Here is a 57,671-nt window from a genome sequence, read left to right as displayed (position 1 = left end):
ACACAAGCAGGCGGGCGACCAGGTCCTGTCGGGCAGCTTCGTGGTGGCGGGCTCGGGCGCGTTCGTGGCCACGAGGGTCGGCACCGACGCGTACGCCGTGCGGCTGGCCGAGGAGGCCGGCAAGTTCCAGCTCTCGCATTCCGAGCTGCGCGCGGGCGTGGCGAACTTCATCAAGTACATCACCTGGCTGGTCATCCCGATCGGCGCCCTGCTGATCTACAGCCAGGTCAGCAACTCGGTCGACTTCGGCACCGCGATCACCGGTGCCGTCGCGGGCATCGTCACCATGATCCCCGAGGGCCTGGTGCTGACGACCTCGATCGCGTTCGCGGTCGGCGTCGTACGCCTGGGCCGGCGCAGGTGCCTGGTCCAGGAGCTGCCCGCGATCGAGGGCCTGGCCAGGGTGGACGTGCTCTGCCTGGACAAGACGGGCACCCTCACCGCCGGCGGCATGGACCTCGACCAGGTGCTGCCGCTGCGCGACGACCGGCCGATCGACGACGCGCTGGCCGCCCTGGCCAACCTCGACCACCAGCCGAACGCCACCGCCCAGGCCATCCGGGCCCGCTACCCCGCCGCGCGCGACGGCTGGACCGCCGGGGAGAGCGTGCCGTTCTCCTCTGCGCGCAAGTGGAGCGGGGCCGACTTCGGCGAGCACGGCGCCTGGGTGCTCGGCGCCCCCGACGTCCTGCTCGACGGCGGTGACGGCTACGTCAGGGCCGCCGAGCTGGCCGCCACCGGCGCCCGCGTGCTGGCACTCTGCCGCGCCGACCGCCTGCCCGCACCCCACGGGGCGGGCAGCCTGCCCTCGCCGCCCCATGACGGCGGCGCCCTGCCCGCGCCCCACGACGGCGAGGCCGCCTTAGAACCCGTCGCGCTCGTCACGCTCAAGCAGTGCATCAGGCCCGACGCCCACGAGACCCTCCGCTACTTCGCCAAGCAGGGCGTGGCGGTCAAGGTGATCTCCGGCGACAACCCCGTGGCGGTCTCCGCGATCGCCGCCGAGGCGGGCATCGCGGACGGCGACCGCTGGATCGATGCCAGGACCCTGCCGGACGACGACCAGGACAAGCTCGGCGAGGTGCTGGACTCCCACACCGTCTTCGGCCGGGTCAGCCCGCAGCAGAAGCGGCAGTTCGTCGCCGCGTTACAGGCCCGTGGCCACACCGTGGCCATGACCGGCGACGGCGTCAACGACGTGCTCGCGCTCAAGGACGCCGACCTGGGCATCGCGATGGGCGCGGGCAGCCCGGCGACCAAGGCGGTCGCTCAGGTGGTGCTGCTGGACAACAAGTTCGCGACGCTGCCGCACCTCGTGGGCGAGGGCCGGCGGGTGCTGGCCAACATCGAACGGGTCTCCAGCCTGTTCCTCACCAAGACCTTCTACGCGATCGTCCTGTCGCTGGCCGTGGGCGTGGCCGGGGTGATGTTCCCGTTCGCGCCGCGCCACTCCACTCTGGTGAACGCCCTGACCATCGGCGTCCCGGTGCTCTTCCTCGCGCTCGCGCCCACGTTCGAGCGGGCCAGGTCCGGGTTCGTGCCCAGGGTGCTGCGCTTCGCCGTACCGGCGGGGGTGCTGTGCGCGGTGGCGGTGCTGGTGTCGTTCTGGGCCGCGCACAGCGGGACCTCCACGCTCATCGAGGACCAGACGTCCGCGGTGATCACGCTGTTCCTCACCACGTGGTGGGTGCTCGTGCTGACCGCCAGGCCGCTCAACTGGTGGCGGGTGATCCTGGTCGGCGCCATGGCGGTGATGTTCGGGATCGGGCTGACGCTGCCCTTCATCAGGGCGTTCTTCGCGCTGCAGCCGGGCGACATCGGCAACGACCTGACCGCCGTCGGGATCTCGCTCGTGGCGGCCGCGGCGATCAGCATCGCGGTCAGGGTCGCCGGTACCCTTAGAACATGACCGACCCGCAGATAGTGCTCACCGAGCGCGTCCAGCAGGCGCTGGCGCACGCGTTCGGTTCCGAGCACGCCGACGCAGACCCGCTGATCCGGCCCTCCCAGTTCGCCGACTTCCAGGCGAACGTCGCGCTGAGCCTGGCCAAGCGCCTGCGACGGGCACCGCGGGAGGTCGCCGAGGCCATCAAGGCGGAGCTGTCGGACTTCCCGGGCACGGTCGAGGTCAGCGGCCCCGGCTTCCTCAACATCACCCTCGACGACTCGTGGATCGCGTCCGAGGCCCACCGGATGCTGGCTGACCCGCGGCTCGGCGTCGGCACGATCGCTCCGGCGCAGACCGTGGTGATCGACTACTCCGCGCCCAACGCGGCCAAGGAGATGCACGTCGGCCACCTGCGCACCACGATCGTCGGCGACTCGCTGGCCCGCCTGCACGAGCACCTCGGCAACACCGTGATCAGGCAGAACCACCTGGGCGACTGGGGCACGCCGTTCGGCATGCTCATCGAGCACCTGCTCGACATCGGCGAGGAGACCGCGGTCGCGCAGCTCGAGGCCGGCATGGGCACGGAGTTCTACCAGGCGGCGCGGAGCAAGTTCGACGGCGACGAGGAGTTCAAGCACCGCGCCCGGGTGCGGGTGACCACGCTGCAGGGGGGCGACCCCGCCACGATGCGGCTCTGGCACGTCTTCATGGACGCGACCGTCCGCTACTTCAACAAGGTCTACGAGCTGCTCGGCGTGACGCTGACCGACGCCGACCTCGCGGGCGAGAGCATGTACAACGCCATGCTCGAGAAGACCTGCGGCGACCTGGAGACGTCCGGGGCGGCGGTGATGAGCGAGGGTGCGCTCTGCGTGTTCCCGCCCGGCTTCAGCGGCTCCGACGACAAGCCGCTGCCGCTCATCATCAGGAAGAGCGACGGCGGCTACGGCTACGCGACCACGGACATGGCGGCGATCCGCTACCGCGTCCACGACCTCAAGGCCGACCGCATCCTCTACGTCGTGGGCTCCGAGCAGGCGCTGCACTTCAGGATGGTGTTCGCGGCGGCGCGGCTGGCGGGGTGGCTGCCGGAGACCGTGTCGGCCGAGCACGTCCAGATCGGCATGATGCTGGGCAAGGACGGGCGCCGGTTCAAGACGCGCTCCGGCGAGTCCGTGAAGCTGATGGACCTGCTCCAGGAGGCCATCGACCGGGCCACGGCGGCGATCGGCGACCGGGGGTACGACGAGACCACCCGGAACGAGATCGCGCACGCTGTCGGCATGGGTGCGGTGAAATATGCCGATTTGTCGGTCAGTCATGACAGCGAGTACGTCCTCGACTTCGACCGCATGCTCGCCTTCACCGGCAACACCGGCCCCTACATGCAGTACGCGACCGCCCGCATCCGCTCCATCTTCCGCAAGGCGGGCATCGAGCTCTCGGCCGCGAAGGGCACGATCCTCCTGGGCGAGCCTGCCGAGCGCGCCCTGGCGCTGCACCTGCTCGGCTTCGGCGCGCTCGTGGAGCAGGTGACGACCCAGTCGGAGCCGCACCGGCTCTGCAACTTCCTGTTCGAGACGGCGAGCCTGCTCAGCGTGTTCTACGAGCAGTGCCCGGTGCTCAGGCAGGACGTCCCGCCGGAGACGCGGGCCTCCCGGCTCGCGCTCTGCGCGCTGACCACGGCCGTGCTGGAGACCGGGCTCGACCTTCTGGGCGTCCCTGTCCCCGAGCGCATGTAACAGGCAGTTGGCTCAAAGTCTCCCGTTCCGATCGTGGGCGCGCCTCCACCGGGTTGGCGCGCCCCAACGGCTAGGCTTTACGCGGTCATGAACTGAGGCTGAAATGGGGGAGTTTTCTGCCTTGAGCACGGACCTGACTGCGAGCCCCCCAGCAGCGACCGAGGTGCATCGCTACGCCGAGGCACTGCTGGCGCACTTGGCCGCCAACGGCACCGCGCCGCCCGCCGCACCGGGATTTCGCGACATCCCCGGCTACTGGCTGCCCCCGGCCGTCGAAGCTCTGGCCGCCATACTCTCCGGCGCCGACCCGCTCGAGCCGCTGAGCCGGGCGGCAGGCCGTGACCAGCAGCGGACCGCGCTCTTCCTGTGCCTGGCGCTCGCGGTGTCCGGGCAGGGCAGCCGCATCCACGCCTCCTGGCTGGGCACCGCATTCGGCGAGCTGTCGCTCGACCGGCCAGTCACCCACGGTCAGCGCTCGCTCTGGCTGGCCGCCGCGAGAGGCGCCTACGGCCCCGCAGGCAAGATCTTCGTGCTCCGCAAGCTCGACGCCCTGGCCGTCCCCGACCACGCCCCTCCTGACCAGTGGATCCAGGCGCTGGTGCCCGGGGAGCCGTCGGTCGTGGTGCCGCCGTCGCTGGCCGACTTCCCGGAGATGGCGGAGATCCCGGAGCTGGCCAGGCCGTCCATGGCGGCCGACCGGCTGGCCAGGCTGCGCGGCCGGTGCGCGGAGATCACCTCGGCGCGGCAGGCCGAGCACCGCTCCTCCCCCCCGCTCGACAACCCCTCCGGCACCCCGGCCGCGACCTGGGCCGACAACGAGCCGCTGGCGGTGCTCCGCTCACTGATCGGCCTGGGTGGCCCGGCGGGCCCGATGGCCTCGCTGAGCACGTACCTGCTGGACGACCTGCGCCCCGGCGCCGACCCGCACCTCGCAGCGATCGCGCTGCACGTGGCGGCGCCGATCCTGCGCGGCGTGGCCGAGGAGCTCGAGGCCGACAGCCGCCAGGAGCCGCCGGACACGCTCACCGTGCCGCTGCTCGGCCACCGCATCCACCTGCGGCCCGAGGGGCCCGACCAGTCCTCGCTGGCCGCGGCCGAGAACGCGATCGTCACCGAAGGAGCCGTGCCGCGCCCCCGCCCGTGGGCCGCGATGGCGCTGATCGTGGTGGGCGTCGCCTGCCTGGCCGGCGCGGTGGCGGCCACCAGCCTGCTGGCGGCGGCCGGAGTAGCCATGATCGGCCTGGCCGGCTGGCAGCTCTGGCAGCGCCGCAAGCTGATCGAAGCCGATGCCCGATTCGTGGCCGCCCAGGTCAGCGAGCTGAAGGAGCTGGCCGACGGGGCGGTGTGGGCCCTGCACGCGTACGGCCGGGAAGCGGACGTACGCGCGACGCAGGCCGCCGACGACGCAGCCGAGCTGACCCGGCTGATCCGTCGCGGCCCGCGCGCTGCCTGAGGCCCGCCTAGGTGGTCTCGATCTCCACGTGAGCCGGTGCGAGCAGGAAAACGCGGTCGGCGATGCGCTCGATCCGCCCCTCGCATCCGAAGGCCAGCCCGGCAGCGAAGTCGACCATCCTCGTGGCCTCGGGCATGGCCATGCCAGAGACGTCCATGATCACCGTCTGTCCGTCACGGAAGTGCTGACCGATCAACGGCGCGTCGTTGTACTTGAGCGGCTGGATCATCACGATGCGTGACGAGTCGACGTTCGCGCGCCACCTCCGGGCGGCCCGCTCGGTGGCGGGGACGTACTCGTCCTCGTAGTGCTCGTCGTCGTCATAGCCCTCGTCGTAGTGATCGACCCCGCTCAGGCCAAGGTAGCTCACCACCTTGCGCACTGCCCCCATCGGCTTGTCCTTTCCTCAGGAACTCACCGTAATCGGCACGTCCCCACGCATTGGACGGTAACCGACGATTCCGTATTCGCCACGCGACACGCCCAGCCCTAATTCCATTTTGTACAGCTTGCAGCTCGCTTGCAGCTGGATATCCGAGCCCCCGTATAGCGTCGGCTCACGCATCTGCTCACTCTGTGTGCCCTCGCCGACACAGCTTTCAGGGTAATCCCGCGGCGCTTCGCCTGCTGGACTCTCCAGTTTCTGACCGGCAGATGCGGAGCGTAGCCACCGAGCCGAGCCGCTCCGAGACCTCCTTCCTGCTCGGCGATCCCTGCGCCGGCTCCCTCCACAGTCAAGATCACGCTCCGCGATCATGTCCGCCCGTGTCTTCAATTCGAGGGGGCGGCGACCGGGCCGCTCGAATTGACGCACGGGCAGCGGGACGCCTACCGCGAATCGCCGCCCCTGCGGCGATGTCACCATGGATTTCCCCGGTCAAGGATGTGCCCTCCGCCGCCGTTCCACCCGGGACCGGAAAAGGCACTCGGGGGGCCGGCTGTGCGGGTCGGGAGAAGCAGCTTTGACCCCCTGATCAAGGTGGATTCAGCGGAAAAGTTCCGCTTTCATACGCCTGATATTCCGGCGTTGGCGGCAATCAACGGGGGCCTCATCGTGACAACGCCGGGATCCCAGACAGATTTCGTTTCCCGATTCTCCGCCCCCGCCATGGGGTTCCCAAGGGCCCGGCGACAGGCTCCTCCCCCATTTAGGGGCCGTACCTCGATGGTCGTGGCACAACCCTGACCAGGGGCAGCCCGGTCCACGTCACGGTCGAGGGCGACCGCGCCCCCCGGGGCGAGCCATGCCGTGACCGCGCTCTCTCCGGTACTCTGCTCGACTTCTAGTCCTAATGGGGTAATTGCTCCTGACATCATGCCTTTCGCTCCAAAATTCGGACATTTTCTATACATTCCCTTACGCCGCCACTGTCACGGCGGATCGTCAACATACGGGGAACGATCTGTGAGCATTCGGCAAGGAGGAACCGGGGAAACGCATATCTACCGGCTGACCGCATATAACGGTCTCGTAGCGAACATGTCGCTGGCATTGAGGGCGAAATGTTCGAACAGCCAAGGAACCGTTACGGGGGGCCAAAATGGCACGGAAGATCACGAGACCTATTTTGCTCGCGGCAATGCTCGGGAGCGGAGTCGCATTGGGGACCCTCGGGTCGGCGACGGCCGCGTACAGCGACCCGTACCCGCCGACTCCCGTGGAGACCCAATTCCAGGACCAGGACCAGGAGCAGGACCAGGACCAGAGGCACGCCGGGGAGCAGGGCCAGAAGAACGACTCGACGGTAGAGGTCGACGTCCATCATCGTCAGCGCGATCACCAACACGAGAACAGCGACCACGAGAAAGTGGAGGAGCTACCGGCGACCGGGGCACCCGTGGAGACCCTGGCCGCGACGGGTGCGGGCCTCTTGCTCGCCGGAGCGGTCGGCACGGCGATGGTCATTCGGCGTCGCCAAACCGCCGGTGCGAAGTAGGAGCCGATCTACCAGTGCGAAGTAGGAAGCGCCGCCTCATCGCCCTTGGCCTGCTATGCCCTGCGGCGGGCTTCACGCTGGCCGCGGGTTGGTCGGCACACCTCGGGCTGAGCGTGCGGGGTCACCTGCAGGCGACCGAGGACGCACTGGTGCGGCTGCGTGCGAGCGACCCGGCCGGGGCAGCCGGGTCGCTCGCTGACGCGCAGCGACATGCCGAAGAAGCACGCCGGCTCACCAACGGTCAGGACTGGGCGTTGATCGGTCGCATCCCCCCAGTGGAAGACGGCGCGACGACCGTCCGCGGGCTCGCCGCGGCCGCCGCTGATCTGACCGGCGTGCTGAGGGACGTCCACGGCGTCGTCGCAAAGCTGATCACGGTGAAGGGGCTTTCCATGGACAACGTGGAAACGCTCCCGGCCAGCCTGGAATCGGCGACCCCGGTTCTACGTGACGCCGCCAGGCGCATCGAGCTGATCCGGTCTCGACTGGCCGCCACTCCGGCCGACACCGGTCTGGACGCACTGGACCAGGCCCGTGCCACGGCGCTGCGCGAACTGGACCAACTGCAGGGCTGGCTTGCTGTGGCCAACGACGCCGCTGTGAACGACACTGCCGCCTTGCTGCCTGAGATGCTGGGGTACCACGGACAGCGCCGCTACTTCCTGGCGTTCCAGACCAACGCCGAGGCGCGGGGAACCGGAGGACTGGTCGGCGCGTTCGGCATCCTGAAGGCCGACCGTGGCCACCTCAGCATCGAGCGGCTTTCCAGCAACAACGATCTGGTAGGGGGCTCCGTTCAGGTCGCCGACCATGGCCCCGACTTCCGTGGGCGTTACGGTCCCAGTGCGACTTCCCTGATGTCCAATTCCAATCTCTCCCCGCACTTCCCGTACGCCGCGAAGACTTGGACGGCGCTGTGGGAACGTCAGACCGGCGAGCGACTGGATGGCGCGATCGCAACCGATCCAGTCGCCCTCTCCCATCTGCTGAAGGTGATCGGACCCGTCACACTGCCCAGCGGTGAGAAGGTGACCGCAGAGAACGTGGTCGACCTCACTGAGCGGGAAGCATATGTGCGGTATCCGGATCCGCTGGCGCGCAAGAAATATCTCATCGCGATCGCCAGTACCGTCAGCAAGGCCATCACCCAATCCCACCCGGACCCCCTTGCCCTGATATCCGCCCTGTCGCAGATGGTGGACGAGCGCAGGATCCAGATCTGGAGTCGCAGGAACTCCGAACAGCGACGCTTGGCGGCGACCCCGCTCGGCGGCGTGCTCCCCCAGAAGCCGGGGCCGTTCGCCGGGCTTCTGGTCATCAATTCCGCCGGCACCAAGCTCGACTACTACCTGGACCGCTCGCTCCACTACGAGTTGGGCCCATGCCGTAGCGACGGGATGCGTGCCACCAAGGTGCGGATCCAGCTCAGCAACAACGTGCCGGAGGGAAACCTTCCAAAATACGTGGCGGATCGGCTCGATTACCCCAAGGATCCCCGCCCCGTCGGATCCAACCTACTGTGGGTGTCGTTCTACGCTGCCGTTGGCGCGAAGGCGGACGCCTTGCACGTCGACGGCAGGCCTGCGAAGCTCATCAAACAGTTCGAGCGATCCCACCCTGTCTACTCCAGCGTGCTGGACTTCAATCCCAAGCAGTCGAGGACGCTGGAGTTCAACCTGACGGAGCCTTACTCGCCCGCGCCGCCGGTGGCTCCCGTCCAGCCGCTGGTCCGTCCCCAGCAGACCCGGATCACTCAGGACAATCGGGGCTGCCCGACCGGACCGTCCGTCCGGAACGCTGGGTAGAGGCAGAGATCTGCCCCTGGTGAGAAGGGGCCCTGTCCGGAGTTCCTGAGTGGTGCGCCCGTCAAGGGGCGTGCCGCAGGGCGACCGGGAAAGGTCGGACAGCCGGACCGAACCTCGCCGGCTTCGCTGGAGACAGGACATCTGCCGCTCCTCACCCGCAGAACGGCTGAGGCGATCCACTATCGGCTCCGTCGTTTGTCATCACCAGCGCTGGCACGCGCGCCAAACCGGGACTGCAGTTGACGGAACGCGCGCGACGAGAGCTCCTCCGCCTCGGCGGCAATCCCAGTGGCTTCGACTCCGCCCGTTGATCCCCGAGCTGGCCTCCAACTTGGGGCTGACGGCTACCAAGGGCACTGGAGGACGTCCCGCCGGGAGATCGGTCCTCGATGCCCAGCGAAGATCGCCAGAAGGTACACCACTCCAGGGGACGTCATCAAGGCGGGGCAGTGCGCGGAATCGGTGACCCAGCACCTGCCGGCGGCCACGTGTGCCTTCACCATCGTCGAGTTCGGCGCCTTGGCCAGGGAATTACCGCTGCGGCGATCACCCACTAACGCCGTCGATCGGACCCAACGCTCGTCGAGGAGGCGCGCTGCGCGGGCTGGTCCCGGTGGACCAGCCCGACCCATCGGGCGCTCTTGGTCGGCCTGCCGGACGGTGGCACAGGCGATCGCCGGATCGCCTGTGCCCGCTCCTGCGGCTCAGCCAGACACCGGGATCTTGACCTCTCTCTTGATGCTGGACTCCGTCTCATGCCCGTGACCGTGGCCACTGGCCTTGGCCGGCACGGCGTTCAGTACGGTCCCCACCACACGGGCGTTAGCTGATGACAGCAGTTCCTGGGCGCGAACGAGGTGCTCCTGCCGAGTCTTGCCGTACCTTGCAACAAGCAGCGCACCATCGCAGGCCGCCGCAAGGGTCGCGGCGTTGATGACGGGCAGCAGCGGCGGCGCATCGATGACCACCATGTCGTAGCTTTTCGTGAGACCCTCGAGCAACTGCCGCATACCGCGTGAGCCGAGCAGTTCGCTCGGGTTGGGCGGAGTCTGGCCACTCGGCAGCACGTAGAGATCGAGTTCTCCACAGCGCTGTACAACATCATCCAACTGCGCCTTGCCGATGAGCACGTCCGTCAGACCCACCGCGCCATCGATACCGAAGTAGTCCGGAAGGCATGGACGGCGGAGGTCACCATCGATCAGAATCACCCGCCCTCCCGACTGTGCGAGGGCGATGGCAAGGTTGGATGAGGTCAGAGACTTCCCCTCATTCGGAAGGCAACTCGTCACCATGAGTGACTTGGGCTGCCCGTCGATACCGATGAACTGCAGATTCGCGCACAGCGAGCGATATGCCGCAGACCTCAGCGAACTGCCCCTGTCACGAACGATCAGAGGGTGACGCCGTGCATCCTTCTCGTAACCGATGATCCCCAATGTGGGGCTCTGCGATGACTGCTGAAGCGCCTCGGAGGTCTTGACAGTGATGTCCAAGCGATCACGGAGGAAAATCGATCCGACACCGATGAGCAGCGCGATCAACAGTCCAAACGCGACGTTCGACAGCGGACTGGGACTGACCGGTTCGGTAGGTGCCCTCGGCTGATCAACCACCATGACACTAACGCCGGTTGCACCTTCAATTTCTTGCACCATCTTGGCGAACCGTGCACCAAGAGCGTCGGCGAGGCGCGTGGCGCGGACGGGGTCGCCGTCGGTGACTGTCGCCCGTAGGAGCATGGTTTCCGGTACGGCTTGCGCTGTGATGTTCTGCTGGAGGGCCCCGGCCTCGTCCTCGTTGTCTACGATCTGGCTGATCAAACGTCGGCTGGACAGCAGGCCGCCATAGGACTTCACCTGCTGCAGCGAGACTGGCTGGTAGCGACCGGCAGCGTCGATCTTGGTGCTGTTGACCATCATAGTGATCGTCGCGGCGTACTTTGGCGGCGTGTTCACAGTGATCACGGCCGCCGAGGTCGCTCCGATGATCAGAGAGAGAAGAATGAGCAACCAATTACGACGTAGGAGTCGCAGAGAAGAGAGCAGGTCCACTGGATCAAGGCCGCCTTTCACGGGTTTCGGGAAGCTTGGGTGTTCGATCGGCGCGTAGACGCCCACACCCCTGGAGCAAGCTGATGAAGAGAAGAGCGGCTCCACTCCCGACCACCGCCGTGGCCAGCGGTGATATCCACTGCAGAGCCATCGCCAGGTAGCAGCCGCCAGTCGCCGCCGCCGTCAGGCCGAGCACCACGGCGACGGCCCGCGTCCGCAGACCCATCCCGCGGAGCCGATGTGACACGTGGTCGGTGCCGCCCACCAGGGGCGAGCGACCCGCCCGCACCCGCGAGAGGAACACGACGCCCGTGTCGACGGTCGCCACGAACGTCGGCAGGAGCAGCCCGACGATCGTCGCCTCCGGGCTTTGCCCCGACACCAGGAGAACCGCAGAGCAGGCGAGCACGAATCCGATGAACAAGGAACCGGAGTCACCCATGAATATCTTCGCGGGCGCCCAATTGTGCGGCAGGAAGCCCAGGCTGGTGCAGGCGAGCACGATCAGGATGAGCCCCAGCGACGGCTCGCCGGACACGAAGGCCGTCCCTGCGAGGAATGCGGCAGTGACCATGGCGACGGCTCCAAGGGCGCCGTCCATGTTGTCCAGCAGATTGAAGGAGTTGGCCATCACGACGATCCACAGCATCGTGAGAGAACCGTCCAGCCATCCGCCGATCAGAGTGATTTGGACGCCAGAGGAGACGACTCCGCTAGCCGCCACGGTCTCCACGGTCAGTTTGGTGAACGGCTGCAGCGGCCTGACATCGTCGATCAGGCCGACCAGACCTATGGCCATGGCGGCCAGCAGTATGGCGGTGATCCGCTGATCGGCGAAGCCGAGCACCGCGACCGCGGGGACAAGCATGCCGAGCTTGATAGCGATGCCACCAAGGTAAGGAGTCGGACGAGCGTGCGCCTTCTTCGCACTGGGGCGATCGGTCAGGCCCCAGCGCAGCGCCCAGCGCTTCAGCGGCACGATGACCGTGTAGCTGATCACAAACGCGCCCGCGCCCGCGGCGAAGGCGATCGTGGCGTTCACGGGACGGACGCCAGGAGATCTGCTCGAGCTTCCCCGACGACCTCGGTGAGGATCTCCTCCAGGGCGTGTCGTGGTGCCCAACCGGTGAGCTCGCGCAGCTTGGCGGTGTCGGGCACCCTGCGTGTCATGTCCTCGAAGCCCTGTATATAGGCCTCGTGATACGGAATGAGTTGGATCCCGGATGTGGATCCGGTGTGCTGGATGATCAGCTTTGCCAGCTCCAGGATGCTCACCTCGTCCGCAGAGCCGATGTTGAAGGTCTGCCCGACCGCCGCGTCAAGGTCCAGGAGCCTGAGCAACGCGTCGACGACGTCCGCCACATGCGCGAAACAGCGGGTCTGGCTTCCGTCACCGAAGACCGTGAGGGGAACACCGCTGATCGCCTGCCGTACGAGGCGCGGGAGGACCATGCCGTAGGCCGGACTCTGCCGTGGCCCCACAGTGTTGAACAATCTCACTACGATCGTCGGAAGGCCGCGCTCCCGGTGATACGCATTGGCCAGGATCTCGTCGACGGCCTTCGCCGTGCTGTAGGCCCACCGCACGACAGACGGGCTGCCGAGAATGCGGTCCGCGTCCTCCCGCAGCGGTCCGGAGGAGTTCTTGCCGTAGATCTCGCTGGTGCTCGTGATCAGGACCTTTTTGCGATAGCGATGCGCGGCCTCGATGACGATCTCCGACCCCCGGATGTTGGTCGTCAGGCACCGCAGCGGCTGCTCGACGATCAGTTTGACGCCGACCGCCGCCGCAAGATGGACGACGACGTCGCTCTGGCGGACGAGTTCGTCGACCATGAGCTCGTCCAGGACCGACCCGTGCACGAACCGAAGCCGAGCATGCGGCCTGAGATTGTCCCGCCGCCCGGTCGATAGATTGTCCAGGACCACGACTGAATCACCGCGGGCGAGTAGCGCATCGGCAAGATGCGACCCGACGAATCCGCTGCCACCCGTGATCAGGTACGTGCTCGTTGCTGCATTATTCACAGGCTTCCCCTAGTCACATAAGTTGAGACGTTCATTGCGGGAGGAAGCGCCAAGTCAGACGGGCTCGCTCGAGCCCGAGACCGTTGTCTTTTCGAACCAGGCCGCAGTCATGCGAAGCCCTTCCTCAAGCGATACTGGGTGTACGTCAGGAAACAGCTCTCGCAACAGGTGAGGAGATGCCTGCGACTCATAGATGTCGCCGATCCGGGGAGGCATGTAGCTGGGCTCGATCGGCTGGCCGAGGACCTGCCCTAGGACGCCCATCAGATGGTGCAAGGTCACGCGCGTCCCGAAAGCAAGGTTCACAGCTTTCAAAGATGTAACCCGCCGTATCATCGCCTCGACCAGGACGTTCACTACGGACCCTACATACGTGAAGTCCCGCGCCTGGCTGCCATCGCCGTATACGGGTAGGGGGCGACCTTGCAAAGCCGCTGACACGAACACTGGTATGACAGCGGCGTAGGCGTGATCAGCAGCCTGCATGGGGCCGTATACATTGAAGAAGCGGAACGCCAGGACGGGCAGGTCGAAACTCTGCGCATACGCGATCGCGTAGGCTTCTGTCGCCAGCTTGCTCGCACCGTATGGACTCAGCGGCCGAGTGGGAAGTTCTTCATGCTTGTATGGTTCCGGCGAGTTCCCGTATACCGATGACGATGACGCGAGGATCACATGGGGTTTTCCCATGCGACACGCGTCCAGGACGTGAACCGTGCCCGTGGCATTGACCGTGTGCGAGGCCACAGGGTCTGCCAGAGATCGAGGCACAGAAGGCCGCGCGGCCAGATGGACGACGGTGGTGGCGTCGGCGACCAGACTCGTCACCAGGTCTCGATCCAGGATGCTGCCCAGCACCACATTCACGCCTACACCATCGAGGTTGTCCAGATTCCCGCTGCTCAGGTCGTCCAGAACGGTGATCTTCTCGACCTCTGGCCGCGTCGCGAGCGACGCACAGAGATGCGCGCCGATGAATCCCGCGCCGCCTGTCACAAGGACCCTCATCTCTTGTTCCCTTCAGCGATGAAGCGATGTCCTGTCGATGCGCAGAGCGACCGATAGAGATCTTCGGTATCCGCGACGAGCCGCTCCAAGCCGAACGCGCCTGTCGTCCAAGCCCGGGCTGCCTGCCCCATCCGGATTGCCAGAGCCCGATCTGAAAGCAGCCGGACTGTATGCGCGGCGAGTTCGCCGACGTCCGTGCTTCCCAGCAGTCCGGTCTTCCCGTCCTGCACGACCTCGGCAACACTTCCCACTCGGGTGGAGACGACCGGGACGCCGGCCATCCCCGCCTCGATAAGCGTGAGGGGCGTTCCCTCGTTGTCTGAAGTCAAAAGGATCACGTCAGCGGCGGCGTAGACGTTCTCCACGTCCTTCCTCCAGCCGAGCAGATGAAAGGAGCGACGAAGAGGTTCAGAACGCCTTTCCACAACAGCGGCGAGATCGCCGCCGCCACAAACCACGAATTGGCACTCAGACAGCCGATGGAGCACGGACTCGGCCACAGACAGAAAGCGGTCCGGTCGTTTGACCTTGGTGAGCCGACCCACGTACGCAACGACGGGCACGTCCGGTGGAATGCCCAAACAAGCGCGTGCTGCCTCGCGGTCGGGTGGCTTTACCGGGTGAACACCGGGCGGTATCACGATGTACTGCTCTGGCCGCCCGATCTTTGCAGCCAGCAGATCATCCCGGACTTTGGAGCCGACGGTGACCAGTCGGTCCGACAAGGAAGCGAGCAGTCGTTCCGAAAGTACGTAGAGGTGGCGCTTGGCCGGCGAGAAGTAGCCATGCAAGAGGTGACCATGAAAGACGTGAACGCGTGCCGAGCCGACACCCGCCAAGCGAACGGCCATCCGGCCCAAGGCGCCCGCCTTGGCCGTTCGGGTGTGCACAATGTGCGGGCGGAACTCGCGCATGGCGCCGATCAACCAGACGAGAGCCCGGAAGTCATCGCCAGCCTTGACCGCCCGGCCTAGGCCGGGAACCCGGTGGATTCGGGTCGCCGCGTGCTGTAGCTCAAAGTGGTCGGCCTCGTCTCCATCGACCTGGCCAGCATAGAGGCGATGTTCAAACTCCTCAGGGTTCAGCCGCGCACACAGCCCCATTACCTGTGTGGCAGGGCCGCCGACATTCAGGCGTGCGATGACCTCCATGACCCTTATCCGGCCGTTGGGTTGCATCGCGGGGCCCCTTGCTGTTCGCCTCATCATGTCCGAGAAGCTAACCTGCCACCCGATCTGTTCGCCGACACCGCCCCAGTGGCGGTGGAATTCTTTCCCTATTCCCTACCATCGCCTGAAAGACGGCTCCATGCCACAACCGCGCCGGGGCGGTTTGCCCGAAAAGCATCACTCTGCCACCAAAGGTGGCGTTGCGAAAAAGCGAGATCTATACACCTTCGTCACAGCTTTTCCTAAAATTCATCATCAGGCACGCATTCTGTGCGTTCTTAACCCCAGGTATCAAGCGGTCGGATGGTAGCGGCCGGAAACGGGCACGTGGAGCGGCACTGCTGCGCAAAATCACCGACCGGGTGGGCTGACCGAGGCGCTGGCCGCACCGTGGCCGGCAGGGCAGCAGGCGACCTGGCGCGACCGCGCGCACGTGCTAGTCAGCCTGGCCGCAGCGATCGTGTGCGGTGCGCAGAGCTTGCTGGGGACCTGGCGGCTGCAAGCTCACCCGGCGGCGTTGTTCGGAGCGGCACCGTCGGGCTCCACCACCCACCGTGCGCTGGCCGGCCCGGACGAGCCGATGCCGGCCCACCTGACCAAGATCAGGGCGAAGATATCGCGCCAGGTGTGGCAGTTGCTGCACCTGGGCCCGGGCGGCTTCCCTGGCGGCCACAACCGGCGCACCGGCTGGCCGGGGGGCATGCGGCTGCTGCGCGCCGGGTCCGCCCCTCGGCATGTCATCGCAAGAGCCTCGCCGGGGCTCGCGCTCAAGACCGTCTGGAAGTACTCGCTCACCGCGACCAACATCGGCCGCACGTGGAGCATCGCTGACTTTCATCGTCCGCAGCGACTGGACGCTCTGGCACGCGCGCACGCGGTGGTCGAGGAGCGGGTGCGCGCCCGCAAATCGATGGGCCTGCACAACCCGCCCAGCCAAGGAGCTCACCCCCGGCCCGTGGAACCCGGCGCCCCTGCAGCGACATGCGAGGACCACCCCAACCGCGCTGGACATTGCCTGCAAGCCGCGGACTCCATGAACCCGAACAAGTCTCTGACGAATCGCGGTTAACTGGAAACCTTCGCTCCAAAGACGCAGTAATCAAGAAGTCATCACTTTCCCAGGTAATCGAGTCACACACCTTCCCGGCAGCGATTGACACTTCGATCACTTAGAGTGACCGCATGGAGTACCTTATCGTCGCCGCTCTCGCATTGACGCTGGTTTTTCTTGTCAGGGGCAGCTTCCCCAGCGAGACCGCGCGGCCGGTTCTCGGGGTGCTGCTGGCAGCGTTCGCCGCCCGGCTGTTCATTCATGTCTTTATTGTGCGCAGCGGCTCTCTCGACTACGGCGGCGATAATTTTTACTATGAGCTCAGCGCCATGGAGATCGTAACATACTGGCAGAGCGCCGGCATTCAACTCGTCTCAAGCGAAGTGATTCCCTCCATCAATACGGTGGCCACACCATGCCACATTTTTGCATTCGTGATGTATCTGTGCGGCGGATTCGCACCCATGGCCTGCACCGCAGTCGTGGCGTTCATCGCCTGTGGCTTGTGCATCGTCATGTACAAGTTCGCCCAACTAGTCGGCGCTGATGACCGTTCGGCTTTTCGGCTACTCCTCCTCATCGCATTCATTCCAGGGCTCCTCGTGCACACATCTGACATGTTCAAGGATGGTTTCAACGCATTTTTCGTAATAACCTGCCTCTGGCTCGCCACTTCAAATATGAAACGCTTCGATATTCGCAAGATTCTCGCAATGGCCCCTCTCATTTGGGCTCTATGGAATGTTCGACCGTACATGGTGATCATGTGCGGCCTGCCATTGTTCTTCAGCATTGTCAGCCGGAAAAGAATGATTTCTGTGCGGGTGATGGCACTCTCTGTCGCGGCCATGATGTCCTTCATGCTCCTCTACGAACAGATTTTGGCCACGGGGCCCGCTGGGACCATGCAGCGACAATTGGAAAAAAGTCAAGCCACAAATGTCCGAAGCGAACTTGAGCAAGGCGGCTCAGGTGTGGTCTTCACCCCCGATGGCGCCCCATGGGACGATCTTCCAACGAAAGTCATCTACACGCTGCTGTCTCCGTTCCCTTGGATGGACGGCAGCCCGGCACTGCAGTTGGGTAAGATCGAGGCGCTACTGGTGTGGTACCTGCTCTACTGTGCGGTAAAGGGAGGCCGTCGCCTGTGGCAATATGACCGCAAGATGCTGCTGTTCCTCCTCTTGTTCGTCGTGCCAAGCACGATCGCTTATGCGACGACCATTGCCAACATCGGTCTGATATTCCGCCAGCGTATTCCCATCGTCCTGATACTAAGCCTACTTTCCGCGATCGGTTGGGCTCGCGAACCCGGGATGATAAAACGCTCACAGCCAGTTGACAAAAGGTCGCACGACGAGCCGTCACCGGCTAACGGGACAGCCGGCTCCGGATAACGATCACCGATTACGCGACCTTGCGGAACGGTGGCTCTTCGAAGTAGGCGGGGATGGGATGGGAACGGAGCAGAGGGAGCCAGGCCCAACAGGCCTTCCTTTCCAATTCCACGCGGCAGAATCGGCGTGCTGACCTCGATTCTTCAGCAGGCTGTGTTGTGCAAGTGGCGCCGCGGTTTGCCCGTGATGTCCCCGATGCAGTCGGGCGGGTCGTCGCATGACGCTGCGGTGGGCGCCGGGGTGCTGTCGGCGAGCGTGGGCGGTCAGCCGGGCGGGCAGGTGGGAGAGCCGGTAGCGCATGGTGTCCGGCTCGGCGCGCTCCAGGCCGTCTTTGTCGTGCAGGATCGGCAGGCGGAGCCGGCAGTCCAGGTCGTGTCGGAGGTTGACGGCCAGCATCCGGCGCTGATCGACGGTCCAGTCCTGGCTGGGCAGGTTACGCAGGCCCAAAGCCTTGCCGGTGCAGGCGCGGCCTTCGGCCACCGCGTGCGCGCTGGCCAGGGCGTCCAGCCATTGCGGGCGGTGAGAGCCGGCGATGCCCCACATGCGGCCGATGTTGGTCGCGACGATGGAGTACTTCTTGCCAGTGCGCATCTCGAACGCGGTGAGGTTCTTGCGGTGCCGGGCCGAGGGACGGACCCGGCGCACCAGCAGTCGCATGCCGTCCGGCCACCCCTGCCTCTGGCTGAGCAGTTCGGCCACGTGACGGTCAGAGTAGAGTCGCCCGTCCTGGGGCGAGGGAGTCGGTCCTTGCGCAGCAGCATCGCCAGCGATTCCTGGGTGTTGGCGCACCAGCAGGCCAGCGGGTGAAGGCCGTAGGTCTTCTTGAACGTGACCGCCGCCCCGCTCTTGTCCGAGGAGGCGGCGATGATGGCGTCGATGTCGATGTCGATCCATCCGCGCAGCCGCTTGCCGGCCACGGTGAGCCAGCGGAAAACCGCTCGGGCGCAGGTGAAGCAGTTGCCAGACATGGCGTCGTACTCCCGCCCTGGCCTTGGCGGTGCGGATGAGCATCGCCTCGTCCAGGCCCGCCTGCGTGCGGTGGGTTGGGTGGGAGTCCGACGGCGCCGCCCTGAGCAGCACCATCTGGTGCGCTTGCAGCCGCTCGGCCTCCAGCAGGCTCCGCGGACCGCACGCGATCGCTGCGGCCAGGCTGACCAGCACGTGCGCGCGGTCACGCCAGGCAGAGGACTGCCTTGCCGGCCACAGTGCGGCCAGTGCCTCGGTCAGCCGCACCCGGTCGGCGATTTTGTGCAGCAGCGCCGCTCCGCGGACAGAACGCCCGATCACAACACCAGCGACGTTTACGCCGCGCAACGCCGACCACTCGACCGACAGATCCCACCGCCGGGGGGCCACCCATTCCTGCGTCCCAACCGGCCGATGTTCCTCAGAAACGACCGATATGGTGCCGTGGAACTGTCCGAGACACACCGCTTACACACTCGTGTCCGATCAGTCACTCGTCGTAGTATGGCTCATAGTTCAGAGCTAGCCATACCGTAACCATCCTTCCAGTCTCGTAAGATGGGCCGTCGACATGACCCTTTCTAAACGCTCGCTTTGCGATAGGAAGTGGGCATTTGGTGATGCGTTGCCCAATGCACTGCTGGTCTTATCCAAGGACCGCATGCCTTCTGCCGCTCGCGCTCGATCCGCTTTTCCCGATACGATCCAATTCCGAGGCTCGCTTTGGGCTAGCCATGCCGCCACCGCTTCGGATACCACCGGAAGCAGCATCCGGCCATCGATCTCCTACACTCCGCCTAAACATTTGCCGGAAAGGCCGGGTTGCAACTGTGGCCGCTTTCCACCGCCCCGGCGGTGGGCCTTTCGATGAACCATGTCCGACCCGTGCCAATATTAGTCGAAAATTCTGAGACGATGAAACCATGCAGTTCCTGCCGGCCTTGAGCACTTTAATTAGCTTGTTTCATGGCGCCAGAGGGGGTGGTGCCGTGATTCGCTCCAGCACGACGCCCGCCTGCAGCATTTTGTGACGCGGTGCGGGGCCCATTACGGCCATGTGTTCTACAGTGGCCGGCATGTGGCCCTCGGCTTGTGTGGGTCAGCATTATCCACGCCAGTGCCGACCTCCAAACCGCCTATTGCGAGGACCGCCGCCCCTCGTGGTGCTCAACGGTGAAATCTGTGCGTGCGTCACGCCATGAAGGGACCTCAGGCGGCAAGGACATCGGCTAAGCACGACGGGAGACTCCGAGTGCCTTCGCCACCATCACAAGAAGCACGTCGTGGACATGGTCGATCCCCTCAGGGGGTGCTTGGTCTCGCCATCTGGAACGCGGTCAGAAACGACTGGTCTTGGGATGGCATTGAGGCGGGCCGGAGCCACGATGTTGGCGATCCGATCACGCGTCCATCCGTTCGGATTCAAGCTGAACCCTTTACGAGAGCGTGCACAAGATCCGTTGTGACAACGCGTTCACATGGCTGCGAAGTGGAGCCATTCTGCGCCGCTATTGGCAGCTACATCTCATCTGCGGATAGTGGCCGCTCAGCGAAGGATGAACGAAAGGCTGCACACGGTGATCCATAAGGATACATGGATCCCCCTGAATAGGGGGGTGCCAATCGAAGCGCTTCTTATGCGGGAAAATTGTTTGACCGCAGCAATGACGGCCGTGTCCAAGCAGAGCCGAACCTCGCTCACTGCTGGCAGTGGAGACGGATGTCATATCGGGCATCAGCGCTATTCCCTGATGCGTCCGTTCGTGGCGGCTTTCTCCAGCCCCCGCGCTTTCATGCGGTGGTCTGGCCGCGTCGACGCCGCCATGCTCTGGCACACGGCACACAACGATCATATCCTGACGGACGTCGGATGTCCCGCGCACTAGTCGGGAATCTGGCCGCAACCAGGGTAGTCAAGACGACAGCTACCGACGGGCTACGGCTTGCGATGGCGGCAATTGCGTCAATCCTCATAGCTCGAACCCTGGAGCCCGAGGGGAGGGGCATCTACGCGCTAATCACAACTACGGCTACGACTGCCATCGTCGCAGGCCACCTATCGGTGAACAAGTCGCAGATCGCCATGTGGCTGGAGCCTACACGGCACCGATTTCTGGCAGCAAATGGCCTCATCCTAGGACTGATCTCGGGGGTGGTATCCGGATTCTGCGCTTTCTGCATCTTGGTAGTTGTCGCCCCGGTTCCGGCGCCCAACTTGCTAGTCATTGCGTTGCTCGCGGTGCCGTTCAGCGTGGCGTCGATCAACCTCAACGGTATTGCGCTTCTTCAGTCCCGCACCAGCCTTGTCAACCGAGCGGTTGTGACATGGGCACTCGCTCTATCGCTGCCGGTGCTGGCGCTCAAGGTCATGGGATGTCTCACGATCACCAATGCGGTGATCTGCTGGACGATGTCCGCGGCAGTGCGCTTCGTCTTTATCGCCGTGTCGCTCGGTTGCTCCGGCCTTCGCGGAAAAGCATTGCTGGCCCGACAGCAGCTCGCCTTGTCGAGCCGCTACCACATTGGCGTTGTGGCCCAGCATCTCCTCCTGACCCTTGACATATTCCTGCTGAACACTCTTGTCACTCCGACACAGGTGGGCCTGTACGCCGTCGCAGGCGGCTTCTTGGCTCTCGCATGGGTGCCGACCGACGCGATAGCCCAGGTGGCGCTACATCGGCAGGCAACCGAAGACCAGCCTGACGCCTGCAAGGTCACCGCTCACGCGCTGCGGTACAACGTCCTTTTCTCCACGCTCGTCGTCGCCGCGATGGCAATCATGTCACCCGTTCTGATCCCCCTCCTGTACGGTAACGCGTATGCCCACAGCGTGACACCCTTGTTTCTCCTTGCCCCGGGTGTTATCGCGCTATCTGTCGTGAGACCAGTCGAACAGTTCCTGATACGGCTCGACCGTCCCCTGACTCTAGCCGTGATTCCCGTCGGCGCCCTCGCGATGAACATCGCTCTGAATGCTGTGCTGATTCCGCGCTGGGGTGCGTCAGGGGCTGCCATTTCAGCCTCTTGCAGCTACATCGTACTGGCGTTTACCGAGGTTCTCTGGTTTGCCAGGGTGACTGGGACTGACCGACAAGCCCTAATGCCCCGGATATCGGACTTGCGATTCGCGGCCGCGTTCTTCCTCCTGATCGTTCGGCGGACACCGAGTTCCTGAAGGATCGACGGCCATGGCGGTCCCCCAGCCGGTTGCCCGTTCCGCGGACGATAGGAGTGCGACCGACCGGGCGCCCAGATGGTGCCGGTGTGATAGTCGCTCCGCACGCCACCTCATCGAGGAAGAAGATGTTCACGCCCTGGCAGATGGCCTCCGTACGGATCTTGGGATACTGCTCCTCCTTCCGACCTTGGCCGTCCGCGGCGGCATCCGCGACCTCGCCGCCGTCGTCAAACATCTTCTCGAGCGCCTGCGGCACCGGCCCGACCTGCTCGCGCCATCATTGCCGGACCGAACTTTATCCTCGAACCTGAACCGCCGTGATGCGAAAAGTCAGCCTTTCAACATCTCTATCCTGACCAGACTTCCATCGGCAAGCGACGAACTTACGACCAGCAAGATCCGTCGCTACGTCAGACGGCTTCACCTCCCGCTCTGCAGGACGCACGAAGGGATCATTGATGGGATGTCCGAGGAGTCCGCTCGGAGTTTGAGCATTGGTAATGTCTCACAAAAGCCTCAGTGTGAGATGATTTGCCCGGAGATTAGTGGGATCCGGCTTGGCGCGTGTCATAATGGCAGCGGCAATTATACGAATGACACTAGAGGGCCAAATGCCGAACACGACTATTAGGTCGGACCTCCTCAAACCTGAGATGGCAGGGATTCGCTTCCAGGTCTAGTTGTCGAGAAACCCCGAGGACGGGATTGATCGATCACCGCAATCACGTCAGTCCAGCCCAGAGGCTTCTGCGAACCGGCTTCGCGGCAACCCCTGTGCGACATTCGTCTCCCTGTTCGCTGTTGACGCAAGTATCGGTGCCATTAAGTAATATAGAGGATTCTGTGGCTGCAAACATGAGGGTTCCGGTTCTCTTTATCGCGGGACTCGGACGTAGTGGAAGTACACTGATATCTCGTACGGTGGGCGCCGTTCATGGATTTTGCTCGGTCGGCGAGCTGTTTCTCCTGTGGGAGCACGGGGTTCGGCGCAACGAAATGTGCGGGTGTGGAGTTCGGTTCCTTGACTGTGATTTTTGGAGAAGCGTCGGAAAAGAGGCGTTCGGCGGATGGGACAATGTCGATATCGATGAGGTGCTGGAGCTACACAATAGTATCGTGCGCACACGATATGTTCCGCTGTTGATTCTTCCGCAAGCGGTTCCCTCGTTTCAGTGTAAGCTGAAACGATATACGGAAATAATGAGCTCGGTATATCAGGCGATCCGCACCGTGAGTGGCTGCGATATCGTCGTGGACTCCTCAAAGACGCCCGCAGCGGCCTACATGATCCGGCACGTTCCTGACATAGACCTGCGGATAGTTCATCTTGTGCGATCGAGCTATGGAGTCTGTTACTCACATACCAAAATAGTCAGGAATCCTAATTATGGTAACGGATTCATGCGGCGTCAAACGCCTACCCGGACCGCGATCGAATGGATGTGCCTCAATCTCACACTAGACGCCCTTGGCTTTCTCGGCGAACCAAGAATGCTCCTACGCTATGAAGACTTCATCGCTCGACCGCGGACGAATCTTCAACGAATGATAACCTTCGCCGGCGAACCGATGGGGACCGAGGAGTTGCCGTTCCATGGGGAGAACCATGTTCAACTGCCCAGAAGCCACAGCATAGCCGGCAACCCCATGCGCAACCGGACGGGATTGGAGCCGCTTGCGGTGGATAATGCGTGGCGTACGGAACTTCCACAGCGGACGAAACGGATTATCACTGCTCTTACCGGCATGGGTCTTGCTCGATACAAATATCCTCCCTTTGATAGAAATACAGCCTGTGCGCGGTGAGTGACGGTGTCTAGTCACATGGCGGCTCTTCGAACTTGATTCGGGATTGAGGTTCCGCCGAAGGCCACCAGAGCCTGCGACGAGACCGTCCGCGACACGCTCAGCACCGCCGGCAACGGTGGCGGCGTCGGAGGACTTTGCGGGCTGGTTGGTGTTCCTGCGCGGCCTGATCTCCCGCGGTCTCACTTCCGGCACATCCGCACGTTGCGGAATCAGGGCGAGTTGTTCGGCTCGATCGCCTCGGCCTCGACGGCGTGGCGGGCTTTGGAGCCGGGCGATGCACCTGGCCTCCTGGACCAAGTTCACCCCGATCATTCAGGGAATGAGCCAGCCGGAAAAAGGGACGTAACTCCACCGGCCACGGTAACCGCTATCTGACCCGCGTACTGGGCGAGGCCGCGCTGGCCGATGGCCAGGGCACCGGCCTTTCTTGGCGGGCGCTGCCGCCGCATCGCTCGCCATCGAGGCAAGAAGAGGGCCGTAATCGCCCTCGGCCAGTCCATCTTGACGATCGTCCGGGACCTGCTGTCCAACCCCGACACCCGGTTGCACGACCTGGGCACCGACTTCTACGACGCCCGGATCAAGCATGACCGAGCCAAACGCAGCCACATCCGTCAGCTCGAAGCCTCGGCTACAACGTCATCCTCTAACACCGCCCGATCAGACACGCTGATCAGCACCCTTGATCCACCACAAACGCCCGAGGGATTACTGCCACCCGCCCACGCGTCATCCGGTCTTCGGATTGGCCCTGCGTGATATATGACAGGCAGCCCTGATTGCACCTCGCCGTTCCATGAACGGCCAAAGCCGTCGCCGAGGAAGCCCACCATGGGCGCGTCTGCACGGCGGGAACGGCCCTCCTCTGTTAGAACAACAGCGCCATGACCTGGAGAAATACGTGCTGACGACCAGGGATGGCGACGATCCACTTCCAGAGCGGAGGAAACCACGGTGCGTAAGGCGCTCCTCGCTGTCCTGTTGGCCAGCTGTCCCGTTCTCGCCAACATCCCCGCCGTATCGGCCGATACGAAATCCGATCGGGTCGGCGATTACATCGTCGTACTGGATGGCGACCAGAACGCGCAGGCCGTCGCCGACAACCATGCCTATGCGCATGCCGCGTCCATCAGGCACGTGTACAGTCATGCCCTCAGGGGTTACGCCGCACGGATGACCAGGTCACAGGCGGCGGCCGTGGCAGCCGACGATCGCGTGCGGTGGGTGCAACAGGACGGCGTGGCGAAGATCAGCACCCAGACTTTTCCCACCGGGATCAACCGGGTCGACGCTGAAACCAGCCCGACCGCGAGGGTCAACGGCGTGGACGAGCTGATGGACGTCGACGTGGCGGTCATCGATACGGGCGTCGACTTGGACCACCCCGAGCTGGACGTCTACGTCGCCGGCGCGAGGAACTGCTCCACCGGCACCAGCGCCGACGACGGCCACGGCCATGGCACTCACGTCGCGGGCACGGTCGCCGCCAAGGACAACCTCCACGGCGTCGTCGGGGTGGCGCCCGGCGCCCGAATCTGGCCGGTCCGGGTGCTCAACAACAGGGGCGTCGGCCTGTTTTCCCAGATCATCTGCGGCATTGATTTCGTAACCGCGAACGCCGATCAGATAGAGGTCGCGAACATGAGTCTCGGCGGCTTCGGAACCGACGACGGCGCCTGCGGCACGGTCAACGAGGATGCCGTGCACCAGGCGATCTGCGCCTCTGTCGCGTCTGGGGTCACGTACGTGGTCGCCGCGGGCAACCAGCACGACAACGCCGCGAATCACATCCCGGCCGCGTACGACGAGGTCATCACCGTCAGCGCGCTCGCGGACTTCAACGGCTTCCCTGGTGGCAGCGGCAGGCGCACCTGCCGGCTCGACGTCGACGACACGATTGCCAACTTCTCCAACTTCGGCGCCGACATCGACCTCATCGCCCCAGGCACATGCATCCTGTCCGCCTGGAAAGGGGGCAGGTACGCCACTATCTCGGGCACCTCGATGGCCAGCCCTCACGTGGCAGGAGGCGCCGCACTCTACAAGGTCACGCACCCGACCGCCTTGCCTGCCGAGGTGAAGTCGGCCCTGCAGGGCGCGGGCACGCTGAACTGGACATGGCCGGCCGGTGACCCTGACGGTGTGCAGGAGCCGCTGCTGAACGTCGCCGCGCTCTGAGCAGCACACGGGAAGGCGGGCCCGCGTAGGCGGTGTCCACGAGGGCTCGCCCAGTCCCTGCTCCGACTCCTCAACACCCGCGGATGCTCGCCGTGGGTCGTATCCGAGTGCGGCCAGTAAGGACCACGCGTCCGCTGAGAGAGTTCCAGCCTGTTTTATCAGGTAGAAGGGGATGGCCTGGCGCATCGGCTGGCCGAGCGAGGCTGGCTGCGCAAGACTGCGGCCGGAGCGTTCGTCCCGCCGTCCTGACCGGCACCCCGAAGGGGATATCTCGCACCCCTGACCAGGGACGACGCCTGTAGACGCCTGTGTGGCCACAACGTGGCACGCCCCCGGCAGGGGCATGGCGGTGTTGTGAGAACAACCAAAGCACTCGCCGAGGCGTGCCGTCTGCTGTCTACCAGTGCCGTCTGCCGCTGTCCACCAAGACCATCACCTTGGTCACCGACCTGATCCGCGGCCAAAGATCGCCACACAGGGCGGCGAGGTGGTCTTGATCGATGGCACCCTGGGTCCGCACAAGACCGAAAACCGCGAGAACAACTTGGGGGAAACGTGATCAGACACGCCGCCGCTACCAGCACGAGTACGTCCCAACCGTGCCAAGCCAGGCCGTTGACCTGCGACTTCAGGATGAAACGATCTCACGTGGCCGTGGTGAAACTTCGAACCTAGGCCCGATGTGTCCGATGTGGTCAAGGTTACGTCTATGTCGACAGGACTGGACATCCGGTCATCATGTGATCCTGAGGCGCTGCGTGAGCCCGGTACCAGAGTTCGAGCTGCAGGAGGGTCCAGATACGCATGCTGTGGTCGGCGCCGCCGATGTGGCGCTGGAGAAGATTGCGTACCACGGCCGGGCGGAACAGACCCCTCCCGCGTGCGGTGGCGTCGGTCAGGACATCGAAGGCCAACTCGCGAAGCTCCCCACGCAACCATGATGCAAGCGGCACGCCGAACCCCTGCTTGGGGTAGTCCAGTATTTCTCTGGGCAGCCATGGACGGACCGCTCGTTTGAGCAGCAGCTTGGTGTGACCATTGCGGACCTTCAAGCCAATGGGGAGGGCTGCCGCCCACTCCATGAGGCGGTGGTCCAGAAACGGCGATCGGGCCTCCAGTGAGTTGGCCATCGATGTGATGTCCACCTTCACAAGCAAGTCACCGGGAAGATAGGTGGCGACGTCGACGTCGAGGATACGGCCGAGATCGGTCAGCGCCCGTGACCGCTCATAGGCTTCCTCGAACAACTGGTAGCTGTCCGTCTCCGCCAGCAGGCCACCGAGTTCGTCACTATAGATCTCGGACTTCCACTTGGGCGTGAAGGAGGACATCAGGCGGGCGTACCGCTGCGTGGGGCGTTCCCCAGCGAACTGCATCAGGCGCCCGAGTCGTCGGGAGAGGGAACCGGCGTCGCTTCGCTCCGCGACAAGGTCGCCAATGCGCGCGAACGTCGCGCCGACCGCGCGGGGCATGCCTGGAATCCATCTGGCCTTCCCCATCAGGATATAGCGCTGGTATCCGCCGAAACCCTCATCCCCACCGTCGCCGTTGAGGACAACTGTGACGTGCTGCCGGCTCAGCTGCGCGACGTAGAAACTGGGGATGGCCGAGGAATCGGCGAACGGCTCGTCGAAGTGCCATGCGATGCGCGGCAGGACGTCAAGCAGACGAGAGGTGACCACGAACTCATGGTGGTCGGTGCCGTAAAGGTCGGCGACAATCCGCGCTTTGTGGCGCTCGTCGTACCGGCTCTCCTCGAAGCCTACGCAGAACGTCTTGACCGGTTGGGGACTCTGCATGGCCATGGCGGCCACCACTGTGGACGAGTCGATTCCCCCGGACAGGAACGCTCCGATGGGGCGCTCGCTCACCATGCGGATGCGCGTCGCCTCCAGTAGGAGTTCGCGCAGCCGCTCCTCCTCTTCGGCCTCGTTCGTCACCTGCCGCGGAGTGCCGTCCAGCTCCCAGTATCGGCGTACGGTTACCTTGCCGCGCTCCCAGATCAGCAGGTGTCCAGGTGGAAGCTTGTGGACTCCCTTGTAGATGGACCAAGGAGCGGGGACGTACTGGTAGGTCAGGTAGTGGTGCAGCGCTACCGGATCCACGTCGCGGCGCAGCCGATTATCCCGTTCCAAGGACTTGAGCTCCGAGGCGAACCATATCGAGTCCTCCTCTGAGCGCCAGTACAGAGGCTTCTTCCCGACCCGATCCCGCGCGAGGAGCAAACGCCCGTGCTCTCGATCCCAGACAGCGAAGGCGAACATCCCCCTGAGGTGGTGGACCATGTCGGTGCCGTACTGCTCGTAAAGGTGGACGAGGCACTCGGAGTCACCTGTCCCCCGCAACCGGTGCCCTTGCTCGGCCAGGTCTTGCCGTAGGTCGGCGAAGTTGTAGATCTCGCCGTTGAACACAGCGACGATCTGTTCGTCCTCGTTGTACACAGGCTGATCGCCAGTGGCCACATCGACAATCGCGAGCCTGCGCATGCCGAGCGCCGCGTGTTCGTCGAAATGGAACCCCTTGCCGTCAGGCCCTCTGTGCTCGATCACCTCACACATACGGCGGACGAGATCTGGGTCAGACAGAGAGGTCGACACCATTCCGGCTATGCCGCACATGTATCCTCCCGGAAACTTCGGAACGGCTTCACGGACTCCCGGTCATGAATTCCACGCCGGGGTCCTTTCAGACACACGCACGTGCCTGGGCTGCGTATGAGACAGTGAACTCTGGATCGTCGAGGGTCCGTTAGGACTTCGTCGCCGATGGATACGGTGCCGGGAGCAGGTCGTTGTCAGGCCAGTCCCTTTGCCGGGTCGTCATTTCGGAGCGGAGTGGTGTTTTCCGTTGATCGCGGAAGACGATCTTCGTGGTCCCGATACCTGCGGGTGCAGACTTCGGAAGCCACGCTAGATTCGGTCAGGACAGGCCGAGGAAGGATCCATCGTCGTGACGCTCACCGGCTTCTGACTCACCGCAGGTGCGGCGAAGACATACTCGTTGCAGCCCAGACGACCCTTGCAGGTTCTGAGGAAGCGCAGTTCGAAGCCGCGCTCCCTAAGGAATTCGAAGATCGCTTCAGGCGCGGCCACCTCGAAGGGAAACCCGCCGATCCAGTCGACCAAGTCGTGCCGCGCCGACATGCCTCGCTGCCGGACTTGGTCACGTGACTGGGACAGGCCGCCGGCCCGCAGCAACGCCCCAACGGCGGTGCGCGACGAGAAATATGCCCTGCCACCAAGGAGGAGCATCCTCCGCATCACCGGACCGGAATGAACATACTGGCGCTTCACCAACCACCAGAGGCGGCTGATCGGGCCTTGATCATTATATATGGCTATATACAATGATCCTTCGGGCGCGACCAGCGCAGAGGCGGCCTCGATCGCACGCCACATGGCACCCGTGTGGTGCAGGACACCCCATGCATAGACGATGTCGTAGGTTCCTAGGCTCTGAATATACGCCTCGTCGATAACCGATCCCTGCTCCACTGTCCAGTCGCTGTCCGGCGCGTACCTCTGGCGTATCTCCATGCAGGCGGCGACGGAAGCCGGATCGTAGTCGAACGCGTGGACTTTCGCCCCCATACGGCTCGCGGCCAGCGAGAACAGGCCGCTTCCGCAACCGACGTCCAGGAAGGTCTTCCCCGTCAAGTCAGTGCGTCCGAGGGCAGCGGCAAGCGATTCCGTAGCGTGTTCGATCCGCTCATCGCGCACTACTTCGATAAAGCTCAGCCAGTTGTCGCCAAAAGAAAATCGATCACTCTCGGTCGCCTCCGCGGATCCCCCCGGCATCACTAACCTCCAAATATGGCAAAGATAATCTGGCAGCGACTTTGTAGTATGCCAAGAATGTCCATCAAGCACCGAATAGACACATTCTTTCCCAGGCAACATCCCGGTCACCAGCAGAATAACAATAAGAACTGTACGATATGCCCTCATCGGTGTCTGCCTGACACGCCGCGCAGTTGCCAGTCGATAGCAAATACAGAGTTATGCCGACGGTATGCACGCTCTACGCGGCGGGCCCGGACGCTTAGTCCAGTTCAATCCGTGGCGTCAAGATCTTACCAATTGTGCCACAATGGAGATTGAGCTAAAGCCGCCATCCAACAAAGTTTCGGTAGTTGTGCACCGACGGATTTATTCGATGAGCAGGTCCGTGACCTTCGGTCGGACCGTTGGAAGCCCCGCCGGTGAGGTGCTGGACGAGCAAATTCCTAAGTCGCGCGGACAGCGGGACGTCAACCGCGCCCACGCCCGCATCCGAGCCATCGGTGAACGTGCAGTCGCGACCTTGAAGTCCTGGAAGGTGCTGACCAAGCTGGCTGTTGCCCGCATGGCGCGACCGCACTCGTGCACGCGATCCTGCCGCTGCAACTCGTCGTCGACGAGGGCCGTTACCCAAGATGAAAGGGCTCACTCGTCGAGGTCGCGGCCAGCCGACCGGAACGGAACGGACGCGCCGACCGGTCGATGATCGACGACCTTTGCCGACCGATGAACTACAGTCGTCCGCCATGGCCGAATCCTCCCCCATCTGACCGCGACGGCGGACGCCTACGACGCCGTCGCCGACCTCTACGCCGACTTCGTCCGAAACTCGCTCGACCGCGGGCCACTGGATCGCGCGATACTCGCCGTGTTCGCCGAACTCGTGCGGGCCGCCGAACCCCGGCCGTCGCCGAGGCCGGCTGCGGTCCCGGGTACATGACGGCACACCTGCGTAACCTCGGACTGGACGCCTTCGGCATCGACCTGTCTCCCGCACTGATCGACATCGCCCGCAAAGACCATCCTGACCTGCGTTTCGAGGTCGGTTCGATGGGCGCCTTCGACGTGGCCGACGGCGAGCTGGGCGGTCTGCTCTCCTGGTACTCCGTCATCCACATCCAACCACCGGAGCTGCCGCCATACTTCGCCGAGTTCCGCCGGGTGCTGGCCTCTGGTGGTTATCTCCTGCTCGGCTTCTTCGAATCCGAGGGCGGTCCGGTGCTGCAGTTCGACCATAGGGTCGCGCCGGCCAACCGGTGGCCGATCGACGACTTGGCCGACCTGGCCCGCAAGGAAGAGTTCGTCGAGGTGGCGCGGATGTTGCGCGAGCCTTTGGAGGATGAACGATTCCGCCGCGGACACTTGCTGATGCGCAGACAAGCTGCCGCCATGTGCTGATGCGCGCGCTATAGGCCCCGGCACCGCACACCAGACGGGCGGGCATGCGGGCAGCCTGGCACGGAACAGGCAAGCCCGCTGCCCGGATGCCGCCACGAAACGCGTCCACCCGCTACCGCAGACCAGACGCCACCTCGATGTGCCGCACCACATGCAGCAGATCCCACGTTGGCAGCCGTTGCTCAAGCTCCCTCAACCGGTCACCAAGAAGTCCGCGCTCCGCCTGCGTGAGCACGTCGCCGGCATCCAGGCACTCTCTTACACATTTACTCAGCTCCGAAAGAGCCGGAGTGTCGGAAAGGGACAGGCGAGGGAAGCGTTGCCGCCACCAGAACCACAACGCTCACGACCCCCGGCGTACCGAGCACGCCAGAGTCTGCCGCCGCGCTCCTGCTTACTCCGATTTCCGGATCAGGCGGATCCCCTGAACGTCACCAGCGGGGCGAAGGGCCTCGCAGCCGTCGCCAAGTCGGCTTCGGGACGAGTGAGCTTCGAACACATAGCCAACGCCGTCGAGCAGCTTGACGACCGGGCTGGCGGCGAACGTCGGGGCGGCTGGCCGAATACCTCGTTTCCGCCTCGAGCGGGCGGAAACGAGATATTGAAGCCCCTATTCGCTCATAGTTCGAAGTCGAAGATCCGGGAGTAGATCCCGAACTGGAGCGTGAAGTTGTCTACATAGCTGACGAATCGGTCAGCCGCAAGGGCGAATCCGACTAGAAGCCTGATGCCACCCAGGCCGGAGGGGTTCACGATCCTGGCATTGGGATTCAGGGCCACGTAATCGGAAAGAGGTTGTGTGGCAATGCCTGGGCCCGCGAAGCTGGGGGCGAACGTGGCGGCGTCCAGGCCGTACCAGCAGTTGTCCAATGTAGCCTCCCAAGTCTGCCACGTGGTGAGCAATGTGTCGGGCTGGCTCGGGTCCGCGCAGGTAGGTCCGCCGTTGCCGGGACTCTGGAACGGAGGCTCGAAGAACAGGAGGTCCTCGGCAACCAGGTCACCGTTCGTGTCGACATGCAGGATGAGATAGGGGAATTGCTGGCCGTTGTTGGAGAGCACGAACGTGGAGTATGAGAGGTCTCTCAGGTTGGCCAGCCTCTGCCCATGGAACGCCGTGTTCCTGAACTCGGCTGATTGGTCGCCCTGAGTTCCCGTCGATAGGTGTGCACTTCCGGTGCCTATGGGTGTCGGGTTCGGACCTCTGACGAACCCGGCTGCGCCGTCCCCAGATGTGATTCGAATGAACCAACTGAAATCTCCGTTACTGTTGACTATCCGCCTCGGTTGTGCCTGCGCCGGGCTGGCCGTGAACAACGCCACTGACAGCAACGCGACAACCGATATAAATTTGCGCATGGTCTTACCTCCCCAAATTCTCTATTACGGCATTCTCGTGTCTCGGCAAGTCGTAAATCCTGGACGGCGTTCAACTACTTCATGCCATTCCGTGCGGTGTACAGCGCAGGAGATATGCCTGCATCTTTCGGAGTTGGATGCCGGATGTCCGAATCTTGCGTTCATTGCGGTCACGAGGATCGCCGATTAATCCTGTGGATCGGCCGGCAGGCCGTATCGCAGATCGCCTAACAGGCCCTACCGCGCGAATGGACTCTAGCCTGTGGCGACCCGCAACTTCAGGACGAATTGTTCAAGACACCGCAAACCATTTCACCTGCCATCTTGGCCGAGGGCAATGTCATCGGCCCCAGCGCACGTCCCGTACCAGCCAGACCACGCCCGGTGGATGCCGAATCGCCTTGGGGTTGCCCGTAGGCCGCCGCCAGCACCTGGACCGCTTGGCCTGGATTTGCTCGGTGGTGCCGAACTAGAACGAGCCCGGGGTGTGCAATCCCATCCCGGAATGGCGATGGTCGTGCCGGTAGTGGTCGAAGAAGTCCGCGCAGAAGGTCCGGGCGTGCTCCAGGGCAGGCCTGAGCGTTCTCGATTGGTGAAGCCAGAGTGAGTCGGACGAGGGTCGAAGGGGGGCCCAACGCTCAAGCAGCCGACCCCTCGTCACCGACCCGAACGTCCTTCACGCACCGGTCGAGGTCCTGGACGCGCCGCCCGACCCCGCGCAGCCGCCGGGGACGCCGCTATCGGCTGGGCTCGCTGCCGGCTTCAGCCCTGATCGCCGTACTCAGTGGGACCACGCGCTGGCGGCGATCACCCAGTTCATCAGCGGATACGACCCCAGCCTGCCCGCCAGATCGTCGCCGCCGGCGGCCACCACCTGTTCATGGTCCACGGCAACCAGGCCACGCTTCACCACCGCCTCAAAGCGCCCCGGCGGCAGGCCTGCTCAGTCCGCCGCACTGATCCGACGGCCACTGGGCCATCACGGCGCTGCACTACCTCCGCGACGACACGCATCGCGAGGACGCCTCGAAGATCCGCGCTGGCACCGCTCCTCGCGTCATGGCCGGCTTCCGGAATCTGGCCGCCGGGTTGGCGCGCCCGATCGGCTGCCCGAAGAAATCCAAGCCGTGCTCCAGATCTGAGAGAACATGGCAGCATGATCATTTAAAGGACGGAAGCCGGGGCGACCGCGACAACGCTGAAGCCCGAGGTGGCCACGCGGTGCGAGGGTCGCGCGATTCAAATCTTAGTAGCGAGTGCACAGAGTTGAGGCTGCTTGAACCGCATTCGTTGATAGAAGGCGGAGGCGGGACTGCCAGGAATTCCGGCGGCGACTCGCGCTAGGTACCGGAGGTTCACGTTCATCACCCCGGGCCACCTGGGAGCTTGATAGAAACCGAAGTGCACCGTATCGATCGTCTTTATCTTGAAGCCGTGATTCTCGATGGTCGTCGCGAGGGTGCTCTCGTTGAACGTACGCACGTGCTGGTATTGATGGAAGCGTGAATCGCAGAAGGGACAATAGACCTTCGAGGACGCATCGAAGTCCTCGTCGTTAGGTGTGGTCAGGAAGATCCAACCACCAGGCCTCGTGACATCCCGCAGGTTCGCGAAGAATTCGCCTTCCTCCTTCGGAGTCACGTGCTCCACGGTCTCCAGGCAGGTGACGAGACTGAACAGGCGACCGAAATAGGAGGCGTTGGGATCGTCGACCATACCTGCGCCACGCCACCCGCGTCTTCCGTCTAGAAGATCATTAGCGGCCTGGACGGAAGCCGCCGACCAGTCGCAGCCCCAGCATTCAGCACCGCCTCGGACAATCTCTCTGGCGAGCGCTCCCGCACCGCATCCGTAGTCCAGGACATCTCTTTTGAGAAAGCCACGACGGCGAAGGTATCGGACGACACCGCGCCCAACCTCCTCAGAGAATGTCGGCCCGCGGTTCTTTTGCTGATACCAGTGGTCCCAGAACGCCTTCACTCGCTCTGGCGTCCAGCGTTCGGGTTCAACCATGTTCGTAGGCACTCTAACTCCCTATGAGTCGCCTGTTGACTCATCACCAGTCAACGGTAACCCGTGCGAGCTTCTCCCCATCTGTGGCACGACGCCACTTTCCTATAATTGGTCTCCTCTTTTGATGGGTACAACCGGTCGTGTCCCAGGAGGACACTGTTAGTCCCGTCGGCTGTTCTCGTCGGCTGAGAGAACGACGACCGCATCCGACAGCATCATGGGATTGCCGCTCAGACGCCACAGGGGCCCCGCAGTGTGGCCAGCCGCCATGGCCGCCTCACCAGTTCGCGATCGTCTCGGTGTTTGAGTTCCTGGAGGATCTCCGATCGCCAACGCCACAGCGGGCGCGGGCCCGTCAACATCGCCGCGCGGATGCATGGCTGCGCCGAGATTCCTCTGGCCAGGTGCCAGAATCTCCCCGTTACGAGGTTCGTCTCGAGTACAAACGCATGACCTACCGGCCGCATCGGTCGTCCAAGAGTCGCTGGTACAGCTTCAAGTGCTCCTCAACGAGGATGGTCCCGTCGAGGTTCTTACGGGCCCAGGCACACGCCGCAGCCGCTAGCGCGTGAGCCAGCTCTGAATCGTCAAGGAGACGGTATACGGCATCCGCCAAGGCCACGGGATCGGAGGGAGGAACAAGGACGCCGCGGCCGTCCAGAAGCTCGGGCGTGCCTCCCACCGCGGTGGCGACGACCGGTCGTCCAGCGGCCATGGCCTCCATGATCGCATTACTCAGGCCTTCGTTGAGCGAAGGCAGAACGACCACGTCGGCGCGGGCAAGGAATGGTCTGACGTCGGTGCGAGATCCCATGACCAGCACGTCGACCTTGAGATCGGACGCGTACCTCTCCAGGCTTCCACGCTCGGGTCCGTCGCCGACGAACACCAGAGTGCAGGGCCGATCCTTCAACGAGAGCATCGATGCGGCCTCGATGAGAAACCGATGCCCCTTTACCGGCAAGAGATTGGCCACGCATACGACCACGGGGAGTGAGGTCTCGATCGGCTCGGGCGTGATCCGCTCGAACGCTGATGCTGGAAGGCCGTTGTAGATGACGCTCAGCTTGCGTCCAGGCACACGCTCCACCATGCGTGCGTCTTCCATGACCGCAACGGCGTTGGCGATGACGTGATCCGTGATGCGAGTCGCCCACCTTTCCAAGGCGAACACCCACCTGCGCCCCTGTTTAAAAAAGCTCTGACTGCGTCGGCCGGCGACCACCACCGGAACCCCCGCCGTGCGGGCGGCAGGCGCCCCCAGCACGTAACTCGCATACAGAAACGCATGGAACACCTGAGGCTTGAGCCGCCGCAACAGCCGGACCAGGCTGATACCACCCTTCAGCCCTTTGGCCAGGGCCTCCGGCCAGGACGTGAAGGAGCCGAGCCGTAGCTCATACACCTCGATCCCGGCCGAACGCAATGCCGGCACATGAGCCCCTCCCTCCTGCAGGAGGATCACGTGGGTATCGATGCCACTGTGCCGTAGCGCACGAGCCAGTAAGCACAGCTGAACCTCTGTTCCCCCCATCCGTTGCAATTCGTTGATGAGGAGGGCAACTCTGCGAAGCGCTACCACGACAGCTCCCATAGGCACTCATCGACACCGAGTCGCTACTCAGCGTGTCCGTTCGGACCCTCATGGTCAAGACAGACAAAGGGTGTGTCGCGCGAAGCCGCGAAGGTCCGCCTCTGCCATACTCGTGTCAGGCCGATCACGCTCTGTAGTAGCGAGCCATCGAAGGGTCATGCCCCCGACACGTGGTCATCCTTCTCCATCTACTGAACGGTCAGTCGAATGACTCTCTCGAAACCCACGCCTGTCGGCATTGATCCAGGGAATCCGTGGTACTCGATGCTGCGCTGCCTCCGCTGCCATGCCGCGCTCCGCCTCCTCCACGGCGAACTCACATGCCAGGCATGCGCGAGCACGTACCCCATCGACGACGGAATCCCGAGATTCGTCCCGCAGGAAAGCTACGCCGAAGGATTCGGTTACCAGTGGAACCGACACCGGCTGACTCAGCTCGACTCCTACTCCGGCATGCCGATCTCCCGTGATCGGGTCATGAATGCCAGCGGTTGGACCGCAGAGGAGTTGCGTGGAAAAACCGTGCTTGAATGCGGTAGCGGCGCCGGGCGCTTCACCGAGGTGCTCTGCGAGACCGGTGCCATCGTGACGTCGTTCGACATCTCCAGCGCGGTCCACGCGAACGCCGCCTCGAATGGCCGCTTCTCCAACCTGCGCCTGCTACAGGCCAGTATTTACGACTTGCCGCTCCCTGAGGAGTCCTTCGACTACTTGATTTGTTTCGGCGTGATCCAGCACACACCTGACGTCGAGCGTACCTTCAAGACGCTCTTCCGTTACGTGCGCCCGGGTGGCCGCTTCTGCATCGACGTGTACGCGGCACCGATTGCCTACCTTCATCCCCGGCATCTCCTACGCCCAGTGACCAGGCGCATCCCGCCCGCGCGGCTCTACGGGATCGTCCAGAAAATTGCGCCGAAGCTCCTCCCGCTTTCCATGATGCTCACTGCAATACCCCGTATAGGAGCCTATCTGGCACGCTTGGTTCCCGTCGCGAATCATCGGCATCTTAACCTGCCCAACAAGAAGGCCAGGCGAGATTGGTCAGTGCTTGACACCTTTGATTGGTTCGCGCCGCGATACGAGCGGCCACAGACACGTAGCCGTCTGCAGCAGTGGACAAAGGAAGTCGGTTTGTCCAAGGTATCGATCGAACGTCACCGCGGACTATATGTGATAAGCGGCATCAAGTAGCCCGGCACGCAACGCATTCAGTTGCTGCGCGGGCGGATCGTCAACCGCCCTGCCGGCGCCTGGCAAGCGCCTGACCTCGGACAACCCTACAACGCTCCCGCCATTGGACATCGTCGTGAACATCGCCGGCGCGCCCTGCTGGCCAAAATGGCGGACGGTCACATACCCATCCGGAAGGTCATGACCTGCCCTCGGCCTGAATGTTGACGCATTCAGGCCGTTGAGCTTTCTTTATCCGTGCCCATCAACGGGTTCTGGGAACAGCCGCAATCAGGCTCAGGGGCTGATGCAACAAGTGAACGGGATGTGGGGCCTTGTGTGCAGAGCAGATGCCTTACGAGGCCGCCTCCGTCCGAGTGCCAATGACGGGCGTCGTGTCGCTGCCGGTGGCGGTGCGCCGCGCTTTGCCGCAGGCCATGGTGAGGGCCAGCGCCATGCATGCCAGAGGGAATGCAGGGAGAAGATAACGGTATTCGGGCCAGCCCGTGGCTACCGCGAGCACCACGAGTGCAACCGCTATTGTCCATGGCATCAGCGACGGGATCGGCAGACGTCTATAGCGGACTGCAAGCACCATGGGTGCCGCCATCACAGCGAACAGGCCCAGCCCAGGCAGAAATATCCAATACTGATACCGTTCGAGGAACATCTGGAACCGATCGATCCCGAGGACCGTATCTCCATATCCATACATTGCCGCCATGTCCACCGCCCGCGGTTGGACTCCCATGTATTTTGCAACAGAGAATAGAAAGACGGAGTCGTTGTCCACCGGTGGGTCGCTCATGGCGAAGGAACGGGCCAAGTCGCGCACCACTACCAGAGTGTAGTCCACAGGCTGGGCGGCGATGGCGTGCAGTGCGAACCGTCGCGCGAGGGAATTGTTCTCCGGGCCGAACGGAGGGCTACTCGTGTGGTAATACCAGGCATTAGGCCCCCATTCGTAGGATCCAGGATCCTTCGGGTGCAGCAACAGGTTCCATGGCCAGGCGCCTGCGGCTTGGTGCGATTTCGGCGGGCAAAGTGGGGCGAGATCGGCCGGGGGCCGTATCTCTGCGCAGTCGGCGAACGACATAGTGCGCGACCAAAGGATTAGCCCGTTGTTCGCGCCGACGGTGAGCCAGCCGTGGTGTACCTGAAACCACAGACCGTAAGCCAAGAGCGGCGCGAGACAACTCGCTATGGCCGCGAGCAGCGTGCGGAACCTGACTCGCTGCACCAGTAGGAGCGCCAAGTACACGACCACAATGGGCATACCTATCGATCTGGTGAGCGCGGCGGCGGCGATAAGGAGTCCTGCCAGTACTGCTGTCGGCACGGTAAGCCGACGCCGCCATAGGGTGACGACGACAGCCCCGGTCAGACAGAAGGTGAACAGCGTCTCGCTGAGCAAGGAGTGCTCGATCAAGAGTTGGCGAGGATCAAGGAAAACGGGAAGAGCAGCCGCTACCGCCAGCATCGGCCGCACTTGCCATCGACGGAGCAGGGCATAAACCATGATCCCGATACCGAGGCCCATGACATGTTGGATCGCCGCTACGAGCACATTGCTATGAAAGGGCAGGAGAGTTCGGAGAAGTATTGAATAACCAAGAGGCTTCGCGGGGTTGGGCAAGAGTTGCAGCGAGTGGGCAACGTAGCTGCCCGAATCTCCAAACCAGAATGCTCGCGGGTAGCCAAGCATGGCTGCCGAACGCAGGAACACAGCGATGGCTACGGCGAGGACGATGGGTTTACGCAGGGCGGTGAACAGACGTGATCCAAGAGGCGCGGCAGCGGAGCCATCTGGCCTCATGTCACCGAACTCTCTTTCCCGGCGCAGTCGATTCATGAGACGGCTATTCGTCATCTGGGCAAATTCCTTCGAACTTCATGGGCACGTGCAGCTCGCGTTACGTCGTCGTCGCGCCAGGTATGGCGGCTCGTCGAGCTTGATCAAACGCGTTTATTGGCGCGGTCGGTGTGCTCGTGCGATCAGTGAGACGCCGGGCCGAGACTTCACCGGCAGGTACCTTTCCAGCATGATCACTGCTGTGAGTCCCATATTGACCAGGCGCGGTGTCTCCATGACATCGGACCCGGAGGTGTGTTTCCGCCGCCGGGCGACGACGGGCCGGAGCAATACGTTCCAGCTCCAGACCCGATCGATGGTCAAGCCCTGAGCCGTCAGCAGTGCGTGCAGGCCGTCGTATGTGTAGCGGCGGACATGGCCTGATGCCACATCATGCGCCGACCAGAGCGCCATGTCGCAGGGTACGGAGATCAACGCCGTTCCACCGGGCCGGAGTACGCGCAGGAGCTCTCGAGCCGCTCGAGTGTCCTCCTCGATGTGCTCGAGCACATCGAGGGCGAGGACGAGATCGAATGATCTATCGGGCAGCGGCAAATCACGTGCGTCAGCGTGGATCGCCTTCAGCCCACGTCCGCGAGCGAGTTCCACCGCTGTTTCCGAGTAATCCGCGACCAACGCGTCCCATCCGTGCTGAACCAGCACCCGCGTGTTGCCACCCCCTGCGGCACCTACGTCGAGCGCCCTGCCCGGTGTGCCGAGGCGGCGCAGCTCACGCGCGAGAATGGCGCGCCGCTCGCGATACCACCAATGCCGGTCCTCCAGCTCGACCGTGCGACGAATCTCCGTGGCTTCCATGATCCCCCTAGGTCAAGCGACGCCACCATGCCTGGTTGTCGCGGTACCACTGCACGACGTCAGCTAGACCTTCGTCGAAATTGACCAGGGGTTCGAAGCCGAGCCCCTGGATCTTGCTGCTGTCGACTGAGTAGCGTCGGTCGTGCCCAGGCCTGTCCAGCACGTTCTCCACCATGCTCCAGTCCATGTCGCAGGCGGCGAGCAGCCGATCTGTGAGCTGCCAGTTGGTCAGCTCGATCCCGCCCCCGACGTTATAAACCTCGCCGCCGGCCCCCTTGGCCAGGACCAACTGGACCGCACGGCAGTGGTCCTCAACATGGAGCCATTCGCGGGCATATTGGCCGTCCCCATACAGAGGAACGCTCCGTCCATCGATCAAGCGAGTGACGAAGAGCGGGATGATCTTCTCGGGATACTGATAGGGGCCGTAGTTGTTGGAACAGCGGGTCACCCGGACATCAAGCCCATAGGTCTGGTAGTACGCGCGGCAGAGCAGGTCCCCTCCGGCTTTGGAAGCTGCATAAGGGGAGTTGGGCAGGAGCGGCTCGGATTCGACCCAGGATCCGTCATCGATGGATCCGTATACCTCGTCCGTGGACACCTGGATCACCGTACGGACGTCGGTGTCCAAAGCCGCCTGCAGAAGCTGTTGCGTGCCGTACACATTGGTGACCACGAAGTTTCCGGGACCGGCTATCGACCGATCAACGTGCGTCTCCGCAGCGAAATTGAGTAGGACGTCGTGACCTGGCAGCACCTCGGCGAGGAGTTGGCCGTCGGTGATGTCCCCGTGGACGAAAGAGAGGCGTGAGTGCCCAGTGACCGGACGCAGATTCGCCAGGTTGCCGGCATACGTGAGTTTGTCCAGCACCGTCACATGTGCGTCCTCGAAGCCGGCGTAGCGGCCGGATATCAGCGATCGCACGTAGTGAGAGCCGATGAATCCCGCACCGCCTGCCACGAGGATTCTCATGCCCGCACCTGCACCTTGCTGTGGTCGCCCAGCATCAGTTGATGCGTGTTGGGAACTCCCTCTGCCCGGGTGACCTCGACGTTCCGCCCAATCAGCGAGTACGTGAGCCGGGACACCCCCTTAATGGTGGAGCCCTTCAGCACGATGGCATATTCCACCTCTGCGTCCTGCAACAGGCAGTTCTCCGCGATCGAAGTGTAGGGACCGACATATGAGCTGCTGACCTTGGTTCCAGCACCTATGACCGCAGGTCCGCGGATCACCGATCTCTCCACCGATGCCCCGGCCTCGATGATCACATTGCCGGTGACTTCGGAACGCGTGTCCACCATTCCCCGTACTCCCGGAGCGATCATCTCCAGCACGATGCGGTTGCACTCCAGCATGTCCTCGAGTCGCCCCGTGTCCTTCCAGTAGCCGGTGACGAAGTGGGAGTGGACACTGAAGCCATTGTCAATGAGCCATTTGATCGCGTCTGTGATCTCCAGCTCGCCTCGCGCAGAGGGCGTGATCGCTCGGACTGCTTGGTGGATGGCCGGCGAAAAGGTGTAGACGCCGACAATCGCAAGATCGCTGCGTGGGCACTCGGGCTTCTCCTCCAGCCGGAGGATCTTCCCCTCGGGGCCGAGTTCGGCGACTCCGTAGAACTGGGGTTCGGTGACCTTGGTGAGCAGGATCTGGGCGTCGTAGTGCGCCATGCGAAAGGCATCGACGAGGTCGGCGATCCCGCCGATCAGGAAATTGTCGCCCAGGTACATCACGAAAGGCTCGTCCGCCAAGAAATCCCTGGCGATCAGCACGCAGTGCGCCAGCCCCAGCGGTGCTTCCTGGGGAATGTAGGTCACGTGGAGGCCGAAACGTGAGCCGTCGCCGACGGCAGCCCGAACCTCGGCCCCCGTATCGCCAATGATGATGCCGACGCTGATGATGCCCGCATCCCGTATGGCCTCGAGCCCGTAGTAGAGGACGGGCTTATTCGCAACGGGAACCAGTTGCTTCGCCGATGTATGGGTCAGCGGGCGAAGACGTGTCCCCTTACCACCCGCCAGAACGAGCGCCTTCATCGTCTGCTGAGTCCTTCCGCGAAGAGCGCATGGCGGTAGTGACCACCATGCACTCGATCGTGCTGAAGAACTCCAACGTGGAGCCTTCCGCCACTCTGCGCTTTGTTCAAAATTGTTACGCGCCTTGCCGTGACCAGACTTTTCCGTGATTACGACATATTCCCGGACGGCGTGTCACATGGCCTATCAGCAGCGTCGTGATGATGATAAGAGCCAGGACCAGGACGATTGAAATTCCGACAAATCCGACAAAAATGGGAATCGATGGCGTTCGGTCGATCCGACAGACGGCACTGGCCCACAGGTCGGGGGTCACCACCCGACAAGGACAGCCGGCCTGCGCCAGAGGCGATCAGAGCCACGAGTAAGGCGGCGATACACAAGCACAATTTGAATCGACACCTAAAAGCTAACGCTGATAATCGAGGGACCAAATGTCGGTGTCTGTGGTCATACCATGTTATCGCTCTGCGCGTACTCTTCCGATACTAGTGGACAGACTCACATCCGTCCTACATGATCTGTCCGTTCCGCATGAGGTGATCCTCGTCGTCGACGGAAGTCCAGACGATACGTGGAAGGTCGCCGAAGAGTTGGCCCACCGGGTAGGGCCGGCTCGCGCAATCCTGCTGTCGCGTAACTACGGACAGCACAATGCTCTCGTCGCCGGCATAAGGGAGGCGGCATTTCAAGTGGTCGTCACGATGGACGACGATCTGCAACATCTGCCAGAACAGATTCCCCTCCTGTTGGCCGCCATCGAAGGCGATCACCTCGACCTGGTGTACGGCGTCCCGCACGACGAGGAGCACGGATTTCTTCGCAGCCTCGCCTCCAGGACGGTCAAGGCGTGCATGGCCCGCGCCCTGGGGATTCGAAGTGCACGGACGATTAGCGCCTTCAGGGCCTTCCGCACGCACCTGCGCGACGGCTTCGAAGAACTGACCGGACCACACGTGTGCGTCGACGTGGCCCTGTCATGGGCCACCACGCAAGTCGGCTCAGTCGAGGTGCGGATGAACAAACGCGTCGATGGGCGGTCCAATTACACACCACGCCTTCTGCTCCGGCATGCGGCTAACATGCTCCTCGGCTACAGCGCCGCTCCCCTGCGCGCGGCGAGCTATCTAGGATTCCTCGTCGGAGTTTTGGGACTGCTCTTGGGCGGCATTGTGCTATGGCGATTCGCAAGGGGCGACACCACGGTGGCCGGGTACACCACGATTGCCTCGATGGTGGCGCTGTTCTCATCGGCGCAGTTGACGGCTATCGGCGTGCTCGGAGAATACATCGGTCGCATTCATGGCAGCGGCATGGGACGGCCGGCCTATTTGGTCTGCAAGCGCGTGGGGTCGTCCGGCTCCGTGGAGGTTCATCGACCGCCAGACGGCGCTATGCTCCGCACCCGGGCAGGAGTGGCCGCCGGATCAGGTGAACGGTGAGCAGGGTCTGTACCGGCACGAACCCGTACCTCGTCCAGGCCCGCTGCACCCGTGTGTTGTGCCCCTGGGTGGAGATGACAACTTCTGCCGCACCACGCCCGAGCGCGCGATCCTCAACCGCTCTCAGCAAGTGAGCGTAGAGCCCATGCCCTTGTACCGCGGGGACGACACCGGCCAGCAGAATCTCCGTCGTTGATTCGTCCTCCTCCAGCGTGGCGATGCCGCAGACGCGAGAGTCGTCAGTCAGCGCCAGGCACTTCCCAGCAGCGGTCGATCTCAGTGCCCATTCCTGATAGCCCTCCAGAGCCGCGGCGGCGCCGAAGAGAGGATTCGCCAGATAATGATTTCCATATCGCACAAATATCTCAGAGACAAGCGCTCTGACCATGGCCGCGCTGGTCAATTCGGTAGCGTGTATATCCCCTTCCGGTTCCGGTCGGCGGCCTTCTCCCGCGGGCAAGCGCCAGTACACCAGGGTATCGGCGAATACGGCGGTCCTGTCGAGCGTGGCCAGTTTCGCGAACCATCCGACATATTCCGCTGGATATCGCAGCACGATAACGTCTGCAGCCGAGCCCATGACGGCTTCGCGGACGGCCGGAAAAGAGAATCTCGTCTCATCGACAACAGTCAGTCGCTCCACCGAATACCCGAATCGGGCGGACTCGAGTGGAGACGCCTCGGCTCGCATGGCATTCGCCTCCATCACCGTGCGCTGCGCAATCAGTTCAGCTTGTAGGTCCGGGCGGCGTCAATGACGTGCGCCACGTCATGCTCATCCAGATCAGCGAAGAGCGGCAACCGGACCAGCCGATCGGCGATCTGCTCCGTGACGGCGCAGCCCCCGGGGGCTTGCCGCCCGTGCCGCATCCCAGCGGGCGCTGAGTGCAGGGGCTGGTAGTGGAAAGCCGCCTGCACACCTCGCTCGGCCAGGTGGGCGATGAACGCCTGGCGATTCTGCAGGTCGGGAAGCAGAAGGTAATACAGGTGAGCCGGGTGCTTGCAGCCATCCGGAATCATGGGCTGTGGAATCCCATTGCTCGCCGCCCAGTCAGCCAAGCCATCATGATACGCCTGCCATACGGCGTGACGGCGCAGCTGGATCTCGTCGAACGATTCCAACTGCGACATGAGTAGTGCCACCAGCACGTCGGACGGCAAGTAGCTCGAACCGATGTCGAGCCAACGATATTTGTCCACCTGGCCCCGGAAGAAGCGGCTACGGTCAGTGCCCTTCTCCCGCACGATCTCGGCTCGCGCGACCAGCGCTGGATCGTTGAGGAGCAGCGCGCCGCCTTCGCCACACTGAACGTTCTTGGTTTCGTGAAAACTCTGAGCAGCTATGGAGCCGAACGACCCCAGAGGCTTCCCGTGGTAGGAACCACCCAATCCGTGCGCGTTGTCCTCGATCAGCGCAAGACCGTACCTCTTGGCGACCTCGCCGATGACCTCCATCGCGCAACCGACGCCAGCGTAATGAACGACCACGATCGCGCGCGTGCGATCGGTGATGGCCGCCTCGATGAGCCGCTCGTCTATGTTCAGTGTGTCCTGCCGGCAGTCGACGAACACGGGTACCGCCCCCCGCAGCGCGTACGCATTGGCCGTCGACATGAATGTGTACGACGGCATGATCACCTCGTCGCCGGGCCGGAGATCAAGCAGAATCGCCGACATTTCAAGGGCGTGCGTACAGGAGGTCGTGAGGAGAACGTGGCGCGCTGCGGTCATCTCGCTGAGGAGGCTGGCGGCCCGGTGCGTGAAGGGGCCGTCCCCGGCCGTTGTTCCAAGTCGCACAACCTCCGCGACGTAACCCAGCTCGTTCGCTGAGACGTGCGGCTTGTTGAAGGGAACAGTTCTCAACCTAGCTGTGCTCACAGTCGCGAGTGAACACCGGTGGGACCGTTGACGCGCACACTGCCGCCGCGTGTTGGGAAGCCCTTGCGGAGGTCTTACCCGCAACCGACCGGTAGATCGCCGGCTCGGCGGAGATCGATCATCGTTCCGTCCGCCCTGTTCCAGGGTGCGCCCCTATTCGAGTTGCCTCGATGCTCCAAGATAGTTGTCAAGCGGCAACTGGAGATCATTGAGGGTTTTCCATCCTGAAGCCGGGCGTTTGATCCACGCGCCCCGTGTTTCCCGTTCGATCACCTCACCCGGCCCTTGCTGACGCAGCATGACCCCGACCCGTATTACTGGCGGACTATTTCTAGTCGCGGCTGTCGCCCGGTATCCGGTATACAGAGTAATTACCGCAGCGGAACATGAGCGGGGCGACGTCCTCCATCTTTGAGCCCAAGCCCATTCTGCGTTCGTCGACAAACAGCCAGGTCACTCCGTAATGCTTTTGCAGGTGACGGACAGTGGCCCATGACGATGCTTCGAACGCTTGCCTGTTCGCCTCGAACCGGCGAGGATCCCAGAACTGAGGATCGATATTCCGTCCCGGTTGCCAGCTTTGCTGTCCCCGCGGTGTGTACCCCCACCCCTCGAGGAGGACACGACGCTCGGTGAACGCAGACACCCAAAGTCGGATGTGGTTGCACGGAGCCTCCAGCCGCCAGTCGCAGTGCGCGTTCGTCGCGATCAGCTCGTCCGGCCGTGACTTCGCGCGCAGCCACCGCAGCGCCGTCAAGGCGGTTGAGGGCATCGCCTGCGTCTCCTCCGGGGTGTTCGGCAAACGAAGAGCTCCGTCCCTAACAGGCACACCAATGACGGCGAGTCGCTCGTATATCTCGACAGGCAGGCTCATGGCCATGAACGAGACGATCGCAACTGCCCCGGCGCGAACCCATCCCATGGATACCGCCAGGTAGGCGATCACCAGGACGGCGGCGACCGCGAAGATGACGTACGGCCTGAATAGATCAACCTCCGCCTTGCCCGGTCCCAAAGGGACGCCGACTGCGAAGAGGACAGGCAGCGCGAAGGCCGTCCCGGCTCCAACGATAGCCGCGAAGGCCGTCGTCCCATGCGGCAGATTCGCGCATGACAGGGCGACGAGCAGGCCGTAGACCGCGACGGTGGTCAGGTAGGGAAGGGCGCCCATCAAAAAGTAGAGCTCGCCATGCCCGGGATGGCCGAACATCAGCGCCACGCCGAGCCCTGCGGCACCGATGCCGAGCATAAGGGTCACATCGGGGCTGGTGAACAACCCCGGCCGACTGGCCAGTCCCGCGATCCCTGACCAGGCCAAGGCCCAGCACAGCAGATACACCATCGCGAGACCGAACAGCGCGACAGGCGCGGGCTCACTGTTGGTCAGCTGCAACCAGGCCACACGCATGTGAGCGAGAGGAGCGAAGACCATCCCCAGCTTCACCTGACCGAAAAGCACGAGGTGCGAAAAGAGCAAACATAGAGCGGTCATCATCAGGATCGCCAACGCAGCCCATGGCATCGGACGTCTTTTGACGACTTCGACCACGATCACGGCCATCAGCCCCGCGAAGAGCAAGGGCAGAAATATGGCCTTGGCCCCTGTGATCGCGATAAGAAAGATTCCCAGTAGGAGCCACTTGACAAGACCGGAGCGTGCGCGCCGGACAAGGTCCAAAGTGAGAAGGACCACCGGGGCGAACAGGAGGGCGCCGAAGGTCTGGCTGGGGCTACCCCACGTGACGTCCTGAATTCCGCCATAGGTGAATCCCCAGTTAGGGCCTTGATAGAGATTCGGTGTCCGCAAAAAGAGAGTTCCGGCGACGGCGAGCAGCGCTCCCGTCCAGGAACGAGTCAGGCGCCGCCCCGTCATCGCCACAAGTATGAGCAGCGCGGCCAGCATCGGCAGCATGCCTAGCCGCAGGAGCAGGACCATCGGTTCCACTCCGGTGATCCAGCTCGCCGCCGCCAAATGCGCGTGAACGAACCAGTGGTAGTGCAGAGGTTCGCCGGCGACGAAAGGGAAGGTCGGCGGAAAATGATGTCTCAGCTCACCGAGCAATGCCAGGTGAAAAGTCCGGTCGGCACTATGGCCCCAAAGTTCCGGGCGGGCGACATCGAAGGTCCGGTAAAAGGTGACCGCACTGAGAGCGATCATGTAGGCGATGATGAGGGCCATGGACCACGACCACCATGCGGGGGCCTTCAGGTGACGCTTGCCCTTCCAATGCCGGCGCAGCCCCGGCACCGCCAGGAACAACGCATACGTGATGACCGGCCAAGCGATCACTAGGAGAGGCAGCCCGATCGCGCGTGCGGGAATATAGGCGAGCACCTCTATGGCGTATCCCAACGCGGTTCCGAGCGCGGCCTCTTCCGCGAAGGTCCTTTTCCCGCCGTACGTGGCACGAATGAGCAACGTGCCAGGAAGCGCCAAACCAAATATCAGATAGGCTGCAAAAGCAACGATGTCCAGGACGGAAACGTCATAAAAGACGAGCACCACCGCGATAAAGGTCGTCACCACCGCTGTGGGCAGCCACCCCGATATCGCTATTTTTCGTTCCCCCCAGCGTCGGCCGGCACGCTTCTCGTGTTGCGACAGGCGATTCGGCCGAATGGCTTCCTGACATTCGGTTTGAATCGACGAAGGGCCTGCGGGCGTGGGGACCTCATTCATGTGCGCAATTCTCGCTGGGAACGGCTCCGGATGAGGGATCAACATCCTTTTCCTGGCGATAGCTTTGCCGGTGTCTGCCCAAGGTAACAACGAATATTCGGAAAGGATGTATTCACCACGCCGCGCCCGATTTGAGGATGTCCCTGAGCGGCAGATCCAACCGCGGCCGACGTAACGCTTATCGGCAAGCATGACCAGGCCGATGGCCTGCAGCGGCGCAGGATGCCCCAGATCCGAACGGCTTTGAGGTCGTACTCCTTGTGCTTGCCCAAGTGCGTGCCGTTGAGGCGCTCACTGTTCGAGCGGAGGTGAGAGACCACCACCGCTGTCCTGTCGCAGCAGGGCGGCTGCAGATACTCGCCGTAGCCACCGACACCGGCCGACCCTGCAGACACGTGACCTCTGTCTGGCCCTGGACCTGCTCATCGTGCCGAAGAACACCGAGAACATCCGCTCCAAGCTCAACCACTTTCAGCCGCGGCATTCTCGTCGAGACGAGCAAGGTCTGTTCGCTCAGCCGCGCTCGTGAACCGGTAACGAGCCTCCGACCAGCCCGCCTCACCCGATCCCAGTGACGAAAGGGACATCGAGAACCGTCCTCTCACGTCGACCATTCGGCCTGAAGCCGTCAGGACACCCCAACTGCTCGCCGACTATGAAGATGGAAGAGGACCCCTGTGTGGTGCCCTACCGCGTCTTGCGGAAGACACGCATGTCCTGCGCATACACGACGCGATGCACAGTCTTGGCGACCTCCCTTTCGAGCCCGTTCTCCATCGCCCATCCCTCCACAGTCGCGATGGGAACGGGATGGATCCACTCCCTGGCAACGATCACATCGTGCAGGCGGCTAGCCGCGTTCCGCCACAATGGCCGGGCACTCATGTCCCTGTAGATGTACACACCCCCCACCCGGACGGACGCGCAGGCCTTGTCGAACACCATCCGCTGCGCGGGAACCGGCACGTGGTGGATGACGTCCTGCATGTGGACCACGTCATAGGTGCGATCCGGCCACGGGGAGCGGGCGTCACGGCATTCGAACAACAGCGTTGAGCCGGTGTCACCGAGCCGCTTTGCCATCCCGTTCGCCAACCCGATCGCGACCGAGCAGGAGTCGAACCCGTGTCCCTCGATCCGCCTGCCATGGGCCGCCAGGAGCCCGAGCCACAATCCTGACCCGCAGCCGAGGTCGAGCACGCTGGAGCCCTCCGGAACTATGCTGAGCGCCTCCTCGAACGGGCAGACAAGCACGCGGAGCCGCTGCTTGAGTCGGAGCGCGATGGGCGCGCCCGCGTAGAGCCGCCAGGCATCCCTGGCCAGCTCTTGCCGTTCGAGTACGCCTTGGTGGTTCTCTGCTGTGTCCATATGTGTATCGTCATTTCTTTGAATGGCAGGAGGCCTAGGCCAAATGCCATGAAACGGAGCAGGAGTGCAGGAAATAGGCAGGCACGAGCGCCGACCTCCAGGAAGGCTGCCAATCGCCGCTGGGCGTTCCGCTCCGCTAGCTGCGGAGGGTCTCGCCGAGGTGCTTTCGCGGCCTAGTCACCACCGAGTCCGAAGTCGTCGGTGCGAGCTCGGCCAATCGGCCACGTCCATCTGGGTCATGCCTGTGAGATCCACTAGGCGACTCTGGCCAGACCTTTTGCGGTCGTAGATGGCCGTGCTCACCACGGGGCCATGGGCCGAGGTCCTCAATCCAGTTCGTCGGCGCTGAGTTCAACGGAGAGATCGACATCCATGAAGGCGGGATGTCGGCAAGGCTGTCCCGCCAGGCTGCCTTCAGCGCCGCGCCCCCGCCCCTGATGTTCATTCTGTGGAGGTGGATTCGGCTTACCTTCCCGGCCATGGCGATGGGCCTCACCTGGGCGGTATCCACGATCGTCATCATCCAAGGCGGGAAGAAGTCATCGAGGAACGCATGCACACAGCTGGGAGCCTCACGTCCTTCATAGAGCACGATGTCAACGGTCACCTGCCTGGTGGCACCCTGGAGGACGGCGCTGGTCTGGGTTGGCTCCACGGCTGCCTGTGTGTCCATTGAATCCCCTGATCGCTCGTGGCCGTGGGCCCGCCAATGCCGTGCCCTTCACGGCTATGGTGCGCTGGCAATATCCGGTGAGGTGCGTGCTTTCTGCCGTGCCATGCCCAGAACGGAGAATTTCTTTGCCTCTGGGTGAGTTCCACCCACAGTCGGAGAGTCCCCGCCGTCGTTGACAACCGGCGCACGCGACCTGCTCCCGTCGTCGTGTCGACCAGAGAGCGATGCAGAAGGCACACTTTCGTTGAGGTATCCGGCCTAATGATCGGATATTGCCGCCGGAGCGTCGTGGCAGACCAGCTGCTGCGGGCGCTCGCACTGCGATAGGCAACCGCACGGGTCCCTGCCTGGCCGCACGTCCGGCCATAGCGGTGAGCCGGATTGCGCCGATCAAGCTAAGCTGTGCCCGGCACTAGAGGCAGCCCTGGCAGTGCTGGGTGTCGATGACCTCGCACTGCGTAACGGGAGCATCTACGGGACAATTCGTGGCTGAAGCTCCGCGAAGCGGGATGAAAACGTCCAGTGCCGAATTCCGACAGTGGCGGGCCGGCTCCGGGGTCTACTTCATGATCGCTGAGAAACATTCAACCGATCCCGACGGAGGCGGCATGCCGTCCTCTCTGTCGACGACGGCGAACTCGGACTCAGGCATGCGTTCCTCGTCTCTTGATTGTTTTGACCGGTTGATGTGCCCTTCGACAGGGCCGGAGCTGTACGGCAGGGTGCGGCCGGAGGTGACGGCGTCCTGGTCACCGTGTAGGCCGGTGACGAAGGAGGCGCCTGACTGACGGCTGGCGGCGCATAGCGCGTCGAGCCGGCGCTGCTCAGCGGGATCGAGGCTGACGGGTTGCGCAAGAACCAGCGGGCCGCCTGCCGGACCGTCGGAGGCCCATGCGGTGTGGTGCGGTGGGCAGGCCAGACCGCCACGGCGGGACGTACTGGCGGGCCGTGGCATGCCGTTGGCGCGTGCGGACTGCAGCTCGACGCTGTAGACGTGGCTCGCTTGAGGATTCCCCCGTTCCTTCACATTTCTTTCATACTCCCGGGTCTAAGGCCCCCAGACCCGTAGGAGCGGCGACGGTACGACACGCCACGCCACGGGTGCACTGAAATGGGTGATATGGGGGCACCGAGCGCTTACAGTTAGTCACATCTCACTCTAAGTGACGGGGGTCCGGAAATGAGAGAGAAACTGGTAGTCATCGGACAGGGTTACGTGGGCCTGCCCCTGGCAATGCGCGGGGTCGAGGCGGGGTTCGACGTCGTGGGGATCGACGTCGACGAGTGGCGGGTCAAGCGGCTGAGCGCCGGTGAGTCCTACGTCGAGGACATCAGCGACGACCAGGTGAAGGCCGCGCTGCGCGCCGGCCGCTACATGGCCAGCGCCGATTACGCCGACGCCAAGGAGTTCGACATCTGCCTGATCACCGTGCCGACCCCCCTGCGTGAGAGCGCTCCGGATCTGCGTCATATCGCCTCGGCCGGCCGTTCCATCGCGCCGCTGATTCAGCGAGGGGCCACAGTGGTCCTGGAGTCCACCACCTATCCCGGCACCACCGAGGAGTATCTTCGCCCGATCCTGGAGAAGGGCTCCGGGCTGCGCGCGCCCGATGACTTCTTCCTCGGCTACAGCCCGGAACGCATCGATCCGGGCAACTCCCGATGGCGTCTGGAGAACACGCCGAAGGTCGTGTCGGGCATCGACGAGTATTCGCAGAAGAAGATCGAGGTTTTCTACCGGCAAATCGTCCGGGACGTCGTTCCCGTCTCCTCTCCCCAGGTGGCGGAGCTGTGCAAGCTCCTAGAGAACACCTTCAGGCACGTCAACATCGCGCTGGTGAACGAGCTGTCCATCTTCGCGCAGCAACTCGGGATCGACGTCTGGGAGGCGATCGACGCCGCCTCCACCAAACCGTTCGGCTTCATGCGCTTTACGCCGGGCCCCGGCGTCGGCGGGCACTGCCTGCCCATCGACCCCTCCTACCTGTCATGGGCGGTGAAGCGGGGTCTGGGACACAACTTCCGGTTCGTCGAGCTGGCCAACGACATCAACAGGAGCATGCCAGACCACGTCGTACGGCGGCTGGCCCTGGCCCTCAACAGACGAGCCAAGCCGATCAAGGGCAGCCGGCTGCTCCTGCTCGGACTCGCCTACAAGAAGAACGCAGGAGACTGCCGCGAATCCCCCGCGATCGAGGTTGCCAAGTCTCTCTGCAAGCTGGGGGCCCGAGTACGAGCCGCCGACCCGTACGTGAAAGGTTTCTTGGCTTCACCGAACATCGAGATCGTCGAGGCGAGCCGCCAAGAATTCGAGCAGGCTGATGCCGTCGTCATTCTCACCGACCACGACTGCTTCGACTACGAGATGATCGAGCAGGTGAGCCCGTTCATCTTCGACACGCGCAACCGGTGCCGGGGACCCAACGTCGAACGACTCTGACCAAGATCAACGACGGGACAGCTATCTCGGGTGTTCCACTGCGCCGCGGGTCTGCTGTTCCCGCTGCAAAGACATGGCCATGTTGCCTCTCTGTTTCCTGTACCGGCCGATTTCCCAGTTGGCAGGACGGCGACGCTGGTGGTTCACGATATGGGCGCCGACGCGTAGTTCTCTGCGGAGGGACACGTCTCCACATGGTCCAGCAGCTGATCCAAAGATCCGTCGTTCAGTGGACAGGCGGCAGCGGAGGCCAGCAGGCGCGGGCGTTTCGAGGCGATGCGGGATCAGTTGGCGGGTTCGACAGTAACGCTGTAGCCGAGGGCTTGGAGCCGGCGGGTGTGGCGGCGTTTCTCGCGTTCGGGATCGAGACGGTTGTCGTAGAAGCCGGTGCCGCGGTCGATGAAGCGGGCCGTGGGGTCGGAGAGCAAGTGCCAGATGATGGTCAGGATGGAGATGCTGACAGCGCCGATAGCTTTCTTGTTGCCGCGGCGATGGGCGATGCGACGGTAGCGCTCGACGAGGAAGATCTCGGCCCGGTCGGTGGCCACGGCCGCCTCGCCCAGGACCCGGGCCAGGTAGGCGCTGCCGTGGCCGGTGGCACCTTTACCCTTCTTCTTGCTGGCCAGATTCCTTGACGCCGGGGGCGAAGCGGGCCCAGGGCCTAGGTGCTTGGCGGTGGGAAGTGGCTCATCTCCAGGCCGATCTCGGAGATGATGACGTGCGCGACGGTCGGGACCGATGCCAGGATCTCGTAGCACCGCAGACGTACACCCCTGCCGCCAAGACGCGGCCACGTTGCTGCCATGTCTCTCGTGCTTGCCCGATTTCCGAATTCGAAGTTGGCTTGTTGGTGCTGGGTGTCTACGACATGGTCGCGAAGGCGACCATACGTACCTCGTAGGGATCACGGACGCACGAAGGGGCCTACCTATCGGCAGACCCCTCGTGGGCTGACTAGAAGTCGAACTCTCCCTTGGACATGCCGTCCTTGAAGGCGTCCCACTCGGATTTGGTGAATATCAGGGCAGGTCCTTCCGGGTGACGACTGTGCCTCACCCCTACCCGCCCTCCGCTGAGAGGGGCAACCTCCACACAGTCGCCGCCGGTGCCTCCGCTGGCCTTAGCCTTCCGCCAGGCAGCAGTGGCCAGCTCTTCCTCGGTCATAGTGACTCCATCACCCTCATAGTGATCTTCACGGTTTCGTAGGTCGGCTGGGCCAGGCCGGAGAGTCGCTCCCATCTCTGATTCAGCTTGTGGATCATCTCCGCCTGTTGGATGACCTCTCCAGTCTCGGCGTTCTCCAAGAACGCCGCGTTGGCCTCGTCATCGGATGCCAGTACGAACGGACCGATCAGGCCCGCAGTGCTGCACGACGAAAGGGGGACAACCCGCACGGTAACGTATGGGCGGGTCATCATGTCTAGCAGATAATTGACCTGTTCCTTCATCACCTCCGGTCCGCCGATCTGGCGGAGGAGGACGCTCTCATCAAGGATCACGGAGATGCTCGGCGGATTGGCCCGAGACAGGATGGCCTGACGTTGGAGCCGAGCATTGACGGCCTTCTCTACCTCGCCGGGGATGGCTCCCGGTTCTCCTTCGAAGACAGCACGAGCGTAGGCGGGCGTCTGGAGAAGGCCAGGGACCAGCGCCAGTTGGTAGATGCGAATGCTCTTCGCTGCCGCCTCAATAGCTGGCCATCTGCGGAACCACTTGGGGCTGACGTCCCGGATTGCCGGCAGCAGCTCAAGCAGCTCCCCATCCAACCCGAGCACCTTTTCTAGCCCTCGGGTGAAAGGCTCCGTGGGTGGCCTGGTGCCACGCTCCACGGCGCCCACGAGGCTTTCACTGCAGGGAATCAGCGGCGCCAAGCGTGCATGGGTTAGACCGGTCGCCGTCCGATAATTGTGCATTCGTCGCCGATATTCCTCGCTGGCGGATTTCCGATGCTATTCCCGTCTTCCTCCATATCGCACCTTCCGGCATTGCCCTACGTCCGTACGCACAAGTGAATCACATGTTGTGAAGATTTTGGATGGGCCTTTCTGGCGACATTGCCCAGGTGAAGGGTCATGCTTAGGCCTGTAGTCACACAGATCCAGAGGAAAATGTACGCCCCCGAGGTGACCATGCAGGTAGACGTAATAGACCAGCCATACGCAGGCATCAAAGAATGGCTTACCGGCGAGATCGGCGACGGTGCCCTACTTCCCGGGTTGGCCCGTCGAGAGCTTCGGAAATGGGTGGGCGATCACCCGGCGCTGGCCGACCTTCAGCTCATCGCACCCGAGCTCGCGACCAACGCGCTGGTCCACGGTGCTGGCGCTTGGGTGCGGATGACGCTCCGGCCGACGGACGAAAGGGAACGGCGCTACTGGCGGTTGACTGTGGTGGATCCTGGCCTGTCGACATGCGTCCCGCTGCCGCACATGCCGGGGCCGGATGAGTCGCGGGGTCGGGGCCTGTGGATCGTGGACGCGCTGACCTGCGGCTGCTGGGGCACCGACCGCACGCAGGCGGGGGAACGAGTCGTGTGGGCACTGCTACCGCGGGATTAGGAAAGGAGATTGCTGAGCATACGCGATGAGGTCGGGCGCGGCGCCCATAAGGCGGAAAAGGTTGCAGATCGACGGGGACCGCTGCGCTTCGACCCCCTGGCTGCGCTTTCAGACCTTCGCGTGCCTTAGTACGGCTGCCGCCATTCGCTGTGTGAGCTGGGATGATGCGCTCTGGGTCGATGCGATCTTGTGATGGCAGTCCCGCACAACGAGAACAGCCGCTCGTGATCATGTCTGTGTGAGAAGTACAAGATCAGAAGCGGCTGCTGCGCTTATCGTAGAGGCCCTGCGCGTGCAACGGAACCTGGACGAATTGATGTCTGGGCTGGCACCGGTGTTCGCGCGGATCGAGCCACGGCTGCAAGCTGCCAAATACGTTCGGGCCGTGATGTCGGACCTGCCCAAACGCAACGGGTGGACGATCGCCGAGTGGGTAGGTGACGCATCTCCCGATGCCACCCAGCGGCTGCTCAACCGGGCCAGCTGGGACACGCTGGGCGCGATGAACGTCGTGCGCCGCTTCGCCGTCGCGCCTCTGGACGCCGCCGCCCGGCCAGGCAGCCTGAGCGTGGGAGCGCTGGATGAGTCCGGCCAGGAGAAGAAGGGCGTCGCGACGGCCGGGGTCAAGCGCCAGCACATGGGCTGCGCGGGCGGCATCGATAACGGCATCAACATCGTGTATCTGGCCTATGTCCGCGCCAGCGCGGGTCATACGCTGATCGCCGCTCGGCAGTGGATCCCCGCCGAGCAGATCAGCGACCCGGTCACGGCGCTGACCACCGGGCTGCCCCTGGACCTGGCCTTCGCCACCAAGGGCGAGCTGGCCATCGGCCTGCTCCGCGATGCCTTCCGCGACGGGGTGCGCCTGGACTTCGTGGCTGGCGATGAGGTCTACGGCGCGTGCACGAAGCTGCGCGCCTTCCTGGAAGAGCACGCCCAGGCCTACGTGCTGCGCATCCGCGCCACCTTCACCCTCACCCTCGCCGCCGGCACCTTCCTGACCTGCGAACAAGCCGTGGCCCGGCACTGCAAGCAGAAACGTAAGTGGACCATCCGCTCGGCCGGGGACGGCTCCAAGGGCGAGCGCACCTACGCCTGGGCCTGGATCGCCACCGCCAGCCCCGTCCACTACCTGCTGATTCGCAAGCACCGCACGACCGGCGAGCTGGCCTTCCACTACTGCTTCGTGCCCGACGGACAGCCCGCCACCCTGCCCCGGCTGGTGTCCGCCGCCGGGCTGCGCTGGCCGGTGGAGGGCACTGAGCGCGTACAGTTATCTCTATCTCACTCTAAGTGACGGGTGTCTGAAAATGAGAGAGAAACTGGTAGTCATCGGACAGGGTTACGTTGGCCTGCCACTGGCAATGCGCGGGGTCGAGGCGGGGTTCGACGTCGTGGGTATCGACGTGGACGAGTGGCGGGTCAAGCGGTTGAGCGCCGGTGAGTCCTACGTCGAGGACATCGGCGGCGACGAGGTGAAGGCCTCGCTGCGCGGCGGCTGCTACATGGCCAGCACCGACTATGCCGAGGCCGAGGACTTCGACATCTGCCTGATCACCGTCCCCACCCCTCTGCGCGAGGGAGCCCCGGACCTACGTCATATCGCCTCGGCCGGCCGTTCCATCGCGCTCCTGATCCGGCGAGGTGCCACGGTGGCGCTCGAGTCCACCACCTATCCCGGCACCACCGAGGGGTATCTTCGCCCGATCCTGGAGAAGGGCTCCGGGCTGCGCACGCCCGATGACTTCTTCCTCGGCTACAGCCCGGAACGCATCGACCCAGGCAACTCCCGATGGCGTCTGCGCAACACACCGAAGGTCGTCTCCGGCATCGACGAATATTCGCTTAAGAAGATCGAGGCGTTCTACCGGCAGATCGTCCGGGACGTCATTCCCGTCTCCTCTCCCCAGGTGGCCGAGCTGTGCAAGCTCCTGGAGAACACCTTCAGGCACGTCAACATCGCCTTGGTGAACGAGCTGTCCATCTTCGCGCAGCAACTCGGGATCGACGTCTGGGAGGCCCTCGACGCCGCCTCCACCAAGCCGTTCGGCTACATGCGCTTCACACCCGGACCCGGCGTCGGCGGCCACTGCCTGCCCATCGACCCCTCCTACCTGTCATGGGCCGTCAAACGCGGCCTCGGACACAACTTCCGGTTCGTCGAGCTGGCCAACGACATCAACAAGAGCATGCCGGACCACGTCGTACGCCGGCTCGCCAGGGCCCTGAACGAGCGCACCAAACCGATCAAGGGGAGCCAGCTGGTCCTGCTCGGACTCGCCTACAAGAAGAACACAGGAGACTGCCGTGAGTCCCCCGCCATCGAGGTGGTCAGATCTCTGTGCAAGCTCGGCGCTCACGTACGAGCCGCCGACCCCCACGTCGACCGCTTCCTGCACCCACTGAACATCGACCTCATCAAGGCCACACGCCTGGAGCTCGCGCAGGCTGACGCCGTCATCATCCTCACCGACCACGACTGCCTCGACTACGAACTCATCGAACAGGTGAGTCCCTTCATCTTCGACACCCGGAACCGCTGCCGCGGCCCCAACGTGGAAAGGCTCTGACGTCACGTCCGACGGAAACAGAAAGGGCCCCGACCATGACGGTCGGAGCCCTTTCTGTACCAAATATTTGTGCGGCGGTGACCTACTCTCCCACACCCTCCCGAGTGCAGTACCATCGGCGCTGAGAAGCTTAACTTCCGGGTTCGGAATGTAACCGGGTGTTTCCTTCCCGCCATAACCGCCGCAACCCTGCCAGACACACAAACATCCCTGTTTGTTGCCTCAGAATTGCGTAGTGGACGCGAGCAAGAATGCTTTGTGGTCAAGTCCTCGGCCTATTAGTACCGGTCAGCTCCACACGTTACCGTGCTTCCACCTCCGGCCTATCAACCCCATCGTCTATAGGGGGCCTTACCCACTCTCGTGGTGGGAGACCTC

At 63.5% G+C, this 57,671-nt stretch carries 40 protein-coding genes, 2 rRNA genes and 3 pseudogenes (1 of these 45 running past the window's edge); 18 read left to right on the top strand and 27 right to left on the bottom strand.

All coding sequences use genetic code 11. The annotated features are described in order from the left end of the window. The 3 genes from EJK15_RS19045 to EJK15_RS19035 all read left to right on the top strand — a co-directional run. Positions 1–1,909, top strand: the 3' portion of a protein-coding gene (locus EJK15_RS19045; RefSeq protein ID WP_138711795.1) for an HAD-IC family P-type ATPase. Its footprint begins 443 nt before the window's first position; the window shows 1,909 of its 2,352 coding nt (coding positions 444–2,352); its start codon lies beyond the left edge, outside the window; its stop codon occupies positions 1,907–1,909. Next, on the top strand, positions 1,906–3,633 hold the full coding sequence (gene argS, locus EJK15_RS19040) for an arginine--tRNA ligase (protein ID WP_138711794.1): 1,728 nt from the start codon (positions 1,906–1,908) through the stop codon (positions 3,631–3,633). Before EJK15_RS19045 ends, argS begins: the two co-directional genes overlap by 4 nt. Positions 3,634–3,754: 121 nt before the next feature. Next, a complete protein-coding gene (locus EJK15_RS19035) occupies positions 3,755–5,086 on the top strand; it encodes a hypothetical protein (protein ID WP_240777055.1) in 1,332 nt (443 codons plus the stop codon). 7 nt (positions 5,087–5,093) lie between these two features. Here EJK15_RS19035 and EJK15_RS19030 read toward each other — a convergent pair whose 3' ends face one another. Then, positions 5,094–5,477, bottom strand: a complete 384-nt coding sequence (locus EJK15_RS19030) for a cell division protein SepF (RefSeq protein ID WP_138711793.1) — start codon at positions 5,475–5,477, stop codon at positions 5,094–5,096. Between the two features lie 1,210 nt (positions 5,478–6,687). On the opposite strand from EJK15_RS19030, the gene EJK15_RS70685 reads away from it, so the two are divergent. Continuing rightward, the gene (locus EJK15_RS70685) at positions 6,688–7,023 is read left to right on the top strand and encodes an LPXTG cell wall anchor domain-containing protein (RefSeq protein WP_171074405.1); all 336 of its coding nucleotides are present in this window, start codon (positions 6,688–6,690) and stop codon (positions 7,021–7,023) included. A 14-nt stretch (positions 7,024–7,037) separates the two neighbouring features. After that, positions 7,038–8,828: a DUF4012 domain-containing protein gene (locus tag EJK15_RS19020; protein WP_171074404.1), complete on the top strand. Its 1,791-nt coding sequence runs from the start codon at positions 7,038–7,040 to the stop codon at positions 8,826–8,828. Between the two features lie 704 nt (positions 8,829–9,532). On the opposite strand, the gene EJK15_RS19015 is transcribed toward EJK15_RS19020, so the two are convergent. From EJK15_RS19015 to EJK15_RS18995, 5 genes are read right to left on the bottom strand one after another with little or no spacing between them, the layout of a single operon-like run. Beyond that, positions 9,533–10,882 (bottom strand): tyrosine-protein kinase domain-containing protein, encoded by a 1,350-nt coding sequence (locus tag EJK15_RS19015; protein WP_276615405.1) that lies wholly within the window; start codon positions 10,880–10,882, stop codon positions 9,533–9,535. 4 nt (positions 10,883–10,886) lie between these two features. Beyond that, the gene (locus EJK15_RS19010; RefSeq protein ID WP_138711789.1) at positions 10,887–11,924 is read right to left on the bottom strand and encodes an MraY family glycosyltransferase; all 1,038 of its coding nucleotides are present in this window, start codon (positions 11,922–11,924) and stop codon (positions 10,887–10,889) included. Further along, positions 11,921–12,910 (bottom strand): NAD-dependent epimerase/dehydratase family protein, encoded by a 990-nt coding sequence (locus EJK15_RS19005; RefSeq protein WP_138711788.1) that lies wholly within the window; start codon positions 12,908–12,910, stop codon positions 11,921–11,923. The genes EJK15_RS19010 and EJK15_RS19005 overlap by 4 nt, the downstream gene beginning before the upstream one ends. A 54-nt stretch (positions 12,911–12,964) precedes the next feature. Beyond that, positions 12,965–13,918: an NAD-dependent epimerase/dehydratase family protein gene (locus EJK15_RS19000; RefSeq protein WP_138711787.1), complete on the bottom strand. Its 954-nt coding sequence runs from the start codon at positions 13,916–13,918 to the stop codon at positions 12,965–12,967. After that, positions 13,915–15,069, bottom strand: a complete 1,155-nt coding sequence (locus EJK15_RS18995) for a glycosyltransferase (RefSeq protein ID WP_240777054.1) — start codon at positions 15,067–15,069, stop codon at positions 13,915–13,917. Before EJK15_RS18995 ends, EJK15_RS19000 begins: the two co-directional genes overlap by 4 nt. Positions 15,070–15,520: 451 nt before the next feature. On the opposite strand from EJK15_RS18995, the gene EJK15_RS18990 reads away from it, so the two are divergent. Together EJK15_RS18990 and EJK15_RS18985 are read left to right on the top strand one after the other, a co-directional pair. Then, positions 15,521–16,156 carry a hypothetical protein gene (locus tag EJK15_RS18990; protein WP_138711785.1) on the top strand — a complete coding sequence of 212 codons (636 nt, stop codon included), beginning with the start codon at positions 15,521–15,523 and terminating at the stop codon, positions 16,154–16,156. A 113-nt stretch (positions 16,157–16,269) separates the two neighbouring features. Beyond that, entirely contained in the window at positions 16,270–17,535 is a 1,266-nt protein-coding gene (locus EJK15_RS18985) for a hypothetical protein (RefSeq protein WP_138711784.1), read from the top strand. Positions 17,536–17,538: 3 nt separating this feature from the next. Here the strand turns inward: EJK15_RS18985 and EJK15_RS18980 are convergent, their stop codons facing one another. After that, a complete protein-coding gene (locus EJK15_RS18980) occupies positions 17,539–18,891 on the bottom strand; it encodes a hypothetical protein (protein WP_206060954.1) in 1,353 nt (450 codons plus the stop codon). Positions 18,892–20,563: 1,672 nt separating this feature from the next. Here EJK15_RS18980 and EJK15_RS18975 point away from each other — a divergent pair. After that, complete coding sequence (locus EJK15_RS18975; RefSeq protein ID WP_171074402.1) at positions 20,564–21,676, top strand: lipopolysaccharide biosynthesis protein; 1,113 nt, start codon at positions 20,564–20,566, stop codon at positions 21,674–21,676. 28 nt (positions 21,677–21,704) lie between these two features. Here the strand turns inward: EJK15_RS18975 and EJK15_RS77605 are convergent. Beyond that, a pseudogene (locus EJK15_RS77605) lies at positions 21,705–21,854 on the bottom strand (IS630 family transposase); the annotation flags it as partial. A gap of 680 nt (positions 21,855–22,534) precedes the next feature. Here EJK15_RS77605 and EJK15_RS77600 point away from each other — a divergent pair. Further along, positions 22,535–23,485, top strand: coding sequence for a sulfotransferase (locus EJK15_RS77600; protein WP_420847070.1), 951 nt, complete (start codon positions 22,535–22,537; stop codon positions 23,483–23,485). 957 nt (positions 23,486–24,442) lie between these two features. Next, positions 24,443–25,666 carry a S8 family serine peptidase gene (locus EJK15_RS18965; RefSeq protein WP_138711781.1) on the top strand — a complete coding sequence of 408 codons (1,224 nt, stop codon included), beginning with the start codon at positions 24,443–24,445 and terminating at the stop codon, positions 25,664–25,666. Between the two features lie 707 nt (positions 25,667–26,373). Here the strand turns inward: EJK15_RS18965 and asnB are convergent. Together asnB and EJK15_RS18955 are read right to left on the bottom strand one after the other, a co-directional pair. Next, a complete protein-coding gene (gene asnB, locus EJK15_RS18960) occupies positions 26,374–28,284 on the bottom strand; it encodes an asparagine synthase (glutamine-hydrolyzing) (RefSeq protein ID WP_138711780.1) in 1,911 nt (636 codons plus the stop codon). Positions 28,285–28,575: 291 nt separating this feature from the next. After that, entirely contained in the window at positions 28,576–29,613 is a 1,038-nt protein-coding gene (locus tag EJK15_RS18955; protein ID WP_206060953.1) for a class I SAM-dependent methyltransferase, read from the bottom strand. A 283-nt stretch (positions 29,614–29,896) separates the two neighbouring features. Here EJK15_RS18955 and EJK15_RS18950 point away from each other — a divergent pair. Both EJK15_RS18950 and EJK15_RS18945 read left to right on the top strand, forming a co-directional pair. Continuing rightward, positions 29,897–30,084, top strand: a pseudogene (locus EJK15_RS18950) (IS5/IS1182 family transposase); the annotation flags it as partial. A gap of 63 nt (positions 30,085–30,147) precedes the next feature. Next, positions 30,148–30,843: a class I SAM-dependent methyltransferase gene (locus EJK15_RS18945; RefSeq protein ID WP_338089876.1), complete on the top strand. Its 696-nt coding sequence runs from the start codon at positions 30,148–30,150 to the stop codon at positions 30,841–30,843. Positions 30,844–31,461: 618 nt separating this feature from the next. Here the strand turns inward: EJK15_RS18945 and EJK15_RS18940 are convergent. From EJK15_RS18940 to EJK15_RS18930, 3 genes are all read right to left on the bottom strand, one after another. Next, positions 31,462–32,199, bottom strand: coding sequence for a hypothetical protein (locus tag EJK15_RS18940; protein ID WP_138711779.1), 738 nt, complete (start codon positions 32,197–32,199; stop codon positions 31,462–31,464). A 1,239-nt stretch (positions 32,200–33,438) separates the two neighbouring features. Continuing rightward, positions 33,439–34,212: a class I SAM-dependent methyltransferase gene (locus EJK15_RS18935; RefSeq protein ID WP_138711778.1), complete on the bottom strand. Its 774-nt coding sequence runs from the start codon at positions 34,210–34,212 to the stop codon at positions 33,439–33,441. Positions 34,213–34,666: 454 nt separating this feature from the next. Next, entirely contained in the window at positions 34,667–35,746 is a 1,080-nt protein-coding gene (locus EJK15_RS18930; protein ID WP_240777058.1) for a glycosyltransferase, read from the bottom strand. A gap of 267 nt (positions 35,747–36,013) precedes the next feature. Here EJK15_RS18930 and EJK15_RS18925 point away from each other — a divergent pair, with 267 nt between their 5' ends. Continuing rightward, a complete protein-coding gene (locus tag EJK15_RS18925) occupies positions 36,014–37,000 on the top strand; it encodes a methyltransferase domain-containing protein (RefSeq protein ID WP_138711776.1) in 987 nt (328 codons plus the stop codon). A 334-nt stretch (positions 37,001–37,334) separates the two neighbouring features. Here the strand turns inward: EJK15_RS18925 and EJK15_RS18920 are convergent, their stop codons facing one another. From EJK15_RS18920 to EJK15_RS18905, 4 genes are all read right to left on the bottom strand, one after another. Further along, positions 37,335–38,831 (bottom strand): hypothetical protein, encoded by a 1,497-nt coding sequence (locus tag EJK15_RS18920; protein ID WP_138711775.1) that lies wholly within the window; start codon positions 38,829–38,831, stop codon positions 37,335–37,337. Between the two features lie 114 nt (positions 38,832–38,945). After that, complete coding sequence (locus tag EJK15_RS18915) at positions 38,946–39,647, bottom strand: class I SAM-dependent methyltransferase (protein ID WP_138711774.1); 702 nt, start codon at positions 39,645–39,647, stop codon at positions 38,946–38,948. Positions 39,648–39,654: 7 nt separating this feature from the next. Beyond that, the gene (gene rfbB / locus EJK15_RS18910; protein WP_138711773.1) at positions 39,655–40,620 is read right to left on the bottom strand and encodes a dTDP-glucose 4,6-dehydratase; all 966 of its coding nucleotides are present in this window, start codon (positions 40,618–40,620) and stop codon (positions 39,655–39,657) included. Further along, positions 40,617–41,684 carry a glucose-1-phosphate thymidylyltransferase gene (locus EJK15_RS18905; RefSeq protein WP_138711772.1) on the bottom strand — a complete coding sequence of 356 codons (1,068 nt, stop codon included), beginning with the start codon at positions 41,682–41,684 and terminating at the stop codon, positions 40,617–40,619. Before EJK15_RS18905 ends, rfbB begins: the two co-directional genes overlap by 4 nt. A 434-nt stretch (positions 41,685–42,118) precedes the next feature. Here EJK15_RS18905 and EJK15_RS18900 point away from each other — a divergent pair, with 434 nt between their 5' ends. Next, positions 42,119–43,126 (top strand): glycosyltransferase family 2 protein, encoded by a 1,008-nt coding sequence (locus tag EJK15_RS18900; protein ID WP_138711771.1) that lies wholly within the window; start codon positions 42,119–42,121, stop codon positions 43,124–43,126. On the opposite strand, the gene EJK15_RS18895 is transcribed toward EJK15_RS18900, so the two are convergent. From EJK15_RS18895 to EJK15_RS72810, 5 genes are all read right to left on the bottom strand, one after another. After that, entirely contained in the window at positions 43,077–43,817 is a 741-nt protein-coding gene (locus EJK15_RS18895; RefSeq protein WP_206060952.1) for a GNAT family N-acetyltransferase, read from the bottom strand. The genes EJK15_RS18900 and EJK15_RS18895 overlap by 50 nt on opposite strands. Positions 43,818–43,849: 32 nt before the next feature. Further along, on the bottom strand, positions 43,850–45,004 hold the full coding sequence (rffA, locus tag EJK15_RS18890) for a dTDP-4-amino-4,6-dideoxygalactose transaminase (RefSeq protein ID WP_276615403.1): 1,155 nt from the start codon (positions 45,002–45,004) through the stop codon (positions 43,850–43,852). A gap of 331 nt (positions 45,005–45,335) precedes the next feature. Then, entirely contained in the window at positions 45,336–47,684 is a 2,349-nt protein-coding gene (locus EJK15_RS18885) for a hypothetical protein (protein ID WP_138711768.1), read from the bottom strand. A gap of 687 nt (positions 47,685–48,371) precedes the next feature. Next, entirely contained in the window at positions 48,372–49,052 is a 681-nt protein-coding gene (locus EJK15_RS18880; protein WP_138711767.1) for a class I SAM-dependent methyltransferase, read from the bottom strand. Between the two features lie 1,232 nt (positions 49,053–50,284). Further along, complete coding sequence (locus EJK15_RS72810; RefSeq protein WP_206060950.1) at positions 50,285–50,752, bottom strand: transposase; 468 nt, start codon at positions 50,750–50,752, stop codon at positions 50,285–50,287. 153 nt (positions 50,753–50,905) lie between these two features. On the opposite strand from EJK15_RS72810, the gene EJK15_RS18870 reads away from it, so the two are divergent. Beyond that, positions 50,906–52,165, top strand: a complete 1,260-nt coding sequence (locus EJK15_RS18870; protein ID WP_138711766.1) for a nucleotide sugar dehydrogenase — start codon at positions 50,906–50,908, stop codon at positions 52,163–52,165. Between the two features lie 284 nt (positions 52,166–52,449). Here the strand turns inward: EJK15_RS18870 and EJK15_RS18865 are convergent, their stop codons facing one another. From EJK15_RS18865 to EJK15_RS18855, 3 genes are all read right to left on the bottom strand, one after another. Next, positions 52,450–52,713, bottom strand: coding sequence for a hypothetical protein (locus EJK15_RS18865; protein WP_138711765.1), 264 nt, complete (start codon positions 52,711–52,713; stop codon positions 52,450–52,452). 406 nt (positions 52,714–53,119) lie between these two features. Beyond that, positions 53,120–53,329, bottom strand: coding sequence for a DUF397 domain-containing protein (locus EJK15_RS18860; protein WP_138711764.1), 210 nt, complete (start codon positions 53,327–53,329; stop codon positions 53,120–53,122). Next, positions 53,326–54,078: a helix-turn-helix domain-containing protein gene (locus tag EJK15_RS18855; RefSeq protein WP_138711763.1), complete on the bottom strand. Its 753-nt coding sequence runs from the start codon at positions 54,076–54,078 to the stop codon at positions 53,326–53,328. The genes EJK15_RS18860 and EJK15_RS18855 overlap by 4 nt, the downstream gene beginning before the upstream one ends. Before the next feature lie 330 nt (positions 54,079–54,408). On the opposite strand from EJK15_RS18855, the gene EJK15_RS18850 reads away from it, so the two are divergent. The 3 genes and pseudogenes from EJK15_RS18850 (at position 54,409) to EJK15_RS18840 (ending at position 57,293) form a co-directional block, all read left to right on the top strand. Next, complete coding sequence (locus tag EJK15_RS18850) at positions 54,409–54,723, top strand: ATP-binding protein (RefSeq protein WP_138711762.1); 315 nt, start codon at positions 54,409–54,411, stop codon at positions 54,721–54,723. 292 nt (positions 54,724–55,015) lie between these two features. Further along, a pseudogene (locus EJK15_RS18845) lies at positions 55,016–55,978 on the top strand (IS701 family transposase); the annotation flags it as partial. Positions 55,979–56,033: 55 nt separating this feature from the next. Then, positions 56,034–57,293 (top strand): nucleotide sugar dehydrogenase, encoded by a 1,260-nt coding sequence (locus tag EJK15_RS18840; RefSeq protein WP_138711760.1) that lies wholly within the window; start codon positions 56,034–56,036, stop codon positions 57,291–57,293. Positions 57,294–57,362: 69 nt separating this feature from the next. On the opposite strand, the gene rrf is transcribed toward EJK15_RS18840, so the two are convergent. After that, positions 57,363–57,479: ribosomal RNA gene (gene rrf / locus EJK15_RS18835) — 5S ribosomal RNA — on the bottom strand. A 72-nt stretch (positions 57,480–57,551) separates the two neighbouring features. Continuing rightward, a 23S ribosomal RNA gene (locus tag EJK15_RS18830) occupies positions 57,552–57,671 on the bottom strand; the annotation flags it as partial.

It is taken from the genome of Nonomuraea basaltis (assembly GCF_005893125.1).
Classification (GTDB): domain Bacteria; phylum Actinomycetota; class Actinomycetes; order Streptosporangiales; family Streptosporangiaceae; genus Nonomuraea; species Nonomuraea basaltis.
Note: the sequence above shows the minus strand (reverse complement) of the source record. Positions and strands in the feature narration are given on the sequence as shown.

Excerpts from the sequence above, each read along its gene's own strand:
- argS (WP_138711794.1), top strand. The coding sequence starts at position 1,906 with ATGACCGACCCGCAGATAGTGCTCACCGAGCGCGTCCAGCAGGCGCTG.
- EJK15_RS19030 (WP_138711793.1), bottom strand. The coding sequence starts at position 5,477 with ATGGGGGCAGTGCGCAAGGTGGTGAGCTACCTTGGCCTGAGCGGGGTC.
- EJK15_RS19000 (WP_138711787.1), bottom strand. The coding sequence starts at position 13,918 with ATGAGGGTCCTTGTGACAGGCGGCGCGGGATTCATCGGCGCGCATCTC.
- EJK15_RS18995 (WP_240777054.1), bottom strand. The coding sequence starts at position 15,069 with ATGGAGGTCATCGCACGCCTGAATGTCGGCGGCCCTGCCACACAGGTA.
- EJK15_RS18985 (WP_138711784.1), top strand. The coding sequence starts at position 16,270 with ATGGAGTACCTTATCGTCGCCGCTCTCGCATTGACGCTGGTTTTTCTT.
- EJK15_RS77600 (WP_420847070.1), top strand. The coding sequence starts at position 22,535 with ATGAGGGTTCCGGTTCTCTTTATCGCGGGACTCGGACGTAGTGGAAGT.
- asnB (WP_138711780.1), bottom strand. The coding sequence starts at position 28,284 with ATGTGCGGCATAGCCGGAATGGTGTCGACCTCTCTGTCTGACCCAGAT.
- EJK15_RS18955 (WP_206060953.1), bottom strand. The coding sequence starts at position 29,613 with ATGAGGGCATATCGTACAGTTCTTATTGTTATTCTGCTGGTGACCGGG.
- EJK15_RS18945 (WP_338089876.1), top strand. The coding sequence starts at position 30,148 with ATGATCGACGACCTTTGCCGACCGATGAACTACAGTCGTCCGCCATGG.
- EJK15_RS18940 (WP_138711779.1), bottom strand. The coding sequence starts at position 32,199 with ATGCGCAAATTTATATCGGTTGTCGCGTTGCTGTCAGTGGCGTTGTTC.
- EJK15_RS18935 (WP_138711778.1), bottom strand. The coding sequence starts at position 34,212 with ATGGTTGAACCCGAACGCTGGACGCCAGAGCGAGTGAAGGCGTTCTGG.
- EJK15_RS18930 (WP_240777058.1), bottom strand. The coding sequence starts at position 35,746 with ATGGGGGGAACAGAGGTTCAGCTGTGCTTACTGGCTCGTGCGCTACGG.
- EJK15_RS18925 (WP_138711776.1), top strand. The coding sequence starts at position 36,014 with ATGACTCTCTCGAAACCCACGCCTGTCGGCATTGATCCAGGGAATCCG.
- EJK15_RS18920 (WP_138711775.1), bottom strand. The coding sequence starts at position 38,831 with ATGAATCGACTGCGCCGGGAAAGAGAGTTCGGTGACATGAGGCCAGAT.
- EJK15_RS18915 (WP_138711774.1), bottom strand. The coding sequence starts at position 39,647 with ATGGAAGCCACGGAGATTCGTCGCACGGTCGAGCTGGAGGACCGGCAT.
- rfbB (WP_138711773.1), bottom strand. The coding sequence starts at position 40,620 with ATGAGAATCCTCGTGGCAGGCGGTGCGGGATTCATCGGCTCTCACTAC.
- EJK15_RS18905 (WP_138711772.1), bottom strand. The coding sequence starts at position 41,684 with ATGAAGGCGCTCGTTCTGGCGGGTGGTAAGGGGACACGTCTTCGCCCG.
- EJK15_RS18900 (WP_138711771.1), top strand. The coding sequence starts at position 42,119 with ATGTCGGTGTCTGTGGTCATACCATGTTATCGCTCTGCGCGTACTCTT.
- EJK15_RS18895 (WP_206060952.1), bottom strand. The coding sequence starts at position 43,817 with ATGCGAGCCGAGGCGTCTCCACTCGAGTCCGCCCGATTCGGGTATTCG.
- EJK15_RS18885 (WP_138711768.1), bottom strand. The coding sequence starts at position 47,684 with ATGAATGAGGTCCCCACGCCCGCAGGCCCTTCGTCGATTCAAACCGAA.
- EJK15_RS18880 (WP_138711767.1), bottom strand. The coding sequence starts at position 49,052 with ATGGACACAGCAGAGAACCACCAAGGCGTACTCGAACGGCAAGAGCTG.
- EJK15_RS18870 (WP_138711766.1), top strand. The coding sequence starts at position 50,906 with ATGAGAGAGAAACTGGTAGTCATCGGACAGGGTTACGTGGGCCTGCCC.
- EJK15_RS18860 (WP_138711764.1), bottom strand. The coding sequence starts at position 53,329 with ATGACCGAGGAAGAGCTGGCCACTGCTGCCTGGCGGAAGGCTAAGGCC.
- EJK15_RS18855 (WP_138711763.1), bottom strand. The coding sequence starts at position 54,078 with ATGCACAATTATCGGACGGCGACCGGTCTAACCCATGCACGCTTGGCG.
- EJK15_RS18840 (WP_138711760.1), top strand. The coding sequence starts at position 56,034 with ATGAGAGAGAAACTGGTAGTCATCGGACAGGGTTACGTTGGCCTGCCA.